Genomic DNA, 56,706 nt, shown 5'->3' on the forward strand with positions numbered 1-56,706 from the left:
GAGAGGTCGGTCGAAAATCCGTGGGAAAATGGGAGGAATTCGATGACGCTTTCGCGCAGGAAATTCAATGCGGGGCTTGCCGGCATTGCCGGAGCTGCCCTGCTCGGGCAGGGACGCCCCGCTTTCGCGGCCCGCGACACCGAGCTGAACATTCTGTGCTGGGAAGGCTACAACACGGACAATGTTCTCGGGCCGTTTCGGCAACTGCACCCAGGCGCGCGGGTTCGCGCCGAAAGCGGCACTTCCGATCCGGACATGATCAACCGGCTGCGTGCCGGCGAACTGAACGTCTGGGATGTGCTCAACGTCAACCAGCCCTGGGCGCGACGCCTGGCACCCGAAGGGCTGATCAAGCCGCTCGATAAGGCGCGGTTCATGCCGTATTTCGAAAAGATGAGCGGCGAGTTCGCCAAGCCCTATCCGCTGGCCTTCTCGGATGCCGGCGATCTGCTGGGCATGCCGCAGCGCTACGGCCCGTTCAGTTTTGTGGTCAATACCGACAAGATCAGCCGCGAGACGGCCGAAGACCAGGGCTGGAAGCTGTTCTTCGACCCGGCGATGAAGGACCGTTACGGCGTTCTCACCTATGGCGACTGGAACATCATGCACCTGTCCCTCGCCGGGGACCTCAACCCGTTCGAGGATATGGACGACGCCAAGCGCGCTACGTTCAAAAGCACGGCGGAAGCAATTTTCGGCAACGCCAAGCTTCTGACCGACGATCTGGTGGCGATGACGACTGCCCTCATCAACGGCGAGATCGATGCCTACTTCACCGGCGGCACCTATACGGCCTCGCCCGCCCGGCTCGACGGCGCCTCCAACGTCCGCGCCATCACCCCGCGCACGGGGCCGGTCAACGGCAAGGGCGGCCTGGTGTGGGTGGAACTGACCTCGCTGATCAACAACCCCGATCCTTCCGGGTTGGCCGAGGACTTCCTTGAGTTCGTGCAGCAGCCGGATGTGGCCAAGAGCGTCAGCTTTGCCGAGGGTACCTATAACCCGGTCACGCAGATGGGCGATCCGGACGTCTTCGCCAAATACTCGCCCGAGGAACTGGATGCCATCCAGTGGGACAGCCTGGAGGAAGAGCTGTCGCGTGCGACCCAGTACAACGTGATCAAGGACTATGACGCACTCAACGCCATCTACACGGCGGCGAAGCGTCGCTAGCTCGCCGCACGTCGGTCTCAGCCCGTAAGCACGGCGCCGGTTCTTGACAGCACAACGGAGCAAGCCGGTCGCACCCTCGGGCCGGTGCTCCAGATCAATGGCTGGAGCGCCCCGGCGCCGTAACGCCGGAGTGCATTTTGTTGCAGCAAGTCATGCCTCATCCTGAAGGAAAGTCGTCGAGCGATCCGATCCTGCGGCTCGAGAATATCGTGAAGCGCTTCGGTGCCGTCACCGTGCTGCGCGATATCAACCTTGACATCGTCGATGGAGAGTTCCTCACCATCGTGGGCCCTTCCGGCAGCGGAAAAACCACACTGATCCGGCTGCTGGTTGGCATGGACGAGCCGACTTCCGGAGCGATCTGGCTGCGGGACCGCCGCATCGAGCGGGTGCCGGCGAACAAGCGCCCGACCTGCATGGTGTTCCAGTCGCTGGCGCTGTTTCCGCACCGGAGCGTCGGCCAGAACATCGAATTCCCGCTGAAAATTCGCGGCGTTCCGGCGGCCGAACGCAAGGAGCGCGCCTTGGAGCTGATGGGCCTCCTGCGCCTGCAGAAGGACTATTACGGCAAGGCGGTCACGCAGATTTCGGGCGGCGAAAGGCAGCGGGTGGCGCTGGCGCGCGCGCTGGCCTTCGACCCCGAAATCCTTTTCTTCGACGAGCCTTTGTCCGCACTGGACTACCGCCTGCGCAAGACCCTGGAGAAAGAGCTGAAAGACCTGCATGCGCGCACCGGCAAGACCTTCGTCTACATAACCCATTCGCTGGAAGAGGCGATGGTGATGTCGGATCGCATCGCCATCATGCGTTCCGGCCGGTTCGAGCAGATTGCCGTCGCCGACGAAATCTATGCCCGTCCGAAGAGCCGCTTCGTCGCCAAATTCATGGGCGAGGTCAATCTTTTCGACATAGAAGGCGCGGCGCACGGCGGCTTGAAGGGCGACGATATCGAGATCAACCTTCCGGCGGATACAGCGCCCGTGTCCGTATCCCTCGCGCCGGGCGCCAAGGCGACCCTCATGGTCCGCCCGGAATTCATGCACTTCCTCGACAATCGTCATGTCAGCGACTTCCATCTGAGCGGTGTGATCCGGGCGGAATATTTGCTCGGCTCGCGCATCCACTACGAAGTCGAACGGCGCGACGGCACGATGGTCATCGTGGAAAAGCTGCGCGAAGACCGCTTTGCCGGAAAGCCGGGCGATGAGGTGCTGCTCGGCTGGGATGTGGAAAATTGCCATATCATCGCGGATGAGGCGCCATGAACGGGCGCGACCGCAAACTCGGATTGTGGTGCGCGGTACCGCTGGGCGTGCTTCTGGCGGGCGGGTTTCTCGCGCCGCTCCTGGTCATTTCCGGCTTCTCGATCATGCCCCAGGGCGTGTTCGACCTGGCGCATGTTCCCGACTTTTCCGCCTATGCGGTGTTTTTCAAACAGGGCTACTACAAGTCGCTCCTATGGTCTCTGGCCATGGCCTTCATGGCCACGGCGATCCTTTTCGTGCTGTGCTGGCCGCTGGCCTACGGCATGGCCAAGGTATTTGGCCGCTTCACCCTGTTCCTGACGGTGGCGGTCGCAGTCACCCTGTTCGTGTCGGAAAACATCCGGCTTTTCGGCTGGGTGGTCACGCTCATGAAGGGCGGATTGATCGACGGCTATCTGAACGCTTTGACGGGATGGCGCCTTGAAGGCGCGCTCTACAACATCCCCATCACCATTTTCGGTCTCGTCTACGTCTATTTCCCGTTCATGCTTTTTCCGCTGGCGCAAGGCATCGCCATGGTGCCGGATGACGCCCGCCAGGCGGCGGCGGATCTTGGTGCTTCCCGTTGGCGCATTCTGTGGGAGATCGATCTTCCGCTGGCCGCGCCCGGCATCATGGTCGGCTCTCTGCTGTGCTTCGTGCTCGTCGCCGGCGCGCTCGCCGAATCCAAGCTGCTGGGCGGGCAGTCCGTCATCGTCATCACGTCCGAGGTGGAGACCGCCTTTTCCTACGGGCAGAACTGGCCGCTGGGTTCGGCGCTGGCGATGAGCCTGATCGTCGTCATCGGCACGCTGGCGATCCTGGCGATCTCGCGCGTCGACCTCGACACCCTGATGGGGCGTAGACGCTGATGAGGACGTCGCGTGTCATGTCCGCCCTTCTCGTCTTCTACGGGTTGGTGGTCGTTGCCTTCCTCTATCTGCCGATCGTCTCGGTGGGCTTCGCATCGGTTTCTAAGGCGCGATACCTGTCCTTCCCGATCAGAAGCTACACGTTGCAGTGGTATGAAAGCGCGCTGACCAGCGCCACCGTCAGCGAACTTGTCACCACGTCGCTGACGATCGCGGTGCTGGTGACCGTCATATCGATGGTGCTCGGGTTTTTCGGCGCCTTGGCCTTCGCGCGCTACCAGTGGCGCTATCGGCCGCTCTTCCAGAAGCTGGTTCTGTTGCCGATCTTCTTCCCGCAGGCGGTTCTGGGTCTTGCCCTGCTGGTCTGGTTCAGCTCGCTCGGCATCGTGCCGACCTGGAAAACGGCGATCGTGGCGCATCTGGTGTGGATCGCCCCGATCGCCACGCTCGTCGTCGCCATCCAGGCCTACAGCTTCGATCCGATGCTCGAAGAGGCCGCGCGCGACATGGGAGCTTCCACCTGGCAGGTGTTGCGGGAGCTTACCATCCCGCTGCTGACGCCGGGCGTCATGAGTGCCGGCCTGTTCGCGTTCCTGCTCAGCTGGGGGAATTTTCCTCTCTCGCTGTTCACGACGGGCGCGGACTCGACACTGCCGAAATGGCTCTACGCCAAGATGGTCTCCGGCTATTCGCCGCAGGTTCCGGCGCTCGGCATGCTCGCCATCGCAAGCTCTGCCGCCATCGTCGTGATGGCAGTGCTCATCCCGTCGCTGCTGCGCGCGTCTCGCGCGCGCCGCGCCAGCAAGACTTGATTCAGAGGAGGACAAAAACATGTTGACGTCGATCAGGGGCAAGAGCGTCATCGTTACCGGTGGCTCGAAGGGCATCGGCCGCGGTATCGCCAGGGTTTTTGCCGCTCAGGGCGCCAAGGTAATGATTGCCGCGCGCGGCAAGGATGCCTCCGAAGCCGTGCTCGCCGAACTGCGCGGCGCAGGCGCAACAGCCGAGGCCGTCGCCTGCGACGTTTCCGACTGGGACTCCGTCCAGGAGATGGTCAAGGCCACGGAAGCGGCGTTCGGCGGCGTCGATATTCTGTGCGCCAATGCCGGCATCTTTCCCCAGGCGAAGATGATCGACCTCGATCCGGCCGAATGGGATCGCGTCATGGCGACCAATCTCAAGAGCGCCTTCCTGACGGTCAAGGCATGCATTCCCTATTTCGAGAAGGCGGGCAAGGGGCGCGTCATCCTCACCTCATCGATAACGGGGCCGGTCACCGGCTACCCCGGCTGGACCCATTATGGCGCTTCGAAAGCCGGCCAGCTCGGCTTCCTCAAGACCGCCTCGATGGAACTGGCGCGCTACAACACCACCATCAACGCGGTGATGCCCGGAAACATCGTGACCGAAGGTCTGGAAGGGCTTGGCCAGGCCTATCTCGACACGATGGCGGCATCGATCCCGCTCAAGCGCCTGGGTGCCGTCGAAGACATCGGCAATGCCGCCCTGTTCTTTGCGTCCGATGAGGCCGGCTACATCACCGGCCAGCAGATCATCGTGGACGGCGGCCAGATATTGCCGGAATCGCTCGAGGCGATCGCGAGTATCTGAGCCGCCGATCTCACGCCGATAAAACCCTGACGGGAGGTTTGCGATATGTCGCAAGAGGATACTCTTGAGCGGCTTCAAGGGCTGGTGCAGCAATCGCTGAGCCGCTGGGACATCCCGGCGGACACGTCTGCACGGCTGATCAATATTTCGGAAAATGCCACTTATCTGGTCGAGGCGCCGGGCGGGTTTCGCTCGATCCTGCGCGTGCACCGGGAAAACTACCACTCGCGCGAGGCCATAGCCTCCGAACTCGCATGGTCGCAGGCACTGGGACATGAGGGCGGCGTGGAGACGCCGGACTATTTCCTCGGCCGCGACGGCAGCGCCATCCAGACGGTGACAGCCGCCGGGCTGCCGACGCCACGTCACATGGTGATGTTCGCGTTCGTGGAGGGACATGAACCCGATCCCGATCACGATCTGGTCGCGCCGTTCGGCCAGTTGGGTCAGATCGCGGCGCGGGCGCATCTGCATTCGTCCTCCTGGCAGCGTCCGGCGGGATTCCAGCGAATGACCTGGGACGAAAGCACGGTCTTCGGCCCGTCCCCGACATGGGGGAACTGGCGCGACGGCCCCAATATCGATGCGCAGATCGCCGGCCAGCTCGAAAGGCTCGAGGCTCTGATCGTGCGGCGCCTGGCCAGGTTCGGCAAGGGTGCGGACCGCTACGGCTTGATCCATGCCGACATGCGTCTCGCCAATCTTCTCGTTCACCACGACAGGCCGCGCCTGATCGATTTCGACGACTGCGGCTTCGGTTGGTTCCTCTATGACTTCGCCACCGGCGTCTCCTTTATGGAAGACCACCCGCAGGTGCCCGCGCTCAAGCAGTCCTGGGTCGAGGGCTACCGCAAGGTGCGCGATCTGTCCGCGGCCGAGGAAGCGGAGATCGACACCTTCGTGATGATGCGGCGCATGGCTCTGCTGGCGTGGATCGGCTCGCATCGCGAGGTCGAAATCGCACGCGAGCTTGCGCCGGTCTACGCCGGCGGGACGGCGATCCTGGCGGAAAGCTACTTCAGCACGCACGGCTGAGCGCACGCTGTCAATCCGCACCCCGTCATTGTCAAGCGGCGGGGTGCAATAGCCCCTAACGTTCGGTGCAGCGGTTGCGATCAACTGGTCACCAGTAACAGGCGAGACTAAGCCGATGAGCCAGGAAAAGCTGGATTTTCTCGAGCGATCACGAGAATTTTGGAACCCGGGCAAGACCCAGGACTGGCAGGATATGGGCGTCGATCTCGTCATCGATCGCCGTGAGGCCTACTATCTCTACGACATGGACGGCCGCCGTCTCATCGACGCGCATCTCAATGGCGGCACCTACAATCTCGGCCATCGCCATCCCGAACTGGTGGAAGTGCTGAAGGCGGGCACGGACCGCTTCGACATGGGCAACCACCACTTTCCGGCACTGGCCCGCACCGCGCTGGCCGAGGCGCTCGCCGCCTGCGCGCCGGGGCCCGATTTCAAATACACCGCCTACGGATCCGGCGGCGGCGAGGCGATCGACATCGCCCTCAAGACCGCCCGCCACGCCATGCAGAAGAAGAAGATCGTTTCGATCGTCAAGGCGTATCACGGCCATACCGGCCTGGCGCTGAAGACAGGCGACGACCGTTTTTCCAAGCTGTTCCTGTCGGAGGATACCTCGGGCGAGTTCGTCCAGGTGCCCTTCAATGACCTCACCGCGATGGAGGATGCGCTGCGCAAGCGCGACGTGGCGGCCGTCATCATGGAGACCATCCCCGCCACCTACGGCTTCCCGATGCCGCATGAGGGCTACCTGCCGGCGGTCAAGAAGCTGTGCGAGCGCTATGACGCCCTCTACATCGCCGACGAGGTCCAGACGGGCCTGATGCGCTGCGGCGAGATGTGGGGCTGCATGCGCTACGGCGTGGTGCCGGACATCATGGTGACCGGCAAGGGCATTTCCGGCGGCATGTATCCGATCGCCTGCGTGCTCATTTCGGAAAAATGCGGCGGCTGGCTCAAGAAGGACGGCTTCGGCCACATATCGACCATGGGCGGCGCGGAGCTCGGCTGCATCGTGGCGATGAAGACGCTGGAGATCGTGCAGCGGCCCGAAGTGCGCAGCATGGTCAATTTCATCGCGGATTTCCTGCGCGCCGGCCTCGATCGGATCATGGCCGAATACGCGGATTTCTTCATCGGCATTCGCCAGCACGGCGTGGTCATGGGGCTTGAGTTCAATCATCCGCAAGGCGCCAAGCCGGTGATGAAGCATCTCTATCAGAACGGGGTGTGGGCGATCTTCTCGACCCTCGATCCGCGGGTGCTGCAGTTCAAGCCGGGCCTGTTGCTGACGCAGACGGATGCCGAGGATTTGCTGCGACGCGTCGAGATAGCCATCGACCTGGCGCGAACCGAGATCATGGGTGGACGGCGGGTGATCAACTGATGGAACCCCAGATCAGAACGCTCGTCGATATAGCCGGCACCAAGGCGGATCTGCGCGGCCGCGCCGACATGATGCTGGAGCGGGCCCGCTGGGCCGGCCAGGTCTTTCAACGCTACGACCGCCGCGCGACGATGGCGATCGTCGATGCGGTCGCCAAGGTTGCCCACGCAAATGCGGCGAAATATGCCGACTGGGCCGTCGAGGAGACGGGCTTCGGTGTCTCGGCTCACAAGAAGCTGAAGAACGAACTGTCCTCCACCGGGCTCGTCGACTTCTATCGCAATGACGATTACGTCAATCCCAGGGTCGACAGCGCGGCCAAGATGGTCAAGATTCCGCGCCCGGCCGGCGTGGTGTTCGCGCTCACCCCTTCCACCAATCCGGTGGCGACGCTCAACTACAAGATTCTTCTGGCGCTGATGACGCGCAACGCAATCGTCATCAGTCCGCATCCTGCCGCGCGCCATTGCTGCGTCGATGCCGCCCGCACTCTCATGGCTGCCGCGCTGGAGGCCGGGGCGCCGGATGCCATCATCCAGATCGTCGAGGAGCCGAACATTCCCCTCATCGAGGAATTCATGGCTTCGCCGAAGACCTCCGTGATCCTCGCCACCGGTGGCAATGCCGTCGTGCGCGCTGCCTATTCGTCGTCCAATCCGGCGATAGGCGTGGGGCCGGGCAACGCTCCGGTCTTTGTCGATACCTCGGCCGACATCGACAAGGCGGCCAGGCGCATCGTCGACGGAAAGAGCTTCGACAATTCCATCCTGTGCACCAATGAAAGTGTCGTCCTCACCCTGCCGGAGGTCGACAAGCAGTTGCGGCGCTCCATGCAGGCAGCCGGCGCCTATTTCTGCGACGCTGAAGAGACAGAACGTCTGCGCGCGCTGCTGTTTCATCCACGCGGCTTCAATATTGCCTGCGTCGGGCGTGACGCCGTGCTCATCGCTGCCGACGCGGGGATACGCGTTCCGCAGAACACCCGCATCCTGGTCACGCCCATCGACCAGATCGGGATTGAGGAGCGTCTTTCCAAGGAAAAGCTCTGCCCGGTGCTTGCCTACCACGTCGCCAAGAACAGGTCGCAGGCGATGGCGCATGCCCGCGCCATCCTTCGGATGACCGGCGCCGGTCATTCGGCGGCGATCCATGCCAACGATCCCGCCGTCATCATGACCTACGGAAGCACGGTCGAAGCCTATCGCATCGTCGTCAATTCTCCGTGCAGCCAGGGCGCGGCCGGCTTCGGCACCGGTCTGGCCCCCACCTTCACCGTCGGCACCGGCTATTTCGGCCGCAGTTCCATCGGCGAGAATGTCGGCCCCCAGCATCTCGTTCACTGGTCGCGCATCGCCTACAACACGGACGCCGACGTGCCGTTCGGAAATTTCGACAATCTGGGGCCGCGCTTTGAAGGGCCGCTACCGGCGGCGCCCGCCGACGGCATGCCGGGAAGCGCCGCGCCGCGTCGGCCGATGGCTACCACATCCTTCTCCGGGGGCAATTCAGCCTCGCCTTTGTCCGATGCCGCGCGAGACGAATTGCGCCGCCTGATCGCGGAGGAACTTCGCGCCGTGCTCAAGGAACGCTGATCCCATGGCTGAACTTCGCTCCTTCATCTTCATCGACCAGTTGCAGCCGCAGACGCTCGCCTATCTGGCGACCTGGATCAGAGGTTCGCTGCCGCGCCGGGCCATGGCCGCGCAGATCATCGAGGTCGCCCCGGGCATCGATATCGAGGCGCTGACCGACATTGCCCTGAAAGGGGCGGACGTGCGCGCGGGCATGCTGGTGGTGGAACGGCAGTACGGCTATCTGGAATTCCACTCCCGCTCGACGGCCGAGGTCAAGGCGGCGGCGCAGGCCGTGCTTTCGACGCTGGGTGCGGACGAAGCCGATGCCAAGCGTCCCGAAATCCTCGCCTCCAGGGTCGTCAACCGCGTCGATCCGCAACACGCCTTTCTGATCAACCGCAATCGGCTTGGGTCGATGATCGTGGGTGGGGAATCCCTCTACATCCTCGAATGCCAGCCGGCGTCCTACGCGATCCTGGCCTGCAACGAGGCCGAGAAGGCCGCGAACATCAAGCTCATCGACTACCGCATGATCGGGGCCAGCGGCAGGCTGTACCTGTCGGGCGACGAGGCCGAAATCCGCAATGCACGCGATGCCGCAGAAATGGCATTGCGCGCGCATGGCGCGCGATAGGGGCGGCGGCATGAGCGCTGACCTCCGGGCTATGATACGTGAAGTGCTGCGGGAAGAACTCGCCGCGCGTGGCGTCGGGCGTTCGTCAGGAACTCCCCAGATTCGCGAGGAGGCGGTTTCGATCGCTTCCGATGCCGATCTGGCCGCGTTCGCGCGCCGCATCCTGGCGCTGGCCGCGGACAGCAAGGCGCGCGCGGACATCGAAAGCGGACGGCATGTGTTCCGGCTGGCCGGACCGGGTGCCGGCAACCGGGCGGCAGCGTCCGCCGAGGCCTATGAGCGCCCGCAGCCGAAGCAGAATTTCTCGCCCGTCTCGTTCGAGCGCGGCCTCGTCAACGAGCGCGAGATCCGCAACCTTCCCGAAGGGATCACCGTGATCCGCATCGGCAAGACCGTTCGCCTCACACCTCTCGCGCAGGATGAACTGCGCCGGCAAGGCATCAAGATCGAAAGGGCTAAGTCATGATCCGCGGACGCGTAACTGGCCGTGTCTGGTCTTCCAAGGCGATAGACACACTGCCTGGCGGGGCGCTTCTGGAAGTCACGACCGAAGGCGGCGCAAGCCTGGTCGCTTTCGATCCGCTCGGCTGCGCGCAGGGCGAGGAGGTCCTGGTCACACAGGGGTCGGTGGCTGCCGCCTATTTCACCAAGATCAAGGCGCCGGTGGATGCCCTCATCATCGGTTCGATCGACGAAAATCAGGGCTGACGGCGTCGGCATCCATCCACTGAAACCAAGTTGAAATTCCAAACTCATCAGGAGACAAATCATGGCTAATCTGGCAATCGGAATGATCGAGACCCGCGGTTATGTGGCGGCGCTGGCAAGCGCGGACGCCATGGTCAAGGCGGCGAACGTCGAGATCGTGGCTCGCAACGAAGTCGGCGGCGGTCTCGTGTCCGTCGTGATCCGCGGCGATGTCGGCGCCGTCAAGGCGGCCACGGAAGCCGGCGCCGAGGCCGGAAACGCGGTTGGCGAGGTTGTCGCGGTCCATGTCATTCCGCGCCCGCATCAGGATCTGGGCAAGTATTTCACCGCTGCCGTCGTCGCCAAGTAAGGCGGCGTCCTGGAAATCAAGGTGGCCGGCGGCGTCGCCAGCGGCCATCGCCATCTGTTGCCGATAACCCCGGCGGGAGTGCCCGAGATGACGGAACTACGGGTCTATCTACCTGTTCACGACCTGCAGCCCCAGTTTGCCGCATATCTGAGCTCGCCCACCCGGGCCAGGGGCTATCCGCCGTTTGCCGGCCAGCACAGCCTCATCATCGAGGTTGCGCCGGCGCTGGCCATCCATCGGATCGCGGATCTGGCGCTGAAGGCCGCGCCCGACATGGAGCCGGGGATCTTGTACACCGAAAGGCAATTCGGACTGCTCGAATTGCACTCCTCGGACAGGGATGAACTGGAGGCCGCCGGCCAGGCGATCCTGAACGGGATCGGGGCAAAGGCGGAGGACCAGCTCGCTCCCAGCATCTACTATCACGACATCATCGAGGACCTGTCCGATCAGCATGCGATCATCCTGAACCGGTCGCGCGACGCTTCGATCCTTGTTCCTGGCCACAGCTTGCTGGTGTTCGAGCTCGCACCGGCATTGTTCGCCTGCGTGGCGGCAAACGAGGCGGAGCGCGCTGCGCCGGAAACAGTGATCAACGACGTTCAGATGATCGGCGCGACCGGCCGCATTTTCATGTCCGGCCGCACGTCCGATCTCGTGAAGGCACGCGATGCGATCATCCGAACCGTGGAGGCGGTGCAAGGCCGGCGCAAGTAAGCCGGGGGCAGAGGATTTCAGGCGATCCGGGAGGAGACGGCTTGCTCGAAGGGGATAAGCAGCCGGGATCGTGAAAGGCAACAAAGCTGGATCGTAGTTAGGCAGGTGGGCCGCGACTGACAAGCGGCCGGAGAGGGCACCTAGGTGAAGCTTCGAGTTTCTGACGTTTCCAAGCGCTTCGAAGGCGTGACCGCGGTGAACGGCGTATCGCTTGATTGCAGCGCCGGCGAGATCGTCGGCCTTATCGGGCCGAACGGCGCCGGCAAGACCACGCTGTTGAACATGATCTCGTCGCTTCTGGATGTCGACGAGGGCCAGATCACCATTGACGGCCGCGCCGTCCACAATATCGGGCCGCGACGGACCGCCATGGGCGGCATCGCCCGTACATTTCAGAACATCCGCCTGTTCGCGAACCTGACCGTCCGGCAGAACATCGAAGTTGCCTACACGACGGCGCGCCGGCATCGCGCCTCCGCCTTGGGTACGTTGACCATCGAACATCTGATGGAGCGGTGGGGCATCGCCGAGTTCGCGAACCGCAAGGCCAGCGAACTCGCCTATGGGACGCAACGTCGGGTCGAGATCGCCCGCGCTCTGGCCCTTGCGCCGGACTTCCTGCTTCTCGACGAGCCGACAGCGGGAATGGTGGAGGGAGAATCCAAGGACCTTGTCGAAGCCATCATGGCCATCCGCGAATGGAAGGGCTGCGGCGTGATCGTCATCGACCACGACCTGTCCTTCATCACCAGCGTGTGCGAGCGGATCTATGTGCTCGACATGGGCAGCCTGGTGGCGTCCGGGCCGCCGACGGTGCTGCGCGACGATCCGAAGGTCGCGGAAATCTACCTGGGAAGGAAGGCGCGCCGTCGCGCCGAACGGACCGCGAGCGAAAAACCGGGCCCGGCGCAACAATCAACTCAATAAGGGGAAGAGATATGACAACACGCATTCGCAACCGTTTTCTGGCCTCCGCCGCGATCGTCTCGCTCCTGGCCTTTCCCGGCTCGTCCTTCGCCGATGGCGACATCATCATCGGGCATGTCGCGGCCGCAACGGGCGAACTGGCTCCCTATGACAGCGTCACCGGCGTGCAGTGCATGGTCAACATCGTCAACGACAAGGGCGGGGTCCTCGGCGGCCGCAAGCTGAAGCTTCTGTCGCGCGACATGAAGAGCGATGCCGCGCTCGCCGGCACCGCCGCGCAGGAGCTGATCGACGCCGGTGCCAAGGTCCTGTTCGGGCCGCCGACCGACGACGGCCTGATTCCGGCGGGACAGATGGCCCTGCCGCACTCGATCCCCGTTCTTTCCGTGGGCTCCACCCAGGTGCAGTGGCCTGCGGCCATTCCGGGCATCGCCTACCTGACGGCCTATGGCGACAATGCCTCCGCTGCCGCCGCTGCGCAATTCGCCACCAAGCAGGGTTACAAGACTGCCCTGCTGATGATCTCGCACGACATCGGCAGCTATTCGATCGCCACGCCGCGCTATTTTGGCGAGACCTTCGAGCATCTGGGCGGCAAGGTCGTCGGCGAACTCAGCTGGAACTGGGGCACCACCGACTATTCGCCGCAGATCACGGAGATCGCAGCGATGAACCCGCGGCCGGACATGATCTTCTCGGCATTCGTGATGCCTGATGGCGGCGCCTTCATGCGCCAGGCCCAGGCGGCCGGCCTCGACATTCCCGTCTTCGGCACCGACACGTTCGACGATCCGGCCATGCTGACCGCCGCGGGGCCGGGCAGCTCGCTGATGAACCTGGGCTCTCATGGCTTTCCTTCGGAAGGCAGCGCGCTGAAGGCCTTTTACGATGATTGCACGGCGCGCGGCTACAAGATCGAGAACGTCTTCTTCGGGCTGGGCGGCGAAGCCGTCGAGATCGTCCGTCACGCGATCGAGACCGCAGGCTCCGACGATCCGGCCAAGATCAACGAGGCGATCAGCAACATCGAGGACATGAAAGGCATCACGGCCAACTCGATCACCTTCAAGGGTCGGGAAGGCGTGCCGCTGAAGGACGTCGTCATCATCCAGGCGAAAGACGGCAAATTCGAGCTTGCCGACCGGATCCTGCCCGATTGGGTCCCGGCCGGGAACTCGACCTGGAAGCCTGACAACGCGGTCGAGTGATGACCCGCGCGATGCTGGAGCTTGAATCCGTCTCCGTCGACTACGGGGCCGTCAAGGCGGTCCAGTCGGTGAACCTGCGGGTCGAGGAGGGCGAGGTCGTCGCTCTTCTCGGCCCCAACGGTGCGGGCAAGACGTCCCTGATCTCCGCGGTCATGGGCATTGTGCCGCTATCGGCTGGGACCGTCCGCTTTGAAGGACAGGACATTACGCTAGCATCGCCGGAGGAAAAAGTCCGCAAGGGGATCGGCATCTCCCCGGAAGGCCGCCGCGTGTTTGCCAATCTCACCGTGGCGGAGAACCTCCAGCTGGGCGCCAGCGCCCAACTGGACAAGGAGGTTCGCGCCGCGCAACTGGCGAAATACCTGGAGATGTTCCCGATCCTGAAGCAGCGCTACCGGCAGAAGGCCGGCACGCTCTCCGGCGGCGAACAGCAGCAGTTGGCGATCTCGCGGTGCCTGATGTCGCGACCGCGCATCGTCATGCTCGACGAGCCGTCGCTCGGCCTGGCGCCGGTGATCGTCGAGAAGATTTTCGACCTGATCGCGGAACTGAAGGCCTCGGGCCTGACGATCCTGCTTGTCGAGCAGAACGCCAACGAGGCGCTGAGCATCGCCGACCGGGCCTATCTGCTGCATTCCGGCCGCCTGCGTTTCGAGGGCGCCGCGCAGGAACTGTTCAATTCGGACGACCTGATGACCCATTACATGGGCGTGGGAGCCGCGCAATGAAATCATCTTACGCGAACGGCCAAAGGGCTTGCGCATGGAATATGTAGTCCAGCAGCTCCTGAACGCGCTGAGCATCGGCGGCAACTACGCTTTGCTCGCCCTCGGACTGGCCATCGTCTTCAGCGTCATCGGGCTGGTCAACTTCGCCTATGGCGAGGTCATCGCCGTGGCGGGCTATGTCATGTTCGCCGTCTTCACGGTCACCGGCATCGCCTATGGGTGGGTCCTGATGCCGATCGGCATCCTTGCCGCGGTGGTCATCTCGATCGCGCTGGAAAGGGTCGCCTTTCGCCCGGTGCGCTATGCGCCGGCGGCGACCGGTCTCCTGACGGCGTTCGGCGTCTCGATCCTCATCAAGAACTTTTTCATCACGGTCGTCGCGACCCGCTCGAAATCGGTGCCGACCCCGGCATGGCTGGGCCAGCAGATCGATATCGGCATCGCCCGGATCCAGGTCATCCAGCTACTTGAAACCGGGGTGACGGCCGTCGCGCTGCTGCTGCTGCTGCTTATTCTGCGCCGCACCAATATCGGATTGGCGATGCGTGCGGCGGCACGCGATTTCGACATGGTCCGCATGGTCGGCATCAACGCCAACAAGGTCATCGCCGCCGCGTTTGCCGTGTCGGGGTTCCTCGCCGGCCTTGCCGCGATCTTCATCATCGCCAGGCGCGGCGTCGTCAACCCCTTCATGGGCTTCACGCCGGTCCTCAAGGCGTTTGTTGCGGCGGTTCTGGGCGGCTTCGGCTCTCTCGGCGGCGCCGTGGTCGGCGGGTTCCTGCTCGGCGCTCTCGAAGTGTTCTTCCAACTCGTTCTGCCGCCAAGCGTTGCCGGCTATCGGGACGCCTTCGTGTTCGTTCTGGTCGCCGCGATTCTGGTTTGGCGGCCGCAGGGCCTGGTCGGAACCAAGCGTCAATTCGGAGACAAGGACGAATGACCGGATCGCTACGTTCCCTGAAAGGTGCCGCGCTGACGGCGATGCTGCCCATTGCGATCGCGCTGGTGGTGATTGCGCTGGGCGACGGCGCTCAGGTTCGCATCCTCAGCATATTCCTCATCAATCTGATCATTGTGGTCGGGCTGCAGATGTTCATGGGCAATTCGAACATCGTGAACCTCGGCCATGTCACCTTCATGGGCATAGCTGGCTACGCGGCCGCCATCCTGACCATCCCGACCACGATCAAGCAGACCATCATTCCCAATGCGCCCTTCGCGCTGGCCACGTTTCAGTTGGGGCCGATCGAAGCGGGACTTGTCGCGATCGCGGTCGCGATGGCGATTGCGCTTGTCGTCGGGGTCGTCATCACCCGTGAATCAGGAATATCGGCGACCATCCTGACGCTGGCGCTGCTCGTCATAACGCATACGGTGCTCGCCAACTGGGTCGATCTGACCAGGGGCATGCGTGCGCTCTACGGCGTGCCGATGACCGCCAATGTGTGGAGCCTTCTGGCGGCGGCGGTGGTGACGATCTTTTTCGGGCGCTGGTTCCGGGATTCGCCTTTCGGGGTTCAGTTGAGGGCAAGCGGCGAAAGCCGGGTCGCGGCCGAAAGCGCCGGCGTGAACGTGCGCCTTTTGCGGCTGGTGGCGTGGGTATTGGGATCGGGGATCGTTGCCCTGGGCGGCGTCCTGTATGTCTACCTGATCGGCTCGGTGAGCCCCAAGAGCTTCTATTTCGACACCACGCTCCTGACGCTGGCGATGCTCATTCTCGGCGGCATGCACAGCGTCTCGGGCGCGGTCATCGGCGTCGTCGTGGTGACGGCGGGCTTCGAGATCATGCGCTTCTTCGAGACGAGCCCCGTGATCTTGGGCGTCCAGCTTCCCGAATTCCTCGGCCTGACGGGCTTTTTCCTCGGCCTTATCATCGTCCTGTCGATGGCGCTGCGCCCGAAGGGGTTGGCTGGAACCGACGAGGTCGACGAAAGCTGGGAGCGACGGCGTAAGAAGCCGTAGCATGAGCGGTAAGAGGCGGATATCAGGCCCAGGGGCCGATGGATGCGATTTTACCGGGTCCGTGGCAAGGCGAGGCGGCCTTGGTGCTTCCGCATCATATGAACCATCTCAACGATGCATGTCGGCTCCGAAATTGGCCTGCGTCACCGGGTTGTGCGCGATGCCGGATGGATGGCCGCAAGGCGCGGATTTCGCCCTTTGGGAGAGCGACTGAGCCAGCGTGCGGAATGCGGATATCGCCTGGTCCCCTCAGCCGGGCTTGTCCTTCTTCAGGACCAGTTCGTCATATTCACGGCTGGAAATCAGAGCCTCGACGATCATCGGGCCACCGGCCGCGAAGGCCGTCTCCAGCGCCTGCCGCAGACCGTCCCTGTCGGTGGCGGTCAGGACCGGCACACCGAAGATGTTGTCGCCGCCGATGGTGCCCTTGGCGCGGATCGGGGTGCCGTAGATCGGGTTCTGCTTCTTCTGCTGCTTGATGCGGATAAGCGCCAGGTCGTTGTCGGTCAGCACCACGGTGACCATGGGAAGACCGAGCCGCACGGCGGTGGCCAGTTCCCCGGCGGACATGAGGAAGCCGCCGTCGCCGACCACGGCGCAGACATCGACTTGGGGGCGGCACAGCTTGGCTGCGATCGCGGCCGGAATGCCGAAGCCCATCGTCAACCAGCCATTGGTCATGATCTGCCGCCCGGCGGCCGGAGTCAGCCATTTCTGGCCGATCAAATGGGTGTGGGCGCCGACGTCGCAGGTCATGATGCCGTCTTCGGGCAGCACCTCGCGCAGCACGTCAAGCACCGCGCAGGGACCGAATTCGTCCGTGCCCCTGAGGCGCTCGAACATGGCCTGCCGGCGCCCCTTCAACGCCTGCATGTCCCAGTCCTTCGGCACCGTTTCGGTGGCGCACAAGGCGGCGACGCCGGAAGCGATGTCCCCGGTGACCTCGATCAGGTCCGGATAGGCGGCGCGATCGATGTCGGCCGGCTGGTCGTCGATATTGACCAGCTTCACCTGCGGTGCCCAGGATTCGACGTTGAACTCGACCGGATCGTAGCCGACCAGGATCACCAGGTCGCTCTGCTGGTGGGTTTTCCCGACCTCGTCGGAAAGGGCGTGGAAGAGCACACCGGCATAGCAGGGATGATCCTCCGCGATCAGGCCCTTGGCCATGGGCGTGATCACCACCGGCACATTGTGTTCCTGCGCGAACCGGCCGATCTCTTCACCCGCACCGGCCCGGACGGCTCCCAGGCCGAGCGCGATGACCGGCCTGCGCGCGGCCCGCAGCGCGGCCTGCATCTGGCCGATGGCGGCAGGCGGGGCATCGCCGGCGCGGCCGGCCCGGGGCAGCGGAAGTTCGGTTTGGGGCATGCTGTATTCGGCGCTCATGCCCACGGGCAGGCCGACATGGACCGAGCCCGGGCGACCGCCAAGCGCCACTTCTGCGGCGTCGAAGAGGATTTCGCGAACCCTGCCCGGCTCGAGACGCGTGGTCTTCTTGGTGATCGGAGCAAACACCGCCTGGTGGTCGATGCCCATCTGGGTGACGCGGCCGCGCATTCCCGCCGGCATCTCATCGGTCAGCGCAATCAGGGGAGACCGGTCGAGAAGCGCTCCGCCGACACCGGTCGACAGGTTCGTGGCGCCGGGCCCGAAAGTTCCGAAGCACACTCCCGGCACGCCGCTCAGCCGGCCGCAGACATCGGCCATGATGGCACCGGTGCCTTCATGGGTGGTCAGCACGAAGTCGATCCCATCGACGGTGCGCATCGCCTCCATGTAGTCGACCCAGCCGCCGCTGGGCACGCCGAACACGTGGCGCACGCCCATATCGCGCAGCGCGTCGACGACCTGTCTTGCGACCTTGGTCTTTTCCGGCGTGGTCGCGGCGGCCGCACTGGCTTCACTCATAGGCTGCGCAGACATATTTCAGCTCCATAAAATCGTGCATCCCGTAGGGACCGCCCTCGCGCCCGAGGCCCGACTGCTTGACGCCGCCGAACGGGATGGGAGCCCCCGTCATCTTCGATGTGTTGATGCCGACCATCCCGTAATCGAGACGGCGCGATACGCGCTCGGACCGGCCGAGATCGCGCGTGTGGACATAGGCCGCCAGGCCGTATTCGGTGGCGTTGGCCCGGCAAATTGCCTCGTCCTCGGTGGAAAAGCCGCAGATGCCGGCGACCGGGCCGAAGGTTTCCTCATGCATGATCAGCATGTCGTCGGCGACGTCGGACAGCACGGTCGGGGCGTAGAAATTGGGGCCGGCGGCATGCGCACCGCCGCCCAGGTGCAGTTGCGCGCCGCGCTGCAGCGCATCGCGGACCTGTGCATCGACCTTCTGCAGCGCCCTGGCGTTGATCATCGGGCCGATCGTCACGCCAGGGGCGAAGCCGTTGCCCACCTTGAGAGCCGCGGCGCGGGCTGCGAAGCCCTCGACGAAGCGCTCGTAGAACCGCTCGTGCACGAATATCCGGTTGGCGGCGAGGCAGTCCTGACCCGTGGTCTGGAACTTGGCGTTGACGGCATCCTCGATCGCGAGGTCGAGATCCGCGTCCTCGAACACCAGGAAAGGCGCATGGCCTCCGAGTTCGAGGCTGACATGCTTGATCGTCGGCGCGCACAGGCCCGCGATGATCCGTCCGACCTCGGTCGATCCGGTGAAGGAGACGGCGCGGATGCGCGTGTCCCCGCAAAGCAGCGGCACGATCCGGCGGGCATTGCCGGTGACGACCGAAAAGACGCCCGCCGGGCAGCCGGCCTCCTCGGCGAGCCGCGCCAATGCCAGCGCCGAAAAAGGCGTCTCCGAGGACGGCAGGCCGATGACGGAGCAGCCGGCGCCCAATGCCGCCGCAGCCTTGCGCGCCAGCATGGCGGAGGGAAAGTTCCACGGAGTGATGGCCGCCACGATGCCGATCGGCGACCGGTCGACATGCAGCCGCTTGCCCGGAAGATGACTGCGCAGAACCTCGCCGCCGTCGCGCTTGGTTTCTTCGGCGTACCACCGCACGAAGCTTGCCGCGTAGTCGATTTCGCCCAGCGATTCCGCCAGGGGCTTGCCCTGTTCCAGCGTGATGAGCTCGCCGAGCGCCTCGCGCCGGGCCAGCATCAGATCGCACCAGGCATGCAGGGTGCGGCTGCGTTCCAGCGGCAGCATAGTGCGCCAGCGCTGCAGGCCAGCTTCGGCCGCATCGATCGCCTCGCCCACCTGGCGGTCCGACAGGCTCGGGGCCCGGCCGATCTCGGCGCCGGTGGCAGGATCGGACACGGCAAAGCTCTCGCCCGTCTCGGACCCCTGCCAGCGGCCGCCGAAGCAGGCGCGGTCTTCGATCAGCGCCCTTGCCCGCTGCCGCGCATGCTCGAAATGGCTCACTGCCTGCTCCCGGACTTCCGATTGACCGCGCGGACTATCGGCCCGATCGCAGGCGGGAAACAAACGAATAGCGCTGTGTTCATGAATGAGCGGAATTCATGCATGAAGTCGGCCGACAATTGCCGCCGGGCTTCGACGGAGGAAAAAAAGCCCGGCGCGCGGCCGGGCTCATGCTGTCGATTCGATGGGGAAGGCGAAGATGCTGCCGGTCAGGTTCCGACCCGCAACGGTGCGCGTAATCTTTTGAGCGCCGCGATGACGGAAAGCGCGGTGATGCGCCCGGTCTTGGGGTTGTCGGTGGGCACGTTCTCGATGGACATCGAGAAGGAGGCGCTGTCGGAATCCACCTGGATATGGTGGGTGTTGCGGTTGATCCCGGGATCGGCCCAAATGTCGAGCTGGGTTTCGTCGGGGCCGGAACCCGCAAGCGACAGCGCCACCGCAACGTTGAGATTGGCGGGAAAGCCCACCGCCGCCTGGCGCGCGGTGCCGGAAAAAATCCGCAGGGGCTCGGTGATGTCCTCGATATCGATGTTGTTCGACACCAGATAGGGTGCGCCGACAAGGCCGCTCACCGGCTTGCGGGTGGTCATCCTGACGCTGCGGATCTCGCCCTCCGCGGCTGCGCTCACTGCATCCAGCCCGAGCAGCGCGCCCGAGGGAACGATGATCTGACCGCCGCTTTCCCGGGCCACGTCGACCAGATCCATATGGCGCAGCAGCGCCCCGCAGGACAGGACGATGGCCTTCTTGCCTACGTTCACGAAGGGCAGCACGATCTCGCGCAGCAGGGCCGCCGGCGCGCATTCCACGACGACATCGGCATAGGGCTCCAGTTCGTCGATGCCGACGATGGTGATTTGGCCGTGTTCGTCGCCAAGCTTGCGGCGCGCCGCGTCCTTGTCGCGAACCGCAACAGCTCCCAGGACGAAGCCCGGCAGGCCCTCTCTCAGCCGCTGCGCGACCTGCAGGCCCACGGCGCCCAGGCCGGCGACGGCAACGCGCAGTGGTTGACCGGGGCGTGTTTCGGGCAGGCTCGAAACGTTTGCCGATGCCATGGTCATGCCTTTCGGTTGGCGGACAGGGCCGCGTAGTGGTCGTGAACGCGGCCCGGCGTGGTGAACCAGATCTGGTCGCGATGCTCGTTCAGCTTGTCGAGCACCCGGCGGAATTGCCGAAGCCGAAAGGGCTGTCCCACGATGAAGGTGTGGATGGTTATTCCGTAGACCAGCGGCTGATCGCGGGATTGCAGCAGCATCTCTTCGAGATTGTCTATGGCCATGTCGGCAAAGGCGCTGCCGGTCCCGTCGTGCAGCACGATCATCGGTACGTCGTTCACTTCGTGGGGATAGGGAACGCTCATCAGCGGCCCGTGCTTCGTTTCGAGCCAGCAGGGCTGGTCGTCCATCGGCCAATCCAGGGTGTAGCGGTAGCCACGCTCCTTCAGCAGATCTTCGGTGTTGGCGCTGGGGTGCGCCCCGGGCGACATCCAGCCTTTCGGCGGAGAGCCCTCGTTCTCCCCGATCAGCCGCGTGACCCTGTCGATCACGGCGGCCTCCTCCTCACGGCTCATGCCGTTCGGGTGCTCGGAATTCGTATGTCCGTGCGCGACGAACTCGTCGCCGCGCTTGCGGAATACCTCCAGCAGTTCGGGACAGTGATCGTAGCAGGCCGTGTTGAGCAAAATGGCGAGCGGCAGGCCATAGTCGTCGAACAGCCGCGCCAGCCGGAAGCCGCCGACGCGATTGCCATATTCGCGCCAGCCCCAATTGTAGCTGTTGGGATGCTGCAGGCCCGGCGAATAGGGCAGCCCCATTCCCGAGCCGTATGAGAAATGCTCGACACAGAGCGCCACATAGACGGCCAGCCGCTTGCCTTCGGGCCAGGTGAAATCGGGCCGGTTTTCGATCGGCGAGTAGGTCAGCCGCGGATTCTGAAGGAATTCCATTATGTGGCCTCCGTGTCGGGCATGGTTGGGTCAGGGGCGATAGTCGTCCGGTGCGACGACGTCGCCGAGATCGACGCTGTCGATATTGCCGGCATCGATCAGCAAGGCGGGTGTCACGATCTCGGCGTCGACCGCGGCACCCTTCGAGGCGTCGACCGCCGCCTTCAGCGCGGCGCTGCCCTGGGCGACGATCTTCTGGATGGAGGTGCAACTCATCTTGCCGGACTTGATGAGGTCTCGCGCGGTCGGGCTGAGATTGGACGCGGTGAAGACCACGTCCTTGAGCCCCGCCGCGTCGAAGGCGCTGATTACGCCCGCGGCCATGTCGTCGGTCGCGGAGTAGATGCCGTTGACGTCCGGGAAGCGCTGTGTCCAGTCCTCCGCCACCCGGAGCGCATCGTTGCGATTGTCGGCAAGCCGCGACTCGGCCACGATCTTCACGTCCGGGAAACTGGCGGCGAGCGTTTCGCGGAAGCCGGCCGCTCGGCGGTCGGACCAGGTCTGGCCCTGCGGCCCCGCCATCATCGCCACGTCGCCCTTGCCGCCCAGCGCCTTGCCCATGCATTCGGCCTGCAGCTTGCCCATGTCGTAATGGTCGGCGCTGACGACGGCGCTCAGGTCCTTGTTGGCAGGCGGCGAAGAAATCCCCACCACCTTGATGCCGGCGGCGATGGCCTGCTCCACGACCGGGGCCACCGAGTCGCCGTTGGTCGCGCCGATGACGATGGCATCGACGCCGCGCTGTACCAGATCCTGGATCTGCGAGATCTGCTGCACCGCATTGGCGTCGCCGCCCGCGTCGACCACGACCAGCTCGACGCCGGCCTCCTTCGCGGCCTTCTGGACACCATAGGTGGCCGAGACCCAGAAGGACGAGGTAAGGCTCGGCACGGAGAAGCCGATGGTTTCGGCCTGCGCCGCGGTGGCGGCCGACATGGCAAGCAGCGCGACCGCCGCCATCAATTTCCTCTTGTAGCTCATCTTCTGCTCTCCCCTATTTTGTGAACGCGATTCTTGAGTCGGCTCACCAATTGTGGCGCAACGCTCACGCATGAGGCGGCGATGATCACCGCGCCGATCGCGATCTCCGCCGTAAAGGGTGAAATGCCGGACATGTTGAGGCCGCTGCCGAGCGACTGGATGAAGGCCGATCCCACCAGAGTTCCGAGTGGCGAGGCGACGCCGCCGGCCAGAGCGGTTCCGCCGATCACCGCCGAGGCGATGGACTGCAGCTCCATGCCGGCGCCGTCTGTCGGCAGGCCGGAGCCTGCCCGCGCCAGCATGGCCAGACCCGCCAGGCTGGCGAAGATTCCGGTCATCTGATAGGCCGCGATATGCACGCCCGTTGCGTTCATGCCGACGAGCCGGGCCGCATCGGGGTTGGAGCCCAGCATCAGCATCCTGCGGCCCAGCAGGGTGAAGCGGATGAGGCCAGCGGCGAGCACCACGCTGCCGATGGCAAGCCAGGCCAGCGGCGCCATCCCGAACCACTTGCCATAGGCAAGCTGCAGCATGGCCTGGGGCTCGACGATCGGGATGACCTGGCCGGAATCGCTGGCCAGCAGGCTCATGCCGCGGGCGCCGATCAGCATGCCCAGCGTGGCGATGATGGGCTGCACCTCGACGCGGGCGATCAGGAAGCCGTTGATGGTGCCCGCGACAAGCCCTGTCAGGACGCCGGCGAGAAGGCCGATCGGGCCGAACTGGTTCCACGCCAGCGCCGCAACCACACTCGAAAGAGCGGCAACCGCGCCAACCGAGATATCGAAGCCGCGCACCATGAGCGCGAACATCTGGCCGGTGGACAGAAGCACCAGCACGCTCATCTGGAGGGCGATGCTGGCCGCGTTGCCGAGCGTGAGATAGCGGCTGTTGATGACCCCGAAGACACACCACACGCCGATCAGGAACGCGAAGGCGACCGTCGCGCGGCCATGGAGCAGGGGTCGCATCACGGCGTTCATTGCCGCGATCCCCTGAACAGGATCTGCAGGTCGACGGCGATGCCCTTCGCCAGCCTCTGTGCGAGCACCGATCCGATGATGACGAGCGCGATGAGCAATTGCTGGACCGCGGCCGAATAGTTGAGCAGCACGACCGCATTGTTGAGCATGGCGATGATGAGCACGCCGGCGACGACCTGGACTGCCGATCCGCGACCGCCGGTGAGCGGGATGCCGCCGATGGCGCAGGCCGCGATCGTCTGGAACGGCAGGTCGGGCATGAGGTTCGGCTGGCCTGAGCCGACGCGGCTCGTCAGGATGACGCTTGCGAGGCCGGCAAACAGGCCGGCAAGCACATAGCCGGTGAAGATCGTCCGCTTGACGGCGATGCCGGAGAGGCGCGCGGCGCTGGAATTGGCGCCGACCAGATAGAAGCGGCGCCCCAGTTCCGTATATGCAAGCAGCGCTCCGAGGCTGAAAAGCGCCATGGCCGCGATCAGGACGGCCACCGGAATGCCGAAGACCTCGCCAACTGCCGGCCAGCGGAAGAGAGCGCTGGGAACGGCCTCGATGGGCAGACCCCCGGCCAGGCTGGCGGCCAGGCCGTGGCCGATCATAAGCGTGCCGAGCGTCACCACCACGGCCGGGAGGCCGGCGCCGGCCACGAGCGTGGCGTTGGTTACGCCGACCAGCATCACCACCAGAATGCCGGCTCCGAAGGCGACGATCGGCCCAGTCGCCGGCAGGAGCATCACCGTCACCACGGAAGCCAGCGCCACGGACGAGCCGAAGGAGAAGTCGATCCCGCCCAGGATCAGAACGATCGCCTGTCCGCAGGAAACGATCGCCAGGATGGAGGCGATGCGAGCCACGTTGCCGAGGTTTCCCGGATTGGAAAATCGCGGCACCAGCAGAGCGCAGAGCAGGAAGAAGCAGACCGCGATGACGACGGAGACGGGAACGCGCCGGAAAAGTCGAGCAAGGGCCGTCATGCCGCTGCTCCGGCCAGGGCGCCGATGATCTCTTGGCGCTCCACCCCTCGCGCGAATTCTCCGGTGACAGTGCCTTCCTGGACGATCAGCACGCGATGGCAGATGCTGAGAAGCTCATCGATGTCGCTGGAAGCGACGACGACTGCGGCGCCGGCGCCGGCGGCCTCCAGAATGATCTCGTGGATCGCCCGCCGGGCGGCGACGTCCACACCGCGAGTGGGCTCCGACATGACGAGCAGCCTGAGCCCGTCGATCAGGAGATTGCGCGCCACGACCAGCTTCTGCTGGTTGCCGCCGCTGAAATCGGCGGCTTCGAATTCTAGGCGGAATGGATGAAGGCCGATACGCTTCAGCATGTCGCGCGCCCGGGCCAGTTCGCGGCGCTTGCGCAGCATCCCCCAATGGACGATCCGGCCCAGGCTGGCGGCAGACGTATTGGAGACCGCGCCGAGAACGCTGAAGATCCCGTCGGCATGGCGATCGGTGGGAACGAAGCCGATGCCCCGGGCAACGGCGTCCCGGCGGCATCCGGCGGCGACCGCGACACCATCGATGGAGACTGTTCCCTTGAACGGCTTGACAGCACCGGCGATCGCCTCGGCGATCCTGTCCGCGCCGCTGCCGACAATGCCTGCAAGCCCGACGACCTCGCCCCTGGCAACCGTGAAGGAGATGGGCGTGGTGCTTTTGCGCAGGGCAAGGTCGGCAATGCCGGCGACAACCTTACGGCCATGCGGAGCGATCTCCGTGATAGGCGCCACATCCCTTCCCACCATCGCCAGAACGATGTCTTTGGCGAACATGTCGCGCATGGGTGCGCCGGAAATGGCGCAGATTCCGTCGCGTATGACCGTTATCCGGTCGGCGACCGCGACGACCTCCTCCAGATTGTGGCTGATGAACAGGATGGCGGTGTTGCGTGCACGCAGCTTCCGGATCGTTCTCAAAAGCACTTCCGATTCCGCCTGCGACAGCGCCGCCGTGGGTTCGTCCAGCACCAGCACCTTGGCGTTCTGGCCGATAGCCCGGGCGATTTCGAGAAGCTGCATCTCGCCGGTCGAAAGATCGCGGCAGGACATGTCCAGCGAAACCGACAACCCGACTTCGGCAAGCCAGCCGAGCAGCGTCTCGTCGGAGGGTATCGCCCTGTGCGCGAGAAAGCCGCGCGCCGTTCCCAGACTGAAGGCGGCAAGGTTTTCGCGAACCGTCAGGTCGGGAAATTGACTGAGATGTTGGTAGATCGGAAAGATGCCCCTGGAGATGGCATGCTTGACCGAGCGAAGCACGATCGGCTCGCCCTCCATCTCGATCCTGCCCCTGTCCGGCCGGAGCGCGCCGAGCATGATTTTGACGAGCGTGGACTTTCCCGCGCCATTCCCGCCCAGCAGGGCATGAATCTCGCCCCGGTTCAGAGAAAGATCGACCCGGCGGACGGCCTGCGTGGCACCGAACGACATCGCTATGTCGCGCACGCCCAGTATAGGCCCTTGCCCGGCGGTCACCTCCTCCGCTTCTCGTTCTGCGCGCGCCTGCGACATCCCGCTCGTTCAACAGTTCACAAGGCGACCATGATTACGATGAACCCGGGAGGTGACAAACGATTTGCTTTCCGGTCATGCATTAGCAATGCTCATGTATGAGTTCCGGAGTCCTTCATATGAAGAAGAGACCTTTGCCGCCGCTTTCCGCCCTGCACGGGTTCGAAGCCTCGGCACGCTGGCTGTCGTTCACGAAGGCGGCGGATGAACTCCACGTCACGCAGGGCGCCATCAGCCGCCAGGTGCGCCAGCTCGAGGAGTTCCTCGGCGTGGCATTGTTTCGACGATACACGCGCCGCATCGAACTGACCGATGCGGGCGCCGAGCTGCATACCGTCGTGGCCGACGTCCTGGATCAGCTTTCCAGCGTTGCCCAGCGTGTCAGGCGGCGTAACGAGACCGACATACTGACGGTGTCGGTGCTGCCCAGTTTCGCTTCGGCCTGGCTCATGCCGCGCCTGCATCTCTTCACCGAGAAGTATCCGGCAATCGAGGTCCGCCTGCACACGTCGATCGATCCCGTCAGCTTTGGAAGTTCCGGGCCGGACGTTGCCATCCGCGTGGGCCGCGTGCCCGGCAAGCATTACGAGCGGCGCCAGCCGCGCATCGAGCTGGAAATGGCCGAATCCTGGCGCGGCGTTCATGTCGATGAACTCCTGCCGGACAGGCTCGTCACCGTATGCAGCCCGGCTGCCCTGGGAGAACGCAGCAGCCTGAGCCCCCGGGAGATTGCCGATCGGCCGTTGATCCACACGACGAGCCGACGCTTTGCATGGCCCGACTGGCTGCACGCCCACGACGTCGCCTATCCGGCCAACGCCGCGAACGGGCCGGAACTGGGGCATTTCTTCATGTCGGTCCAGGCTGCCTCGCAGGGCCGCGGCATCGCCATCGTGCCCGACATCGTGGTGCGCGAGGATTTGAGGCTGGGACGGCTGGCGGTGGCCTGTGCAAGCGCGCTGAACAGCGCGGGCGACTATTGCCTGCTGATCCCCGACAACCATCTCGACCGATCGTCCGTCAGGTATTTTCGGGAGTGGCTGCTGGAGCAGATTGCCGTCGACTTTGCCAGGGCCGGGGAAGACATCTCAGGAACAAGTCCGCGTTCAGGCATCCCACCCGGGGCCTGCCGTTGAACGGCTCGATAAGTGCATTGTCCGTCCGCATCGCGGCACTGGAAAGCGATGCCGCGTCATGCCAACCTGCACGGGTGCCGATACCATGACAGCGAGGATGCCGATGACGCGCACCATCTCCGGAGTTGCCGTTTGAACAGCGCAGCCGCCGGCGGCATCCACCATGTCACGCTCATCACGCGCCATGTGCAGGCCAATGTCGATTTCTATGTCGGCTTCCTAGGCCTGCGCCTGGTCAAGCGCACAGGCGGCTATGAGGACGCCCTGCAACTCCATCTGTTCTACGGCGATCGCCTCGGCTCTCCCGGCTCGCTGGTTACCTTCCTTGTCTGGGAGGACGGGGCACCCGGACGGGTCGGCACCGGCCAGGTGGCGGAGATCGCGTTTGCGGTGCCGCCCGACAGCCTCGGCGAATGGATGACGCGCGCCCTGCGTGCCGGCGTGCCGTATGACGGTCCGTCGCGCGAGTTCGGCGAACCGGTGCTGCGGCTGAAGGACCCCGATGGGATCATCGTCAAGCTGGTGGGTGCCGATCTTGCCGCCGCGCAGCCCTGGGGCGACGCGGCGGTGGTGCCGCGTCGGCTGCGCGCGGCGACGATCCTGACCGAGACGCCGGAGGAGACGGCGGCCTTCGTCGGCCGGTTCGGCTATCGGCCGGGGCCGCGCAAGGACAATACCCTGCGCATGGTCTCCGCCACCGACGCCGTCGATATCCGCGACGTCTCCGGCTATGTGCCGGGCATACCGGGCACCGGCACTGCCGACCATATCGCCTTCCGGGCTTCGGACGCGGCGGCCTTGCGCGCCGAGGAGCAGGCCCTGGCGCACCTCAATTCGTCCGCGACCAACGTGCACGACCGGAAATATTTCACCTCGCTCTATGTGCGTGAGCCGGGAGGCACGCTGTTCGAACTCGCCACCGACGGGCCGGGCTTCACGGTCGACGAAGATGCGGAGCAGCTTGGCGAGACGCTGCTGGTGCCGCCGCACGACAAGGACAGGGCGCAGGACATCGCGGTGATGCTGCCGCAATTTTCCATGCCGGGCGAGCCGCGCATGGCGCCGCGCGATCTGCCCTTCGTGCATCGCTTTCACGTGCCGGACGATCCCGACGACAGCACGATCGTGCTGCTTCACGGCAGCGGCGGCAACGAGGCCGACCTGATGCCGCTGGCCCGGCGCATCGCCCCGCGCGCCACCCTGTTCGGCGTGCGCGGGCGCAGCCATGAGGAAGGAAACGCCCGCTGGTTCCGCCGGCTGACGGCGACCCGCTTCGACCAGGCCGACATTCGCGCCGAGGCCGAAGCCTTCGCGGCTTTCGTGGAGGGGGCGGTCGCGTCCTACCGGCTCGACGCCGCGCGCCTCACCTTCCTCGGTCATTCGAATGGCGCGAATTTTGCCGCCGCCGTCATGGCGCTTCATCCGCACGCCATCCGCCGGGCGGTGCTGCTGCGGGCCATACCTGTGCTGGAGCAGCTTCCGCCGGTCAGGCTGGACGGCGCCAGGGTGCTGATGGTGGCGGGCGCGCGCGACCCCTTCGGCAGGCACGCGCCGGCGCTGGCGGACTGGTTCAGGGCCAGCGGCGCGGCGCTGGACCTGCGCACCGTCGATGCCGGCCACGACATCGTTGCGGACGACGAGGCGCTGGCGAGGCAATGGTTCATGCACGAGAGCGGAGACGGAGATGGCTGAGATCGATATTTCCAAGGAGGACCGTGGCGAGCGCCACGGGCGCTACGTGGCCCGCATCGACGGCATCGAAGGCGAAGCGGAGATCACCTTCACCAGGCAGGGACCTGACCTCATCAGCGCCGACCACACCGGCGCGCCGGAATTGATGCGCGGCACCGGCGCCGCGGCCGCCCTCGTATCGTTCATGGTGGAAGATGCCCGGCAAAGCGGGTTCAGGATCATGCCTCTGTGCCCCTATGTGCGGGCGCAATACCGCAAACATCCCGACTGGCAGGACGTGATGGCGATCAAGCCCGGCGAAGCGGCGGCCGGCGCCTGAACGATAAAGCGGCGGCAGCCCGCAGGCTCCGCCGCTTTTGTCCGAAAGGCTCATTGGCCTTTCGGGATCGACAGAAGGCAGCGGGGCTTAGCGGCCCCAGATGCCCTGGCCCGATTCCTGGACCTTCACGTTGCTGCCGAGCAGGTTGCCGAGGGTGGCCTCGTCGCTGGAGATCGAGCTGGTCTTGACGCTGTCAACAGCCTGCTGGCGAGCGATATCGTTGATGTCGGCGCCGCCGACATGGGGGTTCTCGGCGAATGCGGCGCCGGCCGAGAGGACGAGGGCGGCAGCGGCCGAGAGAAGAATCCTGTTCATGTCAAACACTCCATGTTTTTCAATACCATGTCTTCAAGCGCGCCCCTGACGGGTGGTTGATGTCGCTTGGACAAGACGGAAATTGGTGAGCCGGAATGCCGATTGCCAGAGCGGTAGCTTGTACGCATTGTAAACGTATGTTGAACAATAACGAATTTTCATTCTTTATATTTTGAACGTTAGGCGGCGATGGAGCGCGACGGATAGAGCCCAACCGCTGGTGAGGCCGCCAAGCTGTTTGCCCAACATGGCAGCGGTGGTCGGCTCTCCCTGCCATAGTGACGCGCTGGGGGTGCCGCGCGAAATATCAAGGCTGGCTCTGCATTCATGCGCTTGCGATTGCTATTGACCATCTGCTGTCCAAAGCGTGTTATTGAATTCTAGGTCCCAACTCGAGCTACGAGGATTCAGCGGATATCGAAGCATGTTGCTCGGCTCGGCAATATGACCGACGGCCCGCCGCTATCCGCAGCCTGCAGGAGGTAATCCATGTCGGAACAACGCAACGCCCAGAACGAGCTGGCAACGGGCTCCACGACCGGTGCCGGCGCACCCGCGCCGAGCGACCGCAACTCGCTGACCGTCGGCGCCGACGGCCCGATCCTGCTGCACGACGTGCATTTCCTTGAGCAGATGGCGCATTTCAATCGCGAGAAGGTGCCCGAGCGCCAGCCGCACGCCAAGGGCGCCGGCGCCTTCGGCACCTTCGAGACCACCGAGGACGTGTCGGCCTACACCAAGGCGGCGCTGTTTCGGAAGGGCGCTTCCACCGAGATGCTGGCGCGCTTCTCCACCGTGGCCGGCGAGATGGGCAGCCCGGACACCTGGCGCGACGTGCGCGGCTTCTCGCTCAAGTTCTACACCGCTGAGGGCAACTACGACCTGGTCGGCAACAACACGCCGATCTTCTTCGTGCGCGACCCGATGAAGTTCCCGCATTTCATCCGCAGCCAGAAGCGCCTTCCCGATTCGGGCCTGCGCGACAACCACATGCAGTGGGACTTCTGGACCAACAATCCCGAGAGCGCGCATCAGGTGACCTATCTGATGGGCGAGCGCGGCTTGCCGCGCACCTGGCGGAACATGAACGGCTATGGTTCGCACACCTATATGTGGGTCAACGCCAGGGGCGAGAAATTCTGGGTCAAGTATCACTTCCATACCAATCAGGGCATGGCGTTCTTCTCCAACGAGGAAGCGGCCGCGATGGCCGGCGCCGACGCCGACTTCCACCGCCGCGACCTGTTCGAGGCCATCCAGCGCGGCGAGCATCCAAGCTGGACGCTGTCGGTCCAGGTCATGCCTTACCAGGAGGCCAGGACCTACCGCATCAACCCCTTCGACCTGACCAAGACCTGGCCGCACAAGGACTATCCGCTGGTCAAGGTCGGCAAGATGACGCTCAACCGCAATCCGGAGAACTTCTTCGCCCAGATCGAGCAGGCGGCGTTCTCGCCCGGCAACACCGTGCCCGGCATCGGCCTGTCGCCGGACAAGATGCTGCTCGGCCGCGCCTTCGCCTATAACGACGCGCAGCGAAACCGCATCGGCACCAACTTCCATCAACTGCCGGTGAACCAGCCCAAGGTTCCGGTGAGCAGCTACATGTTCGACGGCCAGATGGCCTATCACCATTCGGGCAATGCTCCGGTCTATGCGCCCAACAGCGGTGGCCGCGAGTGGGCCGACCAGACCGGCCCCGTCGCCGAGGGCTGGGAAGCCGACGGCGAGATGGTGCGCAGCGCCTACACGCTGCGCGGCAACGACGACGATTTCGGCCAGCCGGGCATACTGGTGCGCGAGGTGTTCAGCGACGCGCAGCGGGCCAGGCTCGTGGACCAGGTTGCCGGCAGCCTGCTGGGCGGCGTGCGCGAGCCGGTGCTGAGCCGCGCTTTCCAGTATTGGAAGAACATCGACGCCGAAGTGGGCGCCCGCATCGAGCAAAGGGTACGGGAAGGAAGCGCCGCCAAGCCTGCAGAAGGCATGGGCGAAGGCTGAACTGCTGCTCGTCGATTCCACCGGGAGCGAAGGACGCCGGAAGTCAAAATCGCAACTGTGACGGCATCCTTAAACCAGCTGGCGCGGGATCTTCTTCTCCCATAGCCGTCCGGCCACTTTCTCCTCGCCCTCGAAGGCGTCGAGAGAAGCATTGATGACGAACTCCGTCGGCGTGCAGCTTACCCGCGTCGCGGTTTCGGTGCGGATGCGCCAGTCGCCCCGCGCCAGTTTCCAGGTCGAGCGGGTTTCGGCGCTGGCGGCCGAAGGATCGGCCTCGTTGATGCGGTAGTGCTCGCGCGTATCGGCGTCGAAGTCGAGATCGATGGCAGGCAGGTGATAGGAGGCGCGCTCGCGATACACCGTCACCGTGACGTCGCCGGTCATCGGGTCCTCGGTGACGGAACGGTTGCGCCCGCCGAGCTTGCGGATGGTATGGGGTTCGGGTGCGGCCTGCTCCGGCTCCGCGAAGTCCTGAAGTCCGGCATCGAGCGGCGAGGGCGCGCGCACCGGCAGCGCCAGGGTGCTTTTCTGGGTGAAGACGGTGAGCGCGCCAAGCTCCGGCGACGGCCAGGCGATCGGCCAGTGCGACGTGGCCAATGCCAGGCGGATGCGATGGCCGCGCGGGAATGCCTGGGCGATGTCGTTGAGCGTTACCGCCACGCGATAGGTCTGGCCCGGCACCAGTGGTTGCGGTTGCTCGTGGCTGTCGCGATGGGCCAGATTGAGCAACCCGTAGGTGACCAGCGTCGAGGCGCCGTCCGGGGCCACGTCCTCCAGCCGCACCGCGATCATCGCCGCCGGCTTTTGCGATGACAGGTCCAGCGTGACCACGGGCGCGCCGAAGATTTCGATCCGCTCCGCCAGCGGCTCGGTGTCGAAACAGACCGAGCGGCCGTCATCCGGGCGCTGGTCGGACGGCAGTTCCCCCGCCAGTCCATAGGGGCACCACTCGCCGAAGGTGACGCCGGTGGCAAGGCTCGATGCGACGATGACGGCTTCGCCTTCGCCCGGCCGGTCGGCCAGCCGGCGGGCGGAGAGATGGAGAATTGCCGGCCGGCGCCCCGCCGCAGGCCAGGCCGTTTCGGCGATCCAGCGGCCGGGACGTTCGGGATAGGTGGTGGCCGGCCTGGCACTTTCCTGCATCCAGGCGCGCAGCATCGGCTCGTCCATGATGCCGGTGTCTTTTCCCTTCAGCCAGAAATCCCACCAGCGCAGCGCCTCCTGCAAAAAGCCGATCCGCGGGCCGGGATTGGCCTCATGCGGATAGGCGTGCGCCCATGGGCCGATCAGCCCCTTCCTGGGCCCCGGCAGGTTGGCCAGCATGCGCGGGATGGCGTTGGAATAGCCGTCGGCCCAGCCGCCGACGGCGTAGACCGCCGCCGTAATGCGCGAATAATCCTCGCAGACCGAACCCTGCTTCCAGAATTCGTCGCGGTGCTGGTGCTCGATCCAGGACGCCGCCATCAGCGGATTGTTTTCCAGCCGCTCCAGCCATAGAGCGCGCCAACGCTCGCCGACGACGGCCGGATCCGGCGGCTGTGCGCCGAAGGCGAACATGGTGGAGGCCCAGGCGATGGAATTGTTGAGCAGGCAGCCGCCCATATAGTGGCAATCGTCGGCATAGCGGTCGTCGGTGGAGCAGGCGGTGATGATGGCCTTCAGCGCCGGCGGCCGGTGGCTCGCCACCTGCAGCGAGTTGAAGCCGCCCCAGGATATGCCCATCATGCCCACCGTGCCGCTGCACCAGGGCTGCGCGGCCAGCCAGGCGATGACCTCGACGGCATCCGCCTGTTCCTGCGGCAGGTACTCGTCCAGAAGCAGGCCGTCCGAATCGCCCGAGCCACGCATGTCGACGCGCACCGAAGCATAGCCATGCCCGGCGAAATAGGCATGCATCTGCCGGTCGCGCAGCACGGTCCCGTCGCGCCGCCGGTAGGGCAGGTATTCGAGGATGGCCGGCACCGGGGATTGCACGGCGTCTTCCGGCAGCCAGATCTTCGCCGCCAGCCGCGTGCCGTCGCCAAGCACGATCCATTCGGTGTCGACCACGCGCACGCGCCGCGGAAACTCGGTGACTGTCTTGATGCTCATGGAACTGCTCCCGGGAACTCGCGCGGACATTGCCCGAGCGTTCGGGAAAAAAGCAACCCTGCCGACCTGGCATGTCGGAAAACCGATGCCGGAAATCCGTTTCCCGCTGCACTGGCTCGAAGAAAGTTCATTCGCCGGGGATTGCGGCTTGCCGTCGCCCTTTTCTTGTGAACGATATGCGATCTTCGTACGATCCTGCCCGATCGAGTGAAACGGGCAGCCGCACGAAGCGCCGGATGGAACGGCAGGCTGGGCTTGGAGGAGAAGTGAGCATGGGTTACGAACTGACGCGCAGGGGCTTTCTCGCAGGCGCAGCCACCGCAGGGGTCACGGTGCTGGGCATGCCCTGGTCGAACGTGGTCCATGCCGCCGACGGGCGCATCGTCGTGCGCGTCGAGGAAGACCTGAAGAACCTCGATCCGGCGAACCGCACCGGCACCATCGAGGTCAATGTCATCCTCGCCATCAACCAGGGGCTGGTGAAGTTCAAGCCGGGTTCGACCGAGTGGGAAAACGATGCCGCGGAAGAGATCAAGCAGGTCAGCGACACGCTGATCGAGTTCAAGCTCAAGGAAGGCCTGAAGTTCACCGGCGGCTATGGCGACCTGACCGCCGAGGACGTGAAGTTCTCGTTCGAGCGCTTCAAGCCCGCTCCTGACGGCACCAAGGTCAACTATGCCGACGACTGGGCGGCACTGGATTCGGTCGAGGTTACCGGCAAGCTGACCGGCAAGATCCACCTGAAGAACCCTTCGCCGGCCGTCTGGCTGATCGCGCTCGCCGACGGCTCCGGCGCGATCATCTCGAAAAAGGCGTTCGAGGAACTGGGCGACAAGTTCAAGACGACGCCGATCGGCTCCGGCCCCTACATGCTGAAGGAATGGGTGCCGCGCGACCATTTCACGCTCGTTGCCAATCCCGACTATACCGGGGAAAAGCCGACCTTCACCGAGATCGTCGGCAGGCCGATTTCCGATGACAAAACCGCGCAGATCGCCCTGCAGGCCGGCGAGATCGATTTCGGCCGCATCGACCCCGCCGTCGCCACGGACATCGGTGCGACGCCGGGCATCAAGGTGGAGAAGATTTCGGCCATCGACTATGTCTGGATCGGGCCGAACATCGAAAAGAAGCCGTTCGACGACGTGCGCGTCCGTCAGGCGGTGCGGCTGGCGCTCGACGTGCCGGCGATCATCGCCGCCGCCTATAATGGATCGGTCGAGCCGGCCTATGCGCTGGAGGCCCCCGGCATCCTCGGCTACTGGGCCGACGCGCCGAGATATACGCGCGACGTGGAGGCCGCCAAGAAGTTGCTAGAGGAAGCGGGCCAGGGCGGCGGTTTTTCGACCAGGCTCACCGTCCTCAGCAAGGCCGTGGCGCAGGCGACGGCAGCGGTCGTGCAGGCCAACCTGGCGGAGATCGGCATCGACGTGCAGATCGACGCGCTCGATCCGGGCGCCTACTGGGCCTATGGCGAAAACGACGCCAGCAAGGACCTCGAACTGGTGCTGGTGGAGTATCACGGCAAATTCGACCCCGGCTTCCAGACGCAGTGGTTCACCTCTGACCAGATCGGCACCTGGAACTGGCAGCGCTGGTCGAACAAGGAGTTCGACGACCTTCACAAGAAGGGCAGCGTCGAATCCGATCCCAAGAAACGCGAGCAGATCTATATCGACGCGCAGAAGCTGATGGACGAATCCGCCGCCTTCTGGTGGATCACCCACAACGCCTACACCTACGCCTTCAAGGACACGCTGAAACCCGGCATCCTGCCCAATGGCAGCCAGATGCAATACGCGGCCTTCAAGCAGGCCTGACGCCCGTTGGCGAAAGGCGCAGAGGAAGGCCTCTGGGGCCGAAACAGCCTTGTCCGCTATGGCGCCGTGCGGCTCGGCACGGCGGTCCTGGTGTTGATCGGCTCCATGGCGTTGTTGTGCGCGCTGACCCTGATCGTGCCGGGCGACCCCGCCACCATCCTGCTGGGGCCGCGCGCCACGCCGCAGACGGTCGCGGTTTTTCGCGAGCAGATGGGGCTGAACCTGCCGCTCTATGAGCGCGTGTTCGTGTTCTTCTTCCGGGCGCTGCGAGGCGACCTCGGCGTCGACGTGCTGACCGGCCGGCCGGTAGCCGGGCTGGTGATGGCGGCGCTGCCCAACACCATGCTGCTCGCCCTGTCGGCCATCGGGCTGGCGGTGGCGATCGGCGTTCCGATCGGCTGTTATGCGGCGGTCCGCCCCGGCAGCCTGCTCGACCAGGCGCTGGCCGTGCTCAGCGTCAGCCTGGTCGCCACCCCGAGCTATGTCGTGGCGATCCTGCTGCTCTATTTCTTCTCGCTCAGGCTGGGCTGGTTCCCGGTGCTCGGCGCCGGCACGCCCGGCCATGTGCTCGACCAGTTGCATCATCTGGTATTGCCGGCGTTGGCCCTCGCCGTCGGCTGGATCGGCTACATCGCTCGGCTGGTGCGCTCCTCGCTGCTCGAGGTGCTGGGCGAGCCCTTCATCCGCACGGCGCGCGCCTACGGCCAGCCGGAAACGCGCGTGGTGATGAAATACGCCCTCAAGCTCGCCTGCATCCCGACGGTCGCCATCCTCGGCGTCGGCATCGGCGAATTGATGGGCGGTGCCGTTTTCGTCGAGATCATCTTCAACCGGCCCGGCCTCGGCTCCCTGATCTTCGACGCCATCAAGAACCGCAACTACCCGATCGTGCAGGGCGGCATCCTGGTCGTGGTGGCGATCTTCGTTCTGGCCAACCTGCTCGTCAACCTGTCCTATGCCTGGCTCGATCCGCGCGTGCGCGAAAACCTCGGTCGGACGCGCGCCGGGGGAGCCGGTTGATGCGCGAGGTGCTGTGGCGGGTGTGGAAGAGCCCGAGCGGACGGCTGGGCATGATCGCCGCGCTGATCGTCGTCTTCAGCGGTATTGCCGCGCCGCTGATCGCCAGCCACCTGCCCAACCAGATCGATGTCGCGTCGAGATTGACGCCGCCCTCGGCAAGCCATTGGCTCGGCACCGACCATCTGGGGCGCGATCTTTATTCGCGCAGCCTCTACGGTACCCGCATCGCCGTCAGCGTAGCGCTCGCGGTAACAACCACGGCTTTGGTGCTGGGCGTGATCCTCGGCGTTGTCGCCGCCTATGCGCCGCCGGCGATCGAGCGCACCATCCTGGCCTGTTTCGACATCATCAGCTCCTTCCCGAGCCTCATTCTGGCGCTGGCGCTTGTGGCCGTGCTCGGCCCAGGACTGTTCAACATCATCCTTCTGGTCACCGTTGTGTTCATTCCGCAATTCGGGCGCGTGGCGCGCGCCCAGACGCTGACGGTCAAGGAGAGGCCCTTTCTTGAAGCCGAACGGGCGCTTGGCGCCTCCGGCCCGCGCATCATGCTCGCCCATGTGCTGCCCAACATCATCGGGCCGATCGTCGTGCTCGCCTCGATGAACGTGCCGGTGGTGATTACCTTGGAGGCGGGCCTGTCCTTTCTCGGCGTCGGCATTCGCCCGCCGCTGGCAAGCTGGGGTTCCATGCTGTTCGACGGCTTCACCTATCTCAACCAGTCCGTCTGGCCCGTTCTGGTGGCCGGCGGCCTGCTGACCTTGGCCACCCTCGGCTTCACGCTGTTCGGCGAGGCGCTGCGCGACGCCATCGACCCCAAGTTGAGGCGCTAGGCATGGAAATGGACGGCCTGGTCGAGATCCGCAACCTCAACGTCGATTTCGGCACCGACAACGGCACCGTGCATGCGTTGCGCGACGTCAACCTGACCATCGGCAGGCGCAGCACGATAGGGCTGGTGGGCGAAAGCGGCAGCGGCAAGTCGACCCTGGCTCTGGCGCTGCTCGGGCTCTTGCCCGAAAATGCCGAAAGCGTTTCAGGCCAGATCACCTTCGGCGGCGAAAACCTTCTGGCGCTGAAGCCGAAGGAATTGCAGCGGCTGCGCGGCACCCGCATCGCCATGATCTTCCAGGACCCGATGACGGCGCTCAACCCGGTGTTCACCCTGGGTACCCAGCTTGTCGATGCCCAGCGCAGCCGCCATCCCAGGCTTGGCCGCCGCGAATTGCTGGCGCGGGCGGCCCGCATGCTCGCCCGCGTCGGCATCTCCGATCCCGAGGCGCGGCTTTCGGCCTATCCGCACCAGTTTTCAGGCGGCATGCGCCAGCGCGTGATGATCGCCATGGCGCTGTTGTGCGAGCCGGACATCCTGATCGCCGACGAGCCGACGACGGCGCTCGACGTCACCATCGAGGCGCAGATCGTGCGGCTGTTGAAGGACCTGCACGCCGAGTTCCACGGCTCCATCGTCTTCGTGTCGCACAGCCTCGGGCTGATCTCGGAAATCTGCGACGAGGTGGCCGTCATGTATGCCGGCAAGATCGTGGAGAGCGGCCCCGTCAAGAGCCTGTTCTCGAACCCCAGCCATCCCTACACGCTGGCGCTGCTGGCCTGCGAGATCGACCCGGCCGACGAACCCGGCGAGCGGCTGGTGACCATTCCGGGCGGCCTGCCCGACCTCGTCAATGTGCCCGCCGGTTGCATCTTTGCCGACCGCTGCCCGTCGCGTTTCGCCAAATGCGCCGAGGAGCCGCCGCCGCGAACGGTCGCATCCGGCCACAGTGCCGCCTGCTGGCTGGTGCCGTGATGGCGGCAGCGGACACCATCGAGATCGAGGACCTGCGCGTCACCTTTGCCGGCGGCGTGCAGGCCGTCGCCGGCATCGATCTGACATTGACCGTCGGCGAAACGCTCGGCCTCGTCGGCGAAAGCGGCAGCGGCAAGACCACGCTGGCCAAGGCGCTGATCGGCCTCAACCGGCCGACATCGGGAACGGTGCGTGTCGGGGGACGCGACCTGACGGTTCTGACACGCGCCGACCGCCTTTGGCTCAGACGGCGCGTGCAGATGATCTTCCAGGATTCGCTGTCCTCGCTGTCGCCGCGCTTCACGGTCAGAAAGCTGCTCGCCGAGCCGATTGCCATACATGGGCTGGATAAGGCGGAGCGCTGGCCGAAAGTGCTGGACCTGATGGCGCGGCTCGGCCTCGCCGAAGCCCAGCTTGGAAAATTCCCGCACCAGATCAGCGGCGGGCAGGCGCGCCGGGTGGCGATCGCGCGGGCGCTGGTGTGCGAGCCCTCCTTCCTCATCGCCGACGAGCCGACGGCGGGGCTCGACGTATCGGTGCAGGGTGAGCTGCTCAATCTGCTTGCCGACCTGCAAAGACGTTTTTCGCTGGGCATCCTGATGGTGAGCCACAACCTGAACGTCATCGGACGCGTGACCGACCGCGTCGCCATCATGTATCTCGGCAAAGTAATGGAGGAGGGGCCCACGCGCCGTGTGTTCGGCAGCCCGAGGCATCCCTATACGGCGGCGCTGCTGTCGGCCAATCCGGTGATCGATCCCGAGCACAAGCGGGAAAAGCTGGTGCTGGCGGGGGAAATCCCCAGCCCCTCCAATCCGCCTTCCGGCTGCCGTTTCCACACCCGCTGCCCGCGCGCGCAGGACCGTTGCCGGCGTGAGGAGCCCCAACTGACCCCCGCAGAAAACGGCGCGCGCTACGCCTGCCATTTCCCGCTGGAAAGCGCCTCGTAAAGCCGGTCCGCATCCGTGCCCAGCGGCCGATCCTCATGCAGCGGCCGGATCAGCTTGCGCACCTGCGCATGGACCTTCGCCGTGCCGGGCGCGAGCCTTACGTCTTCGCCGAGATCGACCGCCTGCGCCGCGGCCATCAGTTCGAAGGCGACCAGGCGCCGCCACAGGGCGATCATCGCGGCGCATTTGGCGACCGCCAGCGGCGTCTGCGTGGCATGGTCCTCGACACCTTCCGAAACCGGCAGGAAGTCCAGCACCACCGGATTGGCCTTGTGCCGGATCGCCGCGAGCATGGCGCCGACCGCCTTTTGCAGCGGGACGAAACCGGCCGAAGCGCCGCCGACCGGCGACAGGTATTTCGGCAATCCGTTGCGGCCGGTGCCGGTAAGCTGGACGAAGCGGGCGGCGCTGGCCGCCGCAGCCTGCGCAATTGCCAGCCCCAGCCCCTCGAAGGCGAGCGCCAACGCCGCCGTATGGAAGTTTCCCGTAGAGAGCACAGCGCCGTCTTCGACCAGAACCAGCGGATTGTCGGCGGCGGCGTTGAGTTCCGTCTCGACCGCCTTTCGCGCCTCGCCGATGGCATGAAACAGCGCGCCGTGGATCGGCGCCATGCACCGGATGGACAGCGGATCCTGCAAGGTCTTGGGCGCTGCCGGCCCTTCACCGGACAGCAGGGTGCGCAGCCCCTCGGCTGCCAGTTCCTGGCCGAAAGCCGGGCGCGCCCGCTGCAGGCGCGGGTCTAGGCCGTCGCGGTTGGCGCCGATGCCTTCCATGGTCAGCGCGCCGGCCTGCTGCTGCTGGTAAAAAACCGTCAACGCATCGGCCACCGCCAAGGCGCCGTGGCCGACCGAGACCGCCGAGGCGCTGATCAGGGACAGCCCATCCTTGGGCGCAAGTTCCACCGGCTCGAGCCCGGCCCGGCTCAAGGCTTCGGCGGTCGGCAGCCGCTCGCCCTGAAATTCCGCTTCGCCCTCGCCGATCAGCAGGCGCGCCATTGCCGCCATGACGAGCAGGTCGCTGGCGCCGATCGAACCCAGCGACGGCATCACCGGATGGACCGCGGCATTGAGGACGTCCACAAGGGCCGCAAACACATGGGGCGAAATGCCCGAACCGCCGACCGCCAGCGTCGCGGCGCGGACAAACATCGCCGCCCGCACGACTTCAGCCGGCAGCGGTTCGCCGACCGCGCCGCTGCGTCCTTCGATAAGCTGGCGCTGGAAGGCGCCGGCGTCGTCGCTGACGGCGGTGCCGAGATTGGCGCCGAGCCCGGTATTCAACCCGTAAATCTTCTGGCCCGACCCCGCTACCCGGTCGAGCACCCGGCGCGCCTGCTCCAGTCTTTCGGCGACGGCCTGCACGGCTGTTACAGCTGCACGCCCGCGGGCAACCGCCACCACGTCCTCGACAGTGGCGCCTGCCCCTGCCAGAACCACGCGCGTCATGAAAAGCGCAACCGCTGGCCGATGCCGTTCGCCTGCGCCTTGGTCAGCATCGCCTTGCCGAGCGCGATGTCGGACAGCGACAGGCCGCGATGCCAGAACAGGATGGTCTCCTCCTCGCTTTCGCGGCCGGCTTTCAGCCCCGCGGCAATCTGGCCGAGTTCGGCGTGCAGCGTCTGCTCGCTGAGGCGGCCGGTTTCGACATGGGCCCGCAGCGAACCGAGCTTGCCGCCCTTGCACTGGCCCCAATCGTCGACGACGATCTTTGCCATGATGTCGGTCAGCGACAGTTCGACCGCGCTCATCGTGCCGTACGGCATGACCAGCGCACCGGACTTGATCCATTCGGTCTCGAGCAGCGGTTCGGGCTCCGGCAGGCGCGAGGCCTCCACGACGATGTCGGCGCCATCGACGCAACTTCGCCAGTCGCCAACCGCCCGGACCGGCTTGCCAAGGTCGGCGGAAAGCTTTTCGGCAAAGCCGTTGCGGCTTTCGGGGCGGCGCGAATGCACCCGGATTTCATCGAAATCGAACAGATGGTCGAGCAGCCGCACGTTCCAGTAGGCGGTGCCGCGCGAACCGATGTGGCCGAGGATTTTCGACCCCTTGCGCGCCAGATACTTGCCGCCGAGCGCGGTGACGGCGCCGGTGCGCATATCGGTGATCGCCGTGGCGTCGAGCATGGCGCGGGGGGTGCCGGTGCGCGGATCGAACAGGTTGAGGATACCGAATTCGGACGGCAGGCCGAGCTTGTAGTTGTCGACATAGTCGCCGACGATCTTTACGCCGGCGGCGTCGAGCGGCGCGACATAGCCGCGAAGCACGTTGAAATGGCCGCGAAAGGCCGGGTCTGGCTCGAGATGGACGCGCGGCTCGATGACCGTCTCGCCCTTGCCCTGCGCAACCAGCGCCGCTTCGACCGCGCCGATGATTTCGTCGTCGGTCATCGCCAGGGCGTCGATGTCGAGCCCATTGAGATAGTCGATGTAGATTGCCGCCATGCCTGCCGCCTCGAAATCCTGTACTTCTCGACTCTAGAACATGTGATCTCAAAGAGGGACCCCATTTCGGGGGTATCGTCGCCTTGACGCGGCTGAACCAGCCCGGCGAAATTTATCCGCCATGCGGTGTGGCTCTGCTGCCCGAAGGCACGAACGGGGTTTCGGCCCCGACAGCCGGCCAGGGGGCGGCAAATAGCAGCAAGGGGCCTGTTGCAAAAACGGAAGGGGAACGATAGGAAAATCGAGCGCTCGCTCGTTTTATCAGATATGTCGCTGATGCTGGGCCACCCCTAGCCTTGTCACCATGTGCATTGATGGAGGCAGGGCATCGCGCCGATCCCCGGAGGAGGGGCAGGCGCTCCTGAATGGCCTTGGAGCGGGCGGTCCCGAAAGGGAGGCCGGCTTTGACATGAGGACATGCGCCGGAACGGAACTGGCGAAGCGCTTTGATCGGGCATCGATCAGGCATTGTTTTGGAGGAGGAGCAGGATGCGTATCGAAAGCCATCTCAAGGCGCGCGTAGCCAATCATCGTCCGCTGACACCGCTGGACTTTCTTGACCGGGCGGTTTTGGCGTTTCCCGAGCGCCCGGCCGTCGCATGGCGCGACGATGTGTGGACCTATCGGGAGTTTTCGAGGATCGTCGCGCGGTTTGTCGCTTTCCTGCGTCGCGAGGGCGTGAAGCCCGGCGAGGTCGTCTCCGTGATGGCGCAAAACCGCCCGGAAATGCTGGCCGCCCACTACGCCGTCCCGATGGTCGGCGCCGTGCTCAACACCATCAATACGAGGCTGGATGCCCCCACCGTCGGCTACATATTGGAGCATTCCGAAAGCCGCTTCGTGATTGCGGACGCGGCCTGTCTGGCCGCCGCCCGCGAGGCGGCATCGGCGGCGGCGGTGCCGCTTTTCGTTCTTGGCGAACCGGGCGGCCGTGGCGGGGAGGGGAAACTCGACTTTCTCGAAGGGGGAGACGCAGCGGCATCGCCTTATGATGCCGCGGTGCTTGCAGACGAATGGCAGCCGATTTGCCTCAACTACACGTCGGGGACCACCGGCAAGCCGAAGGGCGTCGTCTATCACCATCGAGGCGCCTACCTGAATGCGCTGGGCAATGTGCTGGCGCTGGGACTGACCCATCAGTCCGTCTATCTCTGGACACTGCCGATGTTCCATTGCAACGGATGGTGCCACACCTGGGCGGTGACGGCGGCGGGCGGCCTGCATGTGTGTCTTGACCGGGTCGATCCGGAACTGATTTTCGCGGCGATCGCACGCCATGGCGTGACGCATATGAGCTGCGCGCCGGTGGTGCTTTACATGATGATCAATCATCCCGCGGCTGCGACCAAGGACGCCTCGCGCAGACTGACAGTGGTGACGGGGGGGGCGTCGCCGACCAGTGCGCTGATCGCCCAACTGGATTCGCTGGGGTTCGATCTCATTCATCTTTATGGCCTGACCGAATCCTATGGGCCGGCAACGCTTTGCATCCTCGACGAGAAAGATGCGGGCAAGGCCGCACAGGACAAGGCGCGGCTTCTCGCCCGCCAGGGCATTCGCCATGTCACCGCAAGCAATCTCCGGGTGGTCGATGAACAGGGCGCCGACGTAGCCCGCGACGGAACCGCGCTGGGGGAAATCGTGCTGCGGGGAAATACGCTGATGGCAGGCTACTATCGAGACGAAGAGGCTACCGAAGCGGCGTTTGCCGGCGGCGTGTTCCACACCGGCGACATCGCCGTCATGCATGCCGACGGCTATGTGGAGATCAAGGACCGGTCCAAGGACGTGATCATTTCGGGTGGAGAAAACATCTCCAGCCTCGAGATCGAGAGCGTGTTGCACCAGCATCCGGCGGTGCTTCTGGCGGCCGTGGTTGCCGCTCCCGATGACAAATGGGGCGAGATTCCCTGCGCCTTCATCGAGTTCAAGCCGGGTGCATCGGCGACTGCGGAGGAACTCCTGTCATTCAGCCGCCAGCATCTGGCCGGCTTCAAGGTGCCCCGGCGCTTCGAATTCCGGGAGTTGCCCAAGACGGCGACGGGCAAGATCCAGAAGTTCGTCCTGCGCCAGGCAGTGCAGAACCCCGCATAGCCCGCCTGCATCGAAGGTGCCGTATTCATGGCGGTTCAGGCCTCCTGCGCCTTCGCCGAACCGAGCCGGAGGCACCTGCCTGCTTCGCCGACGACCGCGGCCATCAAAGGGGCGGCGGCACATACACCATCAACGCGACTGCCGGCTGGTTCTTCAACGGGTTTGTCAGCAGGCGCTTCCGGCGCGGATCGAAGGTCAGGGCATCGCCTTCGGCCATCTCGATGTCCTCGTCCTCGAAGCGGACAGTGATGGCACCCTTGAGCACCAGGATAAGTTCCTCGTCCGCGTCGAGCGAGTAGAAGTCGTCGCCGGCGGTGGCCCCCGGCGCAAACTCGGTCCAGGTGACCAGCATGTGCTTCGAATTGCGCGGCGTCAGGGCATAGTCGACGAAGCCGTGCCCGCCGAGATCGACCTGGCGGCGTTCGGCCTTGCGGATCAGCGCTGTCGGCTTCTCATCGAACAGGTCGCGAAGCCCAAGCCCCAATGCGCGGCACAATTTGAGCAATGAGGCGATCGAGGGCGACACCATGTCCCGCTCGATCTCGCTGACGAAACTGCGGCCGAGACCGCTCTTTTCCGCCACCTCGGCGAGGGTCATCCGGAGTTCCTGGCGCCGAGCGCGAACCTTGCGCCCGAATGCCGCCTCGGGCGGTATCGTCTCATTTTTGCGCTCGCGTGAAATGTCCATTCCCAGATCCGCCTCCTGTATGTCGCCCGTCTCCATATAGCTCGAACTTATAAAAAGTTGTACGCCATGGACAGAAAAATGTTGCCAATAACGGAATTGATGATAACAATCTTTCTATGCCGGCATGTTGGATCACATCGCGCATGCGGCACAAAGCAAAAAGAGGCGGATGCCCCAGGTCGGCCCGAGGCCGGTAAATTTTTTGCTGAGTCGTTGAAGGCTGAATGGCTGGGCCTGCGCCTGAAGGCGCGGGAAGGAGGGCGCTCGCTCTGCGCAGCGCTGAGGTTGGAAACCGGAGCCGGGAAGCTCCTAACGGGAGGGGAATATGTTTGGATCAAGACAGGTATCGCTCGTCATCGCCCTGGCCGGGAGCATTGCCGCTGCCGACGGCACGGCAAGTGCTGCCGACAAGCCGGCCTTCGTTTCGGGCGGCAAGTTCGTGGTATGCACGGACGCGTCATTTCCGCCGATGGAGTATTTCGAGAAGAGCGGCGACAAATCGCCGGTCGGCTTCGATGTCGATTTCATGAACGAGATAGCGGCGGGTTGGGGTGTTTCGCTCGAAATCCTGCCGATGGACTTTTCCGGCTTACTGCCCTCGCTCGAGGCAAAACGCTGTGACGCCGTGATCAGCGGCATGTTCGTCACCGACGAGCGCAAGCAGAAATTCGATGCGGTAACCTATCTCGACACCGTTTCCGTTCTCGCCGCCAAGGCCGGCACTGGGCATGTCGGTTCGCTGGAGGAACTGGCAGGCAAGACCATAGCCGTGCAGACCGGCACGACCTTCGTGAAGCAGCTCGAGAAGGTCAACGAGGAGTTCGCGGCCAAGGGGCTCGAGCCGATCAAGGTCCAGCTCTATCCAAAAGCTTCCGACGCGATCCAGCAGGTTCTCATAGGCCGCGCCTACGCCGCCACGACGCAGGACACCGAACTTGCCTACCGCGATCTGCAGGTTCCCGGCTCGCTGGCCTCGATCTACGAATTTGAAGATCCGCAGGCGTTCGGCGTCTTCGTTCGCAGGGAAGACGACAACGCCTCGGCGGTCATGGCGACCATCATCGGCCTCAAGGACAACGGCGCGCTTGCCAAGATCGCCGAGCGCTGGCGGCTCGATCCGAAGAAGCTGGCGATCAGGCAATAGCCGTCCGGTCGGAACGCGCAGATGTCCTTCAATCTCGATGTGTTCTGGGCGGCATTGACGTCCTGGGTCTTTTTTGAAGCCGCATTGATCTCCGTGGCGCTGGCGGTGTTGTCGCACGCATCCGCGATCGCGATCTCCATGCCCCTCGCGCTCGGACTGGATTCGCGCAGCAAGGTCGTCCGCATCGCTATCCGCCTCTATGTGGGAGTGTTCCGGGCGATCCCGACGCTGCTGTGGTTGCTGTTCTTCTGGAATGCGCTGCCGCAGTTCAGCCCGGTGTTCCGCGAAGCCTGGTACACGCCGTTCATTGCGGCATGGGTTGCGCTCACCGTCAATGAGGCGGCCTACCAGGTCGAGATCAACCGGGCGGCCCTGAGTTCGGTCGACAAGGGGCAGACATCCGCGGCCACGGCCTTCGGCTTCACGCCTTGGCAGGTTTTCCGACTGGTGACCCTGCCGCAGGCAGCGCGCGTGGCGCTGCCTCCCTCGGTCAACGAGTTCATCACGCTGCTCAAGGCGACGTCTCTCGCCTCGGTCATCTCGCTGCAGGAACTGATGACAGTGACCAACCAGGCCGTTGCGACGTCGTTCCAGTTCCAGGAGTATTACGCCGTCGCAGCCCTGTACTACCTGCTTATTGTCGGTCTGCTCACGCTTCTTCAAAGCAGGGTCGAACGCCGGTTCGATTGGACCGTGGAACGCCGCGCGCGGCGTGGCTGGCTGGGCAGGTTCACGGAGCAGCGGCAATGAACATCGTCAATCCCGTTTCCGGCGCGGCATCCTTCGACACGCCGCGCATCGCGGTCCGCGACCTGAAGAAGTCGTTCGGCAAGCTCCAGGTTCTCCACGGTGTCTCCCTGACCGCGCCGCAGGGCAGCGTCATCTCCCTGGTCGGCTCTTCAGGCTCGGGCAAGAGCACGCTGCTGCGATGCCTCAATCTGCTTGAGATACCCGACAGCGGCGACATCCAGATCGACGGCGAGACGCTCCATTTCGATCCGGCGAAGCCGTCCGGCGGCGTTCAACCCCGCCAGATCCGCCGCATCCGCTCCTCGCTCGGCATGGTGTTCCAAAGCTTCAATCTTTGGGGCCACATGACAATTCTGGAGAACGTCATCGCGGCGCCCGTGCATGTGCTGGGCGTTCCCCGCGCGCAGGCCGCCGAACGTGCGCACGAATTGCTTAAGCGCGTGGGCATCGCCGACAAGCACAACTTCTTCCCGGCGCAGTTGTCGGGTGGGCAGCAGCAGCGGGCGGCGATCGCAAGGGCGCTGGCGATCGATCCGAAGGCCCTGCTCCTGGACGAGCCAACCTCGGCCCTCGATCCCGAACTTGTCGCCGAAGTGCTTCAGGTCATCAAGGATCTGGCGATCGCGGGCACGACGATGATCCTCGTCACCCACGAGATGCGCTTTGCGCGAGAGGTCTCCTCCTCGGTCGTGTTTCTGCATCGCGGGGTCGTGGGCGAGATGGGGCCGCCGGATCAGATTTTCGACGCCCCCCAGACGGAAGCCTGCAGGCGCTTTGTCCGCTCTGAATTCGGGGTCTGAACCTTACATCTTCATATCGGGAGTTTCTATCATGACCAATCCGTATCCGGTCTCCGGCATGGTCTTGCCGCGCTATTCCGGGCTGTCGACCTTCATGCGCCTGCCCTATATCCCGGCCAGCGAAATGCAGGACATAGACATTGCGCTGATGGGACTGTCCTGGGACGGCGGAACGACCACGCGCAACGGCTCGCGCTATGGCCCGCGCCAGATCCGCGAAATGTCGACGCTGTTGCGCAGCGTGCACCCCGCAACCGGCATCGACCCCTACAAGCTCGTTCGCTGCGCGGATATCGGCGATGCGCCGACCAATCCGGTGGACCCCATGCGCTCGCTGGAGATGCTGCAGGATTTCGTGCAGCAGGCCTTCGACAAGGGCGCGCGACCGCTGGTCTTCGGCGGCGACCATCTGGTCTCGTTGCCGGTGCTGCGCGTCGTCGGCAAGCAACAGCCGCTCGGCATGATCCATTTCGATGCCCACACCGACATGTACGACTTCTACTACGAGAATTCCCGCTTCACGCATGGGACGCCGTTCCGTCGCGCCATCGAGGAGGGGCTGCTCGATCCGAAGCGCGTCGTTCAGATCGGCATCCGCGGCACCATGTTCGCCGAAGACGAATATGAATGGTGCATGGAACAAGGCATCACCCATATCGGCATGGACTTCATCCGCGAGCGTGGCGTCGATGCGGTGGTTGCCGAGGCCCGGCGCATCGTGGGCGACGCGCCGACCTATCTCACCTTCGATATCGACTGCATCGATCCCTCCTATGCGCCCGGCACCGGCGTGCCGGAAATCGCCGGCGTCACCACCTACGAAGCCCAGCGCATGTTGCGCGGCCTGCGCGGGCTCGATCTGGCCGGGGCCGACATGGTCGAGGTTTCCCCGCCGATCGACCCGACCGGCAACACCGCCCTCGTTGCGGCCAATCTCAGCTTCGAGATCCTGTGCCTGCTCGCAGAGCGCGTCGCACGGCGGTAATTCCCTGTGCGTGGCGGCCCTAGGCCGCCATGCCCCCCTGTCTGTAATCCGAACGAGCTGTCGGGCTTTCCGGAGAAGGAAATATGATGGGTAGGAACGGCTCGGTTGCCCAGCGGGACATTGAGTTCCACATGCACCCAAATACCGATCTGTCGATGCATGCCTCGGTCGGGCCGCACGTCATCGCAGGTGGCGAGGGAATATTTGTACACGATCTCGACGGACGAACATTTCTCGAAGGCATGTCCGGTCTGTGGTGTACTTCTCTCGGTTTCAGCGAAAGCCGACTGATCGAAGCAGCCAGCCGACAGTTGGCTGCGCTGCCCTATACCCACAATTTCGCGCATCGATCATCACAGGCCTCGGCAGATCTTGCCGAAAAGCTGGTTGCCCTCTCCCCGTCGGGGCTGAACAAAGCCTTCTTCGTCGGTTCGGGTTCGGAGGCAAACGAGACGGTAGTCAAGATCGTTTGGCACTACAACAACGTCCTGGGCAGGCCCGGCAAGAAGAAGATTATTTCCCGGCACTGGGCATATCACGGCTCGACAATAGTTGCCGCAAGCCTTTCCGGCATTCCGAGCATGCACAAGCTGTACGATCTTCCGGTAGACAGGATCCTGCATGCCGAGGCTCCCCATTTCTACAGGAATGGCGGCGAGAACGAGACGGAAGAAGAATATGCAAGCCGGCTGGCGGGCGAACTGGAGGACCTCATCCGCGCCGAAGGGCCGGACACCATCGCCGCCTTCTTCGCCGAACCCATCATGGGTGCCGGCGGCGTCATCTTGCCGCCGGAAACCTATTTCGAGAAGGTGCAGGCAGTCCTGCGCAAGCATGACATACTGTTTGTCGCGGATGAGGTGATCACCGGTTTCGGCCGCACCGGTGAGTGGTTCGGTTCGGATCTCTACAAGCTGAAGCCGGACCTCATGAGCATCGCAAAGGGTCTGTCATCCGCATATCAGCCCATCGGTGCCGTGTTGCTGAGCGATTCGATCCATCAGGTCCTTGCCGACGGCAGCAGGGAGACCGGCTACTTCGCCACCGGCTTCACCAATGGCGGCCACCCGGTCGCGTGCGCCGTTGCCCTCGAGACAATCCGGCTTTACGAGGAACGCGATGTCATCGGCCAGGTCCGCAAGGCGAGCCGCCGTTTCCGCGGCCGCCTGGAGCGCCTGAAGGATGCATTCGAAATTGTCGGCGATGCCCGTGGCGTAGGGTTGATAGGCGGAATCGAACTGGTGGAACGGCGTCACCCGCTGCAAAAGTTCGATCCCGCGCGAAAAATCGCCGGTTCGGTGGTCAAGGCCGCGCTCGACAAGGGGCTTATTCTGCGGGAGCTGCCGAACGATGTCGTTGCCATCTGCCCCCCTCTGATAATCACCGAGGAGCAGATCGACCTGCTTTTTGATCGACTCGAAGGCGCGCTTGCGAACGTCGAATCGGCACTTCTTGCCAAGTGAAGCTGCCGGAAAAAGGCCATCCCGATCGAGGTCGTCCGAAAGGCGCCATGCAAAATCACTGAGCCGGGGAAGGCCAATGATGCCGCGTTGCGCATTGGTTATGCCCTTGCGGTCTTCATCTGCTCCAGGTCCGCCCGCAGCAGGTCGAAGCCGCCCGACAGCAGGCGAAGCATCGCCTCGCGCGATTTGAAGGCGGCGTGGGACGTCAGGGTCACGTTGTCGAGCGCCTTCAAGGCATGTCCCGCCGGCAGCGGTTCCTGCTCGAACACGTCGAGCGCGGCATGCGCAATGCGGCCCTGCCGCAGCAGGTCGACCAGCGCGGTTTCGTCGACCAGGGCTCCTCGGGCCACGTTCACCAGGATCGCGTCCGGACGCAATTTTTCGAGGCGCGTGCGGTCGAGGATGTGGCGCGTCGCCTCGTTGAGGGCCAGGTGCAGCGACACGACGTGCGACGTTTCGACAAGCTCGTCGAGCGGCACCGCCTTGCAGGGCAGGTCGTGGGGCACGCCGCTGCGGTTCCACGCCACGACCTCCATGCCGAAGCCGGAGGCCAGCCGGATAAGTTCGCTTCCGATGCCGCCGGTGCCGATCACGCCCAGGCGCTTGCCGCCCAGATCGACGGCCACGGGAAGGGTCCACTCGTCGCGCCGTATCGCCCGATCCATCATGGCGATGTTGCGCGCGGCCGCCGTCATCAGGGCGAAGGCATGTTCGGCGATGGTGCGGTCTCCATAGCCGCGTACCGTGCGCACCTTGATGCCGAGCCGCTCGGCCGCGGCGACATCGATATAGGTGGAGGCGCCTGTGCCGAGGAACACGATGGTGCGCAGGTCGGGGAATTTGCGCAGCAGCGCCTCGTCCATAATGGTGTGGCCGTTGATCACGCCCGCCGCCCCGGCCATCAGCCTTGCAAGGGTCTCGGCGTCGGGATCGCCGACAAAGATTTCGAGGTCGGGGACTCTTGAGAGAATTTCAGGCGTCAGAACGGAATGACCGAACTCGGTGCAGTCGATGTAGGCGCATTTCATTGTTTGATACCGAATTTCGAGGGGGAAGACCGCTCAGCCCAGCATCTCGATCGGCTGCTGGGGCAGGCCGAGATGAAGCCGGGCGAAACTGTTTATGTGGTAGCGCATCTCGGCGTCGGCGACCGCCACGTCGCGGCGATGCAGGGCGCTCAGGATCCGCCTGTGCTCGACGATGGCACGCTCCACCCAGCCGGGCTTCACCGCTTCGCGGCCCCGCACCAGCCGAACCTTGTCATGCGTGGAAACCAGCTGGCGCAGCAGGAAGGCGTTTTGCGCAGCCGCGGCGATGGTCAGGTGGAACATCCCGTCAAGAGCCGCAAAGGCAGGGGTGTCGTCGCGCGCCAGCGCGTCGGCCTGTTTGTCCACGATGGCCGATAGTTTTGCCATCGCCTCGTCGTCGGCGCGCTCGATGCAGAACCGGACAGCCGTCGTCTCGAGCGCTTCGCGCACTTCGTAGATGTCGCGTATGTCGGTGGGGGTGAGTTCCGTCACCCGGTAGAAACGGCCGTCGCGCTGCACGAGGCCTTCGTCCAGAAGATGCCTCAATGCCTCACGCACGGGCGTCCGGCTGACGCCGTAGCGCTCGCCTAGCTCGATCTCCTGCAGCGCCGCCTTCGGCTTGAAACTGAGCGAAAGGATATCGGCCTTGAGGCGTTCATATACGGTGCTGCCGAGCGCCAGCCCTGGACCAAATCCATCGTTCGCCACCGCCTCAATATCCAGCATCGCTCTGCCTCTCCCGTGTCAGTATACGCAAATGCCTCTGTTTGCCTGAAAATTCAAGATGGCAGCATTTGCGTAGCCGATATTCTTCATTTATGTATACCGAAATTCGAGCCAGCGCGCTGCCTTCGAGGCTCGCCATCGCGGCTTGACCTGCATTCTGCGCTTTCCGTGGTTTGCCGCGGACATCGGCGACGAAAACCGAAGGGGAGGGATTCCGTGCGACCTTACACGGCCTATGACAGCGTAAGCGGATGGAACCAGATCCAAAAGGAAGGCCCGCGTTGCCATGACGAGCAACTGAGAGGGGGCCGGCGCGCGAAATTCGCCGTGGTCGGCGCCGGTTTCGCCGGCGTCGCGGCGGCGCGGCGATTGGCCGAATTCTATCCCGGGCAGGAGATCGTCCTCCTGGACGCCCTTCCGGCCGGCGAGGGCGCGGCAGGGAGAAGCTCCGGTTTCATGCTGGATCGGGTCGAGACCAAGATCGACGCCCGCAACACCGGACCGCAAGCCGATTGGCAAACTGCCATCCTTCAATCCGGGCTGGCATGGCTGCACGATACGATTTCGGCCCGCGGCATCGATTGCGACTGGCAGGACATCGGGCACTACAAGACATCCACGACGCTGCAGGGCGCGCGCGAGCTTGACCATTTGCTGGCAAGGCTGGACGGGAAGGGGATCTCCTACCGCCGCCTTTCCCGCCTCGACATCTCCGCCGAGATCGGCGCCGCGCAGTGCACGAATGCCGTATGGCTCCCCAACTGCGTGCTCGTTCAGCCGGCCCGGCTCATACAGGGCCTGCTGGCCACGTTGCCGGAGCAGGTCAAGGTCTACACCAATTCCGCGGTCGACCGCTTCGACATCGGGAACCCTCACGCGCTCGGTGTCGGGCCTCACGAAATCAAGGCGGATGTCGTCGTCTTCTGCAACAACGTCACCCTGCCGTTTTTCGGCTACGGTGGCCAGCGGCAGCTTACGGTATACACCTATGCCGGCATGACGCCGGAGCTTGACGACCAGGAACTGGCAAAATTCGGAACGGCGGCCGCCTGGGGCGTGACCCCGGTGGAGAGACTCGGCCCCACCACCCGCAAGCTGGTTTCGCGGCGGTTTCTGTTCAGGGCCGGGTTCTCGTACAAGAAGGAACTGCCTTTCGCGCATATGGAGCCCTATCTTCGCCATATGTATTCTCAAAGGTATCCCCAACTGAAATCCCACGCCTTCGAATATGTCTGGGGCGGCGCGCTGAGCATGACCAGGAACGGTGCTCCGATCTTCGGCAGGATGGCCCGGAACATTTATGCGCTGTCCGGCTGCAATGCGTCCGGTATCCTGAAAATGACCGCGCTGGGCAAGCTTCTGGCCGAAGAGATAGCGGATGCTGACAGCCCTTTGCTGAGCGATACCCGACGTTTTGCCACGCCTCAGTGGATACCGCCAGAACCGCTGCGCAGCCTGGCGGTCAGCTACAACGTCGCACGCATGAAGAAGGCCATGCGCAACTGACGCATCGTCTGCAGGCGGCTTGTCCGGACCCGGCTCCATCTGGCGTTTCCGCCATGCTTGCCCTCGTCGGTATACCTAAATTCAGGTATGCCGGAAAAATATCCATTGATCGCCCTTCGATTCTTTGATTAGGTATACCGAATGGTGATGGTGGTGCGCATATGCACCTTCAGGGAGGATTACGAATGACCGATCATGAACGAGATTTCCATGCTGCGCGCATGGCCGCCGGCCGCAGCGATTTCACGCGCCGCCAATTCGGCGGGTTGCTGCTCGGCAGCGCTGCGGCCGCGCTCGGGGCGGGCAGTCTTCTGGCCGGCGTCCGCCCGGCCGAAAGCGCGCCGGTTCGCGGGGGGCAGCTTAGGATCGCTCTGTTCTCGCAGAGCACGAACGACAATTTCGATTCGGCAAAGGCCCTCTATCCCGGCGACTTCATCCGCTGCACCAGCCTCTACAGCTATCTGACGCGGCTGGACGAGCGCGGCCGGGCGCAGCCGGAGGTGGCGGAATCCTTCGAGCCCAATTCCGATGCCACGGAGTGGCGGTTCAACATCCGCAAGGGCATTGTCTTCCATGACGGTTCGGCGCTGACCATGGACGACATCATCTTCTCCGTCCTGCGCCACAGGGAGGAGCGTGTCGCATCGAGCGCCAAGCCGCTTGTGCAGAACATAAAGGAAGTCGTCGCCGACGGCCCGGAGACGATCGTCGTCAAGCTCGTCGAGCCGGATGCGGATCTGCCGGAACTGATCGGCACCCTCCAGTTCGCGATCATCAAGAACGGCACCTACGACTTTTCCTCGCCGGTCGGCACGGGTCCCTTCAAGGTCAAGGAATTCAGCCCCGGGGTGCGCACGATTTGCGAGCGCAATGACGACTACTGGAAGCCGGGGCAGCCCTATATCGACGGCTTCGAGATGTTTTCCATCGTCGATCATGTGGCGCGCGCCAGTGCCCTTCTGTCGGGCGATGTGCACATGATCGCCGACCTGCGCGGCCCCGGCATCGACGAGGTGGCCAAGTCGGGGGTGGCGAGCCCGTTCATCACCAATGCCCCGCGCTACACGTCCATCCAGGCGGCGGTCGACATTCCGCCCGGCGACCGCAAGGATCTCGGCCTGGCCCTGTCTTACCTCATCGACCGCGAGCGCATGCTGAAGACCGTGCTGCGGGGCAACGGCGTGATCGCCAACGATCATCCCATCATGCGCGGCTCCCCCTACTATGACGAGGGGCTGCCGCAGCGAGCCCTCGATCGCGACAAGGCCAAGTTCCATCTGGCGAAGGCCGGCATCGGCAACAGCCGCATCGAACTGCATGTCAGCGATGCGTCGGCCTTCAGCGTCGAAATCGGCCAGTTGCTTCAGCGGGAGGCAGCCGGCATCGGGCTGAACCTCGACCTGCGCCGCGAGCCGGCCGACAGCTACTGGAGCAATATCGCGGGCAAGCGGGCTTTGTTTGCGGCCACCTTCAATCCGCGCCCGACCGAAAACATGCTGCTCAACCTTGCCTGGAAGTCCGGCGCGGCGTGGAACTTCTCGCATTACAGCGACCCGCAGCTCGACGGCTTGATCGACAATGCGCGGTCGGAGCTTGACGAGGCAAAGCGCAAGCAGATTTATGGCGACATCCAGGCCAAGATCCACAACTCCGGTGCGTTGATCCTGCCGAACTTCATCAGCTTCGTGGACGGCGTATCGAACAAGGTGAAGGGCCTGACTCCCATTCCGGTCGGCGCGCTCGGCGGTTTCAATTTCACCGACCGCGTCTGGCTGACAGACTGAGCGAGCCCGGTCGGTCGGCCGGACCTGGCGTCGCCCTGCCGCCGACATGTGGCCGGCAGGGCTTCACGCCGAATTTTCGGAATGCGCGGATGATGAAGCTTTTCGGACGTTATATGTCTCCCTTCGTAAGGCGTGCTGCGGTGACCGCCCGGCACTACGGCCTTGCCTATGAGAATGTCGCACTGTCCACGATCGATGACCGCGACGGCATCCGGACGGTCAATCCGGTGACGCGGGTTCCGGCTCTCGAACTTCCGGACGGCACCGTGATCGTCGATTCCAGCGTCATCATCGATCATTTCGACCGGCAGGTGGAGCCGGATCGGCGCCTCGTTCCCGCATCCGGACACAGGCGCACCGAGATCCTTTCCCTCACCGCCATCGCGCTGGGCGCGGCGGAAAAGATGATATTGCGGTTTTACGAGCAGCATCGGCGCCCGGCGGAATTCGTCTATCGGCCCTGGGTGGATGCCTGCCTGGACCAGATGAACGACGGCCTGGCGCATCTGGAGGCGCGGCTGACCGGTCCGTGGATCGCGGGCGGGGCCTTCTCGCACGCAGACATCGCCGCCGCCGTGACCTTGTCGACCCTGCACAGGATCGACGCTGACATCGGCGCCGCGACGGCCGGCCGCTTCCCGCGCCTGTCTGGCCTGACGGACCGTTGCGAGGAAATGCCGGCGTTCCTGGCTGCCCCGCTGCCGGCAAACTGATGGTAGGCCCGATGACCCGCTTCCTGCTGCAACGTGTGCTGCTCGCCTGCCTGGTGCTCTGGCTGGTCTCGCTGCTGGTCTTCGCCGGCTGCGAGCTTCTTCCCGGCGACGTGGCGCAGATCGCGCTCGGGCAGTTCGCCACACCGGAGAACGTGGCAGCGCTGCGGCTGGAACTGGGGCTCGATAAACCCGCCCTCCAGCGCTACCTGAACTGGCTCTTCGGCATGGTTCAGGGCGACTGGGGCCAATCCATCATGACGCGCACGCCCGTTGCCGCCATGCTTGCCGAGCGCATGTCCAACACTGCGCTGCTGGCGGGAGCCACGACCGTCATCGCCGTGCCCCTTTCCATCGGTCTCGGGCTGGTTCTGAGCCTTGGCAATGGCGGCCGGCTGGACAGGCTTGGCTCGGTGGTCGTGCTTGCCCTGTCGGCGACGCCGGAGTTCCTGATCGCCACGCTGGCGGTGTTGATGTTCGCGGTCAAGCTGCACTGGTTCCCGGCGGTTGCCTATCTGACCCCCGGCGCAGGCTTCTGGCAGACCGTACAGGCATTGTTCCTGCCCGTCGCGACGCTGGTCGTCGTCGTCACCGCCCAGATCGCGCGCATGACCCGCGCCATCATCGGCAACCTTCTCGGCCTGCCCTTCGCAGAGATGGCCATGCTGAAGGGGGTGCCGCGCCACAGGATCGTCGGGCAGCACGCGCTGATCATGGCCGTGGGGCCGCTTGCCAACGTGGTGGCGCTCAATGTCGCCTATCTGGTCAGCGGCGTGGTGATCGTGGAAACGATCTTTGCCTATCCGGGGCTTGCCCGTCTGATGACGGACGCCGTCCAGGCGCGCGACATGCCCGTCGTCCAGGCCTGCGCGATGCTGTTCAGCTCGGTCTATGTCGTCCTCATCCTGCTGGCCGACACGCTGGCCAACATTTTCGACCCACGCCTGTCCGCCACGCGAGCCGGAAAGGTTGCCGCATGACTGCCGCTCCGAAGATCGCACCCGATATGCTTGCCCCCCTGCCGCGGCGCAAGCTTCCGCTGACCCTGTGGGGAAGCTGCGGGGTCATCGTCGCCTGCGTTCTGGTCGGCATCTTTGCGCCGTATCTGACGCCGCACGACCCCACCGAGTTCGTCTCCGACGTCGCCTTCCAGGGCAGCGATCAGGTCGCCTGGCTGGGCACCGACTATCTCGGGCGCGATCTTCTGTCCCGTCTGATAGACGGCACCAGGCTCACCCTGCTCATGGGATTGGCGGCCACCGTTCTGGCACATGTCGTGGGCGATGTGCTCGGCCTCTTCGCCGCCGCGCGGGGCGGCATCGTCGACATCGTCCTGTGCCGCATCGTCGATGTTTCGCTGTCCATGCCCAAGATCATCGTCGGCCTCGTCGTGGTGGCCGCGCTCGGCTCGTCAATCACCGTCATCGTCGTGGTCGCGGGGCTGGTCTATGCGGCGAGCGTCTTCCGCATCGCCCGGGCGCTGGGGCGCGATCTCGTCGCCCAGGACTTCGTCCAGGTGG

54 protein-coding genes (1 of these 54 cut by a window edge) are annotated in these 56,706 nt (G+C 64.5%); 39 read left to right on the top strand and 15 right to left on the bottom strand.

Features of this window, described 5'->3' with window-relative positions; genetic code table 11:
* The first annotated feature begins 42 nt into the window (after positions 1-42).
* From ACTDI4_RS00785 to ACTDI4_RS00870, 18 genes are all read left to right on the top strand, one after another.
* Positions 43-1,173 (top strand): ABC transporter substrate-binding protein, encoded by a 1,131-nt coding sequence (locus ACTDI4_RS00785; protein WP_442839309.1) that lies wholly within the window; start codon positions 43-45, stop codon positions 1,171-1,173.
* Between the two features lie 152 nt (positions 1,174-1,325).
* On the top strand, positions 1,326-2,438 hold the full coding sequence (locus ACTDI4_RS00790) for an ABC transporter ATP-binding protein (RefSeq protein WP_442839310.1): 1,113 nt from the start codon (positions 1,326-1,328) through the stop codon (positions 2,436-2,438).
* Entirely contained in the window at positions 2,435-3,289 is an 855-nt protein-coding gene (locus ACTDI4_RS00795; protein ID WP_442839311.1) for an ABC transporter permease, read from the top strand. Before ACTDI4_RS00790 ends, ACTDI4_RS00795 begins: the two co-directional genes overlap by 4 nt.
* 17 nt (positions 3,290-3,306) lie before the next feature.
* Entirely contained in the window at positions 3,307-4,101 is a 795-nt protein-coding gene (locus ACTDI4_RS00800; protein WP_442839312.1) for an ABC transporter permease, read from the top strand.
* 19 nt (positions 4,102-4,120) lie between these two features.
* Positions 4,121-4,900, top strand: a complete 780-nt coding sequence (fabG, locus tag ACTDI4_RS00805; RefSeq protein WP_442839313.1) for a 3-oxoacyl-ACP reductase FabG — start codon at positions 4,121-4,123, stop codon at positions 4,898-4,900.
* 45 nt (positions 4,901-4,945) lie between these two features.
* Positions 4,946-5,935 carry a phosphotransferase enzyme family protein gene (locus tag ACTDI4_RS00810; RefSeq protein WP_442839314.1) on the top strand — a complete coding sequence of 330 codons (990 nt, stop codon included), beginning with the start codon at positions 4,946-4,948 and terminating at the stop codon, positions 5,933-5,935.
* A 115-nt stretch (positions 5,936-6,050) separates the two neighbouring features.
* Entirely contained in the window at positions 6,051-7,322 is a 1,272-nt protein-coding gene (locus ACTDI4_RS00815; RefSeq protein WP_442839315.1) for a class-III pyridoxal-phosphate-dependent aminotransferase, read from the top strand.
* On the top strand, positions 7,322-8,914 hold the full coding sequence (locus ACTDI4_RS00820; protein WP_442839316.1) for an aldehyde dehydrogenase family protein: 1,593 nt from the start codon (positions 7,322-7,324) through the stop codon (positions 8,912-8,914). Before ACTDI4_RS00815 ends, ACTDI4_RS00820 begins: the two co-directional genes overlap by 1 nt.
* Positions 8,915-8,918: 4 nt before the next feature.
* Positions 8,919-9,530 carry a BMC domain-containing protein gene (locus ACTDI4_RS00825; protein WP_442839317.1) on the top strand — a complete coding sequence of 204 codons (612 nt, stop codon included), beginning with the start codon at positions 8,919-8,921 and terminating at the stop codon, positions 9,528-9,530.
* A complete protein-coding gene (locus ACTDI4_RS00830) occupies positions 9,481-9,996 on the top strand; it encodes a hypothetical protein (RefSeq protein ID WP_442839318.1) in 516 nt (171 codons plus the stop codon). The genes ACTDI4_RS00825 and ACTDI4_RS00830 overlap by 50 nt, the downstream gene beginning before the upstream one ends.
* Positions 9,993-10,238, top strand: a complete 246-nt coding sequence (locus ACTDI4_RS00835; protein ID WP_442839319.1) for a EutN/CcmL family microcompartment protein — start codon at positions 9,993-9,995, stop codon at positions 10,236-10,238. Before ACTDI4_RS00830 ends, ACTDI4_RS00835 begins: the two co-directional genes overlap by 4 nt.
* 61 nt (positions 10,239-10,299) lie before the next feature.
* Positions 10,300-10,587, top strand: a complete 288-nt coding sequence (locus ACTDI4_RS00840) for a BMC domain-containing protein (protein ID WP_378219691.1) — start codon at positions 10,300-10,302, stop codon at positions 10,585-10,587.
* Between the two features lie 21 nt (positions 10,588-10,608).
* Positions 10,609-11,304, top strand: a complete 696-nt coding sequence (locus ACTDI4_RS00845; protein WP_442839320.1) for a hypothetical protein — start codon at positions 10,609-10,611, stop codon at positions 11,302-11,304.
* 195 nt (positions 11,305-11,499) lie between these two features.
* Positions 11,500-12,231, top strand: coding sequence for an ABC transporter ATP-binding protein (locus ACTDI4_RS00850; RefSeq protein WP_442839321.1), 732 nt, complete (start codon positions 11,500-11,502; stop codon positions 12,229-12,231).
* 11 nt (positions 12,232-12,242) lie between these two features.
* The gene (locus ACTDI4_RS00855; protein WP_442839322.1) at positions 12,243-13,439 is read left to right on the top strand and encodes an ABC transporter substrate-binding protein; all 1,197 of its coding nucleotides are present in this window, start codon (positions 12,243-12,245) and stop codon (positions 13,437-13,439) included.
* Between the two features lie 11 nt (positions 13,440-13,450).
* A complete protein-coding gene (locus ACTDI4_RS00860) occupies positions 13,451-14,167 on the top strand; it encodes an ABC transporter ATP-binding protein (RefSeq protein ID WP_442839463.1) in 717 nt (238 codons plus the stop codon).
* A gap of 34 nt (positions 14,168-14,201) precedes the next feature.
* Positions 14,202-15,104, top strand: coding sequence for a branched-chain amino acid ABC transporter permease (locus ACTDI4_RS00865; protein ID WP_442839323.1), 903 nt, complete (start codon positions 14,202-14,204; stop codon positions 15,102-15,104).
* Positions 15,101-16,126: a branched-chain amino acid ABC transporter permease gene (locus ACTDI4_RS00870; protein WP_442839324.1), complete on the top strand. Its 1,026-nt coding sequence runs from the start codon at positions 15,101-15,103 to the stop codon at positions 16,124-16,126. The genes ACTDI4_RS00865 and ACTDI4_RS00870 overlap by 4 nt, the downstream gene beginning before the upstream one ends.
* Positions 16,127-16,375: 249 nt before the next feature.
* Here the strand turns inward: ACTDI4_RS00870 and ACTDI4_RS00875 are convergent, their stop codons facing one another.
* The 8 genes from ACTDI4_RS00875 to ACTDI4_RS00910 form a co-directional block, all read right to left on the bottom strand.
* Positions 16,376-18,052: a thiamine pyrophosphate-binding protein gene (locus tag ACTDI4_RS00875; protein ID WP_442839325.1), complete on the bottom strand. Its 1,677-nt coding sequence runs from the start codon at positions 18,050-18,052 to the stop codon at positions 16,376-16,378.
* Positions 18,030-19,499 carry an NAD-dependent succinate-semialdehyde dehydrogenase gene (locus tag ACTDI4_RS00880; RefSeq protein ID WP_442839326.1) on the bottom strand — a complete coding sequence of 490 codons (1,470 nt, stop codon included), beginning with the start codon at positions 19,497-19,499 and terminating at the stop codon, positions 18,030-18,032. The genes ACTDI4_RS00875 and ACTDI4_RS00880 overlap by 23 nt, the downstream gene beginning before the upstream one ends.
* 209 nt (positions 19,500-19,708) lie before the next feature.
* On the bottom strand, positions 19,709-20,557 hold the full coding sequence (locus ACTDI4_RS00885) for an aspartate dehydrogenase (protein ID WP_442839327.1): 849 nt from the start codon (positions 20,555-20,557) through the stop codon (positions 19,709-19,711).
* Positions 20,558-20,559: 2 nt separating this feature from the next.
* A complete protein-coding gene (locus ACTDI4_RS00890) occupies positions 20,560-21,447 on the bottom strand; it encodes a polysaccharide deacetylase family protein (protein WP_442839328.1) in 888 nt (295 codons plus the stop codon).
* 30 nt (positions 21,448-21,477) lie between these two features.
* On the bottom strand, positions 21,478-22,428 hold the full coding sequence (locus ACTDI4_RS00895) for a TMAO reductase system protein TorT (protein ID WP_442839329.1): 951 nt from the start codon (positions 22,426-22,428) through the stop codon (positions 21,478-21,480).
* On the bottom strand, positions 22,425-23,411 hold the full coding sequence (locus tag ACTDI4_RS00900) for an ABC transporter permease (protein ID WP_442839330.1): 987 nt from the start codon (positions 23,409-23,411) through the stop codon (positions 22,425-22,427). Before ACTDI4_RS00900 ends, ACTDI4_RS00895 begins: the two co-directional genes overlap by 4 nt.
* On the bottom strand, positions 23,408-24,382 hold the full coding sequence (locus ACTDI4_RS00905) for an ABC transporter permease (protein WP_442839331.1): 975 nt from the start codon (positions 24,380-24,382) through the stop codon (positions 23,408-23,410). The genes ACTDI4_RS00900 and ACTDI4_RS00905 overlap by 4 nt, the downstream gene beginning before the upstream one ends.
* On the bottom strand, positions 24,379-25,884 hold the full coding sequence (locus ACTDI4_RS00910; RefSeq protein WP_442839332.1) for a sugar ABC transporter ATP-binding protein: 1,506 nt from the start codon (positions 25,882-25,884) through the stop codon (positions 24,379-24,381). Before ACTDI4_RS00910 ends, ACTDI4_RS00905 begins: the two co-directional genes overlap by 4 nt.
* A gap of 155 nt (positions 25,885-26,039) precedes the next feature.
* Here ACTDI4_RS00910 and ACTDI4_RS00915 point away from each other — a divergent pair, with 155 nt between their 5' ends.
* The 3 genes from ACTDI4_RS00915 to ACTDI4_RS00925 all read left to right on the top strand — a co-directional run bounded on the left by ACTDI4_RS00915 (position 26,040) and on the right by ACTDI4_RS00925 (position 29,067).
* Positions 26,040-27,056: a LysR substrate-binding domain-containing protein gene (locus tag ACTDI4_RS00915; protein WP_442839333.1), complete on the top strand. Its 1,017-nt coding sequence runs from the start codon at positions 26,040-26,042 to the stop codon at positions 27,054-27,056.
* A 132-nt stretch (positions 27,057-27,188) separates the two neighbouring features.
* Entirely contained in the window at positions 27,189-28,748 is a 1,560-nt protein-coding gene (locus ACTDI4_RS00920; RefSeq protein WP_442839334.1) for a VOC family protein, read from the top strand.
* Positions 28,741-29,067, top strand: coding sequence for a GNAT family N-acetyltransferase (locus tag ACTDI4_RS00925; protein WP_442839335.1), 327 nt, complete (start codon positions 28,741-28,743; stop codon positions 29,065-29,067). The genes ACTDI4_RS00920 and ACTDI4_RS00925 overlap by 8 nt, the downstream gene beginning before the upstream one ends.
* An 87-nt stretch (positions 29,068-29,154) precedes the next feature.
* Here ACTDI4_RS00925 and ACTDI4_RS00930 read toward each other — a convergent pair whose 3' ends face one another.
* Complete coding sequence (locus tag ACTDI4_RS00930) at positions 29,155-29,382, bottom strand: DUF680 domain-containing protein (RefSeq protein WP_442839336.1); 228 nt, start codon at positions 29,380-29,382, stop codon at positions 29,155-29,157.
* Between the two features lie 489 nt (positions 29,383-29,871).
* Between ACTDI4_RS00930 and ACTDI4_RS00935 the strand changes: the two genes are divergently transcribed.
* Positions 29,872-31,380, top strand: a complete 1,509-nt coding sequence (locus ACTDI4_RS00935) for a catalase (protein ID WP_442839337.1) — start codon at positions 29,872-29,874, stop codon at positions 31,378-31,380.
* Positions 31,381-31,449: 69 nt separating this feature from the next.
* Here the strand turns inward: ACTDI4_RS00935 and ACTDI4_RS00940 are convergent, their stop codons facing one another.
* On the bottom strand, positions 31,450-33,471 hold the full coding sequence (locus tag ACTDI4_RS00940) for a CocE/NonD family hydrolase (protein WP_442839338.1): 2,022 nt from the start codon (positions 33,469-33,471) through the stop codon (positions 31,450-31,452).
* Between ACTDI4_RS00940 and ACTDI4_RS00945 the strand changes: the two genes are divergently transcribed.
* From ACTDI4_RS00945 to ACTDI4_RS00970, 6 genes are all read left to right on the top strand, one after another.
* Positions 33,464-33,682, top strand: coding sequence for a hypothetical protein (locus tag ACTDI4_RS00945; protein ID WP_442839339.1), 219 nt, complete (start codon positions 33,464-33,466; stop codon positions 33,680-33,682). The genes ACTDI4_RS00940 and ACTDI4_RS00945 overlap by 8 nt on opposite strands.
* 61 nt (positions 33,683-33,743) lie before the next feature.
* Positions 33,744-35,291 carry an ABC transporter substrate-binding protein gene (locus tag ACTDI4_RS00950; protein ID WP_442839340.1) on the top strand — a complete coding sequence of 516 codons (1,548 nt, stop codon included), beginning with the start codon at positions 33,744-33,746 and terminating at the stop codon, positions 35,289-35,291.
* Positions 35,292-35,297: 6 nt separating this feature from the next.
* The gene (locus tag ACTDI4_RS00955; protein ID WP_442839341.1) at positions 35,298-36,311 is read left to right on the top strand and encodes an ABC transporter permease; all 1,014 of its coding nucleotides are present in this window, start codon (positions 35,298-35,300) and stop codon (positions 36,309-36,311) included.
* Positions 36,311-37,141: an ABC transporter permease gene (locus ACTDI4_RS00960; protein WP_442839342.1), complete on the top strand. Its 831-nt coding sequence runs from the start codon at positions 36,311-36,313 to the stop codon at positions 37,139-37,141. Before ACTDI4_RS00955 ends, ACTDI4_RS00960 begins: the two co-directional genes overlap by 1 nt.
* 2 nt (positions 37,142-37,143) lie before the next feature.
* Positions 37,144-38,115, top strand: a complete 972-nt coding sequence (locus ACTDI4_RS00965) for an ABC transporter ATP-binding protein (protein ID WP_442839343.1) — start codon at positions 37,144-37,146, stop codon at positions 38,113-38,115.
* Positions 38,115-39,065, top strand: a complete 951-nt coding sequence (locus tag ACTDI4_RS00970; RefSeq protein ID WP_442839344.1) for an ABC transporter ATP-binding protein — start codon at positions 38,115-38,117, stop codon at positions 39,063-39,065. The genes ACTDI4_RS00965 and ACTDI4_RS00970 overlap by 1 nt, the downstream gene beginning before the upstream one ends.
* Here ACTDI4_RS00970 and ACTDI4_RS00975 read toward each other — a convergent pair.
* Together ACTDI4_RS00975 and ACTDI4_RS00980 are read right to left on the bottom strand one after the other, a co-directional pair.
* Positions 39,029-40,510, bottom strand: coding sequence for an HAL/PAL/TAL family ammonia-lyase (locus ACTDI4_RS00975; RefSeq protein ID WP_442839345.1), 1,482 nt, complete (start codon positions 40,508-40,510; stop codon positions 39,029-39,031). The genes ACTDI4_RS00970 and ACTDI4_RS00975 overlap by 37 nt on opposite strands.
* On the bottom strand, positions 40,507-41,508 hold the full coding sequence (locus tag ACTDI4_RS00980) for an ornithine cyclodeaminase family protein (protein ID WP_442839346.1): 1,002 nt from the start codon (positions 41,506-41,508) through the stop codon (positions 40,507-40,509). Before ACTDI4_RS00980 ends, ACTDI4_RS00975 begins: the two co-directional genes overlap by 4 nt.
* 489 nt (positions 41,509-41,997) lie before the next feature.
* Here ACTDI4_RS00980 and ACTDI4_RS00985 point away from each other — a divergent pair, with 489 nt between their 5' ends.
* Complete coding sequence (locus ACTDI4_RS00985) at positions 41,998-43,602, top strand: AMP-binding protein (protein WP_442839347.1); 1,605 nt, start codon at positions 41,998-42,000, stop codon at positions 43,600-43,602.
* A gap of 103 nt (positions 43,603-43,705) precedes the next feature.
* Here ACTDI4_RS00985 and ACTDI4_RS00990 read toward each other — a convergent pair whose 3' ends face one another.
* Entirely contained in the window at positions 43,706-44,326 is a 621-nt protein-coding gene (locus tag ACTDI4_RS00990) for a helix-turn-helix domain-containing protein (protein WP_442839348.1), read from the bottom strand.
* Positions 44,327-44,615: 289 nt separating this feature from the next.
* On the opposite strand from ACTDI4_RS00990, the gene ACTDI4_RS00995 reads away from it, so the two are divergent.
* The 5 genes from ACTDI4_RS00995 to ACTDI4_RS01015 all read left to right on the top strand — a co-directional run bounded on the left by ACTDI4_RS00995 (position 44,616) and on the right by ACTDI4_RS01015 (position 49,432).
* Positions 44,616-45,434: an ABC transporter substrate-binding protein gene (locus ACTDI4_RS00995; protein ID WP_442839349.1), complete on the top strand. Its 819-nt coding sequence runs from the start codon at positions 44,616-44,618 to the stop codon at positions 45,432-45,434.
* A 21-nt stretch (positions 45,435-45,455) separates the two neighbouring features.
* On the top strand, positions 45,456-46,184 hold the full coding sequence (locus tag ACTDI4_RS01000; RefSeq protein WP_442839350.1) for an amino acid ABC transporter permease: 729 nt from the start codon (positions 45,456-45,458) through the stop codon (positions 46,182-46,184).
* Entirely contained in the window at positions 46,181-46,984 is an 804-nt protein-coding gene (locus ACTDI4_RS01005) for an ATP-binding cassette domain-containing protein (RefSeq protein WP_442839351.1), read from the top strand. Before ACTDI4_RS01000 ends, ACTDI4_RS01005 begins: the two co-directional genes overlap by 4 nt.
* A gap of 31 nt (positions 46,985-47,015) precedes the next feature.
* Positions 47,016-47,969 (top strand): agmatinase, encoded by a 954-nt coding sequence (speB, locus tag ACTDI4_RS01010; protein ID WP_442839352.1) that lies wholly within the window; start codon positions 47,016-47,018, stop codon positions 47,967-47,969.
* An 83-nt stretch (positions 47,970-48,052) separates the two neighbouring features.
* Positions 48,053-49,432, top strand: coding sequence for an aminotransferase (locus ACTDI4_RS01015; protein ID WP_442839353.1), 1,380 nt, complete (start codon positions 48,053-48,055; stop codon positions 49,430-49,432).
* Positions 49,433-49,530: 98 nt separating this feature from the next.
* On the opposite strand, the gene ACTDI4_RS01020 is transcribed toward ACTDI4_RS01015, so the two are convergent.
* Complete coding sequence (locus ACTDI4_RS01020; RefSeq protein WP_442839354.1) at positions 49,531-50,460, bottom strand: 2-hydroxyacid dehydrogenase; 930 nt, start codon at positions 50,458-50,460, stop codon at positions 49,531-49,533.
* 33 nt (positions 50,461-50,493) lie between these two features.
* Positions 50,494-51,186, bottom strand: a complete 693-nt coding sequence (locus tag ACTDI4_RS01025) for a GntR family transcriptional regulator (protein WP_442839355.1) — start codon at positions 51,184-51,186, stop codon at positions 50,494-50,496.
* Between the two features lie 327 nt (positions 51,187-51,513).
* Between ACTDI4_RS01025 and ACTDI4_RS01030 the strand changes: the two genes are divergently transcribed.
* The 5 genes from ACTDI4_RS01030 to ACTDI4_RS01050 form a co-directional block, all read left to right on the top strand.
* Positions 51,514-52,692 (top strand): NAD(P)/FAD-dependent oxidoreductase, encoded by a 1,179-nt coding sequence (locus tag ACTDI4_RS01030; protein ID WP_442839356.1) that lies wholly within the window; start codon positions 51,514-51,516, stop codon positions 52,690-52,692.
* A 185-nt stretch (positions 52,693-52,877) separates the two neighbouring features.
* A complete protein-coding gene (locus ACTDI4_RS01035; RefSeq protein WP_442839357.1) occupies positions 52,878-54,476 on the top strand; it encodes an ABC transporter substrate-binding protein in 1,599 nt (532 codons plus the stop codon).
* Positions 54,477-54,568: 92 nt separating this feature from the next.
* The gene (locus ACTDI4_RS01040) at positions 54,569-55,189 is read left to right on the top strand and encodes a glutathione S-transferase family protein (protein ID WP_442839464.1); all 621 of its coding nucleotides are present in this window, start codon (positions 54,569-54,571) and stop codon (positions 55,187-55,189) included.
* 11 nt (positions 55,190-55,200) lie between these two features.
* Complete coding sequence (locus tag ACTDI4_RS01045; RefSeq protein ID WP_442839358.1) at positions 55,201-56,166, top strand: ABC transporter permease; 966 nt, start codon at positions 55,201-55,203, stop codon at positions 56,164-56,166.
* A protein-coding gene (locus ACTDI4_RS01050; RefSeq protein ID WP_442839359.1) for an ABC transporter permease crosses the window boundary here: on the top strand, positions 56,163-56,706 show its 5' portion. It continues 320 nt past the right edge of the window; 544 of the gene's 864 nt are visible here — the first part of the coding sequence; its start codon is at positions 56,163-56,165; its stop codon lies beyond the right edge, outside the window. Before ACTDI4_RS01045 ends, ACTDI4_RS01050 begins: the two co-directional genes overlap by 4 nt.

This window comes from Mesorhizobium sp. PUT5, from assembly GCF_052216645.1.
Lineage (GTDB): Bacteria > Pseudomonadota > Alphaproteobacteria > Rhizobiales > Rhizobiaceae > Mesorhizobium.

Coding starts and splice junctions, on each gene's coding strand:
- ACTDI4_RS00785 (WP_442839309.1), top strand. CDS start 43: ATGACGCTTTCGCGCAGGAAATTCAATGCGGGGCTTGCCGGCATTGCC.
- ACTDI4_RS00790 (WP_442839310.1), top strand. CDS start 1,326: ATGCCTCATCCTGAAGGAAAGTCGTCGAGCGATCCGATCCTGCGGCTC.
- ACTDI4_RS00795 (WP_442839311.1), top strand. CDS start 2,435: ATGAACGGGCGCGACCGCAAACTCGGATTGTGGTGCGCGGTACCGCTG.
- ACTDI4_RS00800 (WP_442839312.1), top strand. CDS start 3,307: ATGTCCGCCCTTCTCGTCTTCTACGGGTTGGTGGTCGTTGCCTTCCTC.
- fabG (WP_442839313.1), top strand. CDS start 4,121: ATGTTGACGTCGATCAGGGGCAAGAGCGTCATCGTTACCGGTGGCTCG.
- ACTDI4_RS00810 (WP_442839314.1), top strand. CDS start 4,946: ATGTCGCAAGAGGATACTCTTGAGCGGCTTCAAGGGCTGGTGCAGCAA.
- ACTDI4_RS00815 (WP_442839315.1), top strand. CDS start 6,051: ATGAGCCAGGAAAAGCTGGATTTTCTCGAGCGATCACGAGAATTTTGG.
- ACTDI4_RS00820 (WP_442839316.1), top strand. CDS start 7,322: ATGGAACCCCAGATCAGAACGCTCGTCGATATAGCCGGCACCAAGGCG.
- ACTDI4_RS00825 (WP_442839317.1), top strand. CDS start 8,919: ATGGCTGAACTTCGCTCCTTCATCTTCATCGACCAGTTGCAGCCGCAG.
- ACTDI4_RS00830 (WP_442839318.1), top strand. CDS start 9,481: ATGCACGCGATGCCGCAGAAATGGCATTGCGCGCGCATGGCGCGCGAT.
- ACTDI4_RS00835 (WP_442839319.1), top strand. CDS start 9,993: ATGATCCGCGGACGCGTAACTGGCCGTGTCTGGTCTTCCAAGGCGATA.
- ACTDI4_RS00840 (WP_378219691.1), top strand. CDS start 10,300: ATGGCTAATCTGGCAATCGGAATGATCGAGACCCGCGGTTATGTGGCG.
- ACTDI4_RS00855 (WP_442839322.1), top strand. CDS start 12,243: ATGACAACACGCATTCGCAACCGTTTTCTGGCCTCCGCCGCGATCGTC.
- ACTDI4_RS00860 (WP_442839463.1), top strand. CDS start 13,451: ATGCTGGAGCTTGAATCCGTCTCCGTCGACTACGGGGCCGTCAAGGCG.
- ACTDI4_RS00865 (WP_442839323.1), top strand. CDS start 14,202: ATGGAATATGTAGTCCAGCAGCTCCTGAACGCGCTGAGCATCGGCGGC.
- ACTDI4_RS00870 (WP_442839324.1), top strand. CDS start 15,101: ATGACCGGATCGCTACGTTCCCTGAAAGGTGCCGCGCTGACGGCGATG.
- ACTDI4_RS00875 (WP_442839325.1), bottom strand. CDS start 18,052: ATGTCTGCGCAGCCTATGAGTGAAGCCAGTGCGGCCGCCGCGACCACG.
- ACTDI4_RS00885 (WP_442839327.1), bottom strand. CDS start 20,557: ATGGCATCGGCAAACGTTTCGAGCCTGCCCGAAACACGCCCCGGTCAA.
- ACTDI4_RS00890 (WP_442839328.1), bottom strand. CDS start 21,447: ATGGAATTCCTTCAGAATCCGCGGCTGACCTACTCGCCGATCGAAAAC.
- ACTDI4_RS00895 (WP_442839329.1), bottom strand. CDS start 22,428: ATGAGCTACAAGAGGAAATTGATGGCGGCGGTCGCGCTGCTTGCCATG.
- ACTDI4_RS00900 (WP_442839330.1), bottom strand. CDS start 23,411: ATGAACGCCGTGATGCGACCCCTGCTCCATGGCCGCGCGACGGTCGCC.
- ACTDI4_RS00905 (WP_442839331.1), bottom strand. CDS start 24,382: ATGACGGCCCTTGCTCGACTTTTCCGGCGCGTTCCCGTCTCCGTCGTC.
- ACTDI4_RS00915 (WP_442839333.1), top strand. CDS start 26,040: ATGAAGAAGAGACCTTTGCCGCCGCTTTCCGCCCTGCACGGGTTCGAA.
- ACTDI4_RS00925 (WP_442839335.1), top strand. CDS start 28,741: ATGGCTGAGATCGATATTTCCAAGGAGGACCGTGGCGAGCGCCACGGG.
- ACTDI4_RS00930 (WP_442839336.1), bottom strand. CDS start 29,382: ATGAACAGGATTCTTCTCTCGGCCGCTGCCGCCCTCGTCCTCTCGGCC.
- ACTDI4_RS00935 (WP_442839337.1), top strand. CDS start 29,872: ATGTCGGAACAACGCAACGCCCAGAACGAGCTGGCAACGGGCTCCACG.
- ACTDI4_RS00945 (WP_442839339.1), top strand. CDS start 33,464: ATGCTCATGGAACTGCTCCCGGGAACTCGCGCGGACATTGCCCGAGCG.
- ACTDI4_RS00940 (WP_442839338.1), bottom strand. CDS start 33,471: ATGAGCATCAAGACAGTCACCGAGTTTCCGCGGCGCGTGCGCGTGGTC.
- ACTDI4_RS00950 (WP_442839340.1), top strand. CDS start 33,744: ATGGGTTACGAACTGACGCGCAGGGGCTTTCTCGCAGGCGCAGCCACC.
- ACTDI4_RS00960 (WP_442839342.1), top strand. CDS start 36,311: ATGCGCGAGGTGCTGTGGCGGGTGTGGAAGAGCCCGAGCGGACGGCTG.
- ACTDI4_RS00965 (WP_442839343.1), top strand. CDS start 37,144: ATGGAAATGGACGGCCTGGTCGAGATCCGCAACCTCAACGTCGATTTC.
- ACTDI4_RS00970 (WP_442839344.1), top strand. CDS start 38,115: ATGGCGGCAGCGGACACCATCGAGATCGAGGACCTGCGCGTCACCTTT.
- ACTDI4_RS00975 (WP_442839345.1), bottom strand. CDS start 40,510: ATGACGCGCGTGGTTCTGGCAGGGGCAGGCGCCACTGTCGAGGACGTG.
- ACTDI4_RS00980 (WP_442839346.1), bottom strand. CDS start 41,508: ATGGCGGCAATCTACATCGACTATCTCAATGGGCTCGACATCGACGCC.
- ACTDI4_RS00985 (WP_442839347.1), top strand. CDS start 41,998: ATGCGTATCGAAAGCCATCTCAAGGCGCGCGTAGCCAATCATCGTCCG.
- ACTDI4_RS00990 (WP_442839348.1), bottom strand. CDS start 44,326: ATGGAGACGGGCGACATACAGGAGGCGGATCTGGGAATGGACATTTCA.
- ACTDI4_RS00995 (WP_442839349.1), top strand. CDS start 44,616: ATGTTTGGATCAAGACAGGTATCGCTCGTCATCGCCCTGGCCGGGAGC.
- ACTDI4_RS01000 (WP_442839350.1), top strand. CDS start 45,456: ATGTCCTTCAATCTCGATGTGTTCTGGGCGGCATTGACGTCCTGGGTC.
- ACTDI4_RS01005 (WP_442839351.1), top strand. CDS start 46,181: ATGAACATCGTCAATCCCGTTTCCGGCGCGGCATCCTTCGACACGCCG.
- speB (WP_442839352.1), top strand. CDS start 47,016: ATGACCAATCCGTATCCGGTCTCCGGCATGGTCTTGCCGCGCTATTCC.
- ACTDI4_RS01015 (WP_442839353.1), top strand. CDS start 48,053: ATGATGGGTAGGAACGGCTCGGTTGCCCAGCGGGACATTGAGTTCCAC.
- ACTDI4_RS01020 (WP_442839354.1), bottom strand. CDS start 50,460: ATGAAATGCGCCTACATCGACTGCACCGAGTTCGGTCATTCCGTTCTG.
- ACTDI4_RS01025 (WP_442839355.1), bottom strand. CDS start 51,186: ATGCTGGATATTGAGGCGGTGGCGAACGATGGATTTGGTCCAGGGCTG.
- ACTDI4_RS01035 (WP_442839357.1), top strand. CDS start 52,878: ATGACCGATCATGAACGAGATTTCCATGCTGCGCGCATGGCCGCCGGC.
- ACTDI4_RS01040 (WP_442839464.1), top strand. CDS start 54,569: ATGAAGCTTTTCGGACGTTATATGTCTCCCTTCGTAAGGCGTGCTGCG.
- ACTDI4_RS01045 (WP_442839358.1), top strand. CDS start 55,201: ATGACCCGCTTCCTGCTGCAACGTGTGCTGCTCGCCTGCCTGGTGCTC.